Source organism: Enterobacter cloacae complex sp. P27C, assembly GCF_014895705.1.
Classification (GTDB): Bacteria; Pseudomonadota; Gammaproteobacteria; order Enterobacterales; family Enterobacteriaceae; genus Enterobacter; species Enterobacter bugandensis.
Genome location: NZ_JADBQB010000014.1, coordinates 1 through 57,671, shown reverse-complemented (window position 1 = coordinate 57,671; position 57,671 = coordinate 1). Strand labels below are relative to the sequence as shown.

The following is a 57,671-nucleotide window of genomic DNA, read 5'->3' as shown; positions in this document are numbered from 1 at the left end:
AGAGGTCACGCGCCTTCTGCACGACGATGAAGCGTATCAGGCGATGAGCCGGGCCCACAATCCCTACGGAGACGGGCAGGCTTGTGGCCGTATTTTGCAAGCACTTAAACACAATCGGGTATCGCTATGAGTTTTACTACCATCTCTGTTATTGGTCTTGGCTACATTGGCCTGCCTACTGCGGCGGCATTCGCCTCCCGTCAAAAGCAGGTTGTTGGTGTGGATATCAACGCACGTGCGGTAGAAACCATTAATCGTGGCGAAATTCATATTGTGGAGCCCGATCTTGACCGCGTGGTGAAAGAGGCGGTTGATGGCGGCTTCCTGCGCGCCAGCACGATGCCAGTGGAAGCGGATGCCTACCTGATTGCCGTTCCAACGCCCTTTAAAGGCGACCACGAGCCCGATATGGTCTACGTCGAGGCGGCGGCAAAATCTATTGCCCCCGTGCTGAAGAAAGGGGCGCTGGTAATTCTGGAGTCGACTTCTCCCGTCGGCGCTACCGAGCAGATGGCGCAGTGGCTGGCCGATGCGCGTCCTGATTTACGCTTCCCGCAGCAGGCCGGTGAGCAGGCGGATATCAACATCGCCTACTGCCCGGAGCGCGTGCTGCCGGGGCAGGTGATGGTCGAACTGATTAAAAACGACCGGGTGATAGGCGGCATGACGCCGGTCTGTTCTGAACGCGCCAGCGCGCTGTACAAGATTTTCCTGGAAGGCGAATGCGTGGTAACCAACTCCCGCACCGCCGAGATGTGCAAGCTGACGGAAAACAGCTTCCGTGACGTTAACATCGCATTCGCAAACGAACTGTCGCTGATCTGTGCCGATCAGGGGATTAACGTCTGGGAGTTAATCCGCCTGGCGAATCGCCATCCGCGCGTCAACATTCTCCAGCCTGGCCCAGGGGTGGGCGGTCACTGTATCGCCGTCGACCCGTGGTTTATCGTGGCGCAGAACCCGGCGCAGGCGCGCCTGATTCGCACCGCGCGTGAAGTGAACGATAGCAAACCTCACTGGGTGCTCAACCAGGTTAAAGCGACGGTAGCGGATTGTCTGGCAGAGAGCGGCAAGCGCGCCAGCGAGCTGAAAATTGCCTGCTTTGGTCTGGCATTCAAACCCAATATTGACGATCTGCGCGAAAGCCCGGCGATGGAAATTGCTGAGATGATTGCCGAATGGCATAAGGGCGAAACGCTGGTGGTCGAGCCAAATATTCATGAACTGCCGGCAAAACTGGCGGGGCACTGCACGCTGACGGCACTCAATGACGCGCTGGCGACGGCGGACGTGCTGGTGCTGCTGGTGGACCATAAAGAGTTTAAAGCGACGTCCGGTGATGCAGTGCGTCAGCAGTATGTGGTTGATACGAAAGGCGTCTGGCGTTGAGTGCACTCCACGGCGTGCTGGAATCCCTTGAGTGGGAAAGCGCATTTTTTGCCTGCCCCTCGGCGATAGTCCGCTGGCGCGAGAATGCGCCCGCCCTGCAGGAAGTGGACTTCAGCGCCTGGCAGCGCGTGCAGGCTAAGATCCCGGCGGACCGTGCCGACCTGCTTGACGCGCTCCAGCAACACGGTTTTCAGCTGGTTGAAGGCGAGGTAGACCTTGCCATCACCCTCACCCGGCACGATGCGTCCGGCGCGGAAATTGCAACGGAACAGGACATTCCTGTGCTGCGCCAGATGGCGGCCCGGGCGTTTGCGCAAAGCCGCTTTCGCACGCCCTGGTATGCGCCTGACGATAGCGGACGTTTCTATGCCCAGTGGGTAGAGAATGCGGTCAAAGGTACCTTTGACCACGTCTGCCTGATTTTCCGTGCAGCGAACGGCCAGATCCAGGGATTTGTCTCGCTGCGCAAGCTTAACGAGCGCGAGGCGCGTATTGGCTTATTAGCCGGGCGCGGCATGGGGGAGAAACTCATGCAGGCGGCGCTGCACTGGGCGCAGCTGCAGCAGGTTGAGACGCTGCGGGTGGCGACCCAGGTGGGCAACACCGCCGCGCTTAAACGTTATATTGCGAGTGGTGCCAACATCGACGCCACCGCCTACTGGTTATACAGGTGACAAGATGATTCCATTTAACGCACCACCCGTCGTGGGAACCGAGCTCGACTATATGCAGTCTGCCATGGGCAGCGGCAAACTCTGCGGTGACGGCGGTTTTACCCGTCGCTGTCAGCAGTGGATGGAGCAGCGTTTTCGCAGTGCTAAAGTGCTGCTGACCCCGTCCTGCACGGCATCGCTGGAAATGGCGGCACTGCTGCTGGATATCCAGCCCGGTGATGAAGTGATCATGCCGAGCTATACCTTCGTTTCCACGGCGAACGCGTTTGTCCTGCGCGGAGCGAAAATCGTCTTTGTGGATGTCCGCCCGGATACCATGAACATTGATGAGACGCTGATTGAAGCGGCGATCACCGACAAAACGCGTGCAATCGTGCCGGTTCACTACGCGGGCGTGGCCTGTGAAATGGACACCATCATGGCAATCGCCAAAAAGCACAACCTGTTTGTGGTAGAAGATGCCGCGCAGGGCGTGATGTCCACCTACAAGGGGCGCGCGCTGGGCACCATCGGCCACATCGGCTGCTTCAGCTTCCACGAAACGAAAAACTACACTGCCGGCGGTGAGGGCGGTGCGACGCTGATTAACGATCGTGCCCTGGTTGAGCGTGCGGAAGTGATCCGTGAAAAAGGCACCAACCGCAGCCAATTCTTCCGCGGTCAGGTTGATAAGTACACCTGGCGCGATATCGGCTCAAGCTATCTGATGGCCGACCTGCAGGCAGCGTACCTGTGGGCACAGCTGGAAGCGGCAGAGCGAATTAATCTCCAGCGCCTGTCCCTGTGGCAAACCTATTACGATGCGCTTGAGCCGCTGGCAAAAGCCGGACGTATTGAGCTGCCAACCATTCCGGCCGATTGCGTCCACAACGCCCACATGTTTTACATCAAGCTGCGCGATAACGACGATCGCAGCCAGCTCATCGCCTGGCTGAAAGAGGCCGAAATTATGGCGGTCTTCCACTATATTCCGCTGCACTCCAGCCCAGCGGGCGAAGCGTTTGGAATGTTCGCAGGTGAAGACCGTTACACCACGAAAGAAAGTGAGCGTTTGCTTCGCCTGCCACTGTTCTTCAACCTCGCGCCAGTTAACCAGCGTACGGTGATCAATACCCTTCTGAGCTATTTCGGCTGATATGTCTCTGGCAAAAGCATCGGTGTGGACCGCCGCGTCCACGCTTGTAAAAATTGGTGCCGGACTGCTGGTCGTCAAGCTGCTGGCCGTCTCATTCGGCCCCTCAGGCGTCGGGCTGGCGGGCAACTTCCGTCAGCTTGTTACCGTCCTTGGGGTGCTGGCCGGTGCCGGGATCTTCAACGGCGTGACCAAATACGTTGCTCAGTATCATGATGATGCGGCCCAGCTTCGCAGGGTAGTGGGCACCGCGTCGGCAATGGTCACGGGCTTTTCGACCCTGCTGGCGATTGTGTTTCTGCTAGCCGCAGCGCCCATTAGCCAGGGATTGTTCGGGCACACCCATTATCAGGGACTGGTGCGTCTGGTCGCGCTGGTCCAGATGGGCATTGCCTGGGCTAACCTGCTGCTGGCGCTGATGAAAGGTTTTCGCGATGCAGCCGGGAACGCGCTTGCGCTCATCCTGGGTAGCGTCATCGGCGTGATTGCCTATTATTTCTGCTACCGCCTGGGCGGCTATGAAGGCGCACTGCTTGGGCTGGCGCTGGTTCCGGCACTGGTTGTTGTGCCTGCGGCGTTCATGCTGATGCGCCAGGGCGTTATCCCTCTGAGCTACCTGAAACCGCAATGGGACAAGGTGCTTGCCAGCCAGCTGGGTAAGTTTACCCTGATGGCGCTCATTACTTCCGTCACGCTGCCGGTGGCTTACGTGATGATGCGAAACCTGCTGGCGGCGCATTACAGCTGGGATGAGGTAGGGATCTGGCAGGGCGTAAGCAGTATTTCCGATGCTTACCTCCAGTTTATAACGGCTTCCTTTAGCGTTTATTTGCTGCCAACCTTATCGCGTCTGACGTCCAGGCAGGATATTACCCGCGAAATTTTCCGCTCCCTGCGTTTTGTATTACCCGCAGTGGCGGCGGCCAGTTTGACCGTCTGGTTATTGCGTGATGTCGCCATCTGGCTGCTGTTCTCGGCGAAGTTTACCGCCATGCGCGATCTTTTTGCCTGGCAACTGGTGGGTGATGTGCTGAAAGTGGGGGCTTACGTTTTCGGCTATCTGGTGATTGCGAAAGCCTCGCTGCGGCTGTATATCCTCGCGGAGGTTAGCCAGTTTGCATTGCTGACAGCATTTTCGCACTGGCTGATACCCGCGCACGGTGCGCTGGGGGCGGCTCAGGCCTACATGGCAACCTATATCGTTTATTTCGCTGCCTGCTGCGGCGTATTTTTATTGTGGCGTAAACGCGCATGACTGCACTGATTCACATCCTGGGATCGGATATCCCACACCATAACCAGACCGTTTTGCGGTTCTTCAACGACGAGCTGGCATCGGGCAATCCTGATGCGCGCGAGTTTATGGTTGCAGGTCAGGATAATGGCCTGAGCGCGGCGTTTCCGGCGCTGACAATCACCTTCTGGCCGGATAAAGCTAGCCTGGCGAAGGCGGTTATTGCCAAAGCCAAAGCGGATCGTGAGCAACGTTTCTTTTTCCACGGGCAGTTCAATACCGGCCTGTGGCTGGCTCTGCTCAGCGGGGGAATTAAACCCTCCCAGTGCAGCTGGCATATCTGGGGAGCCGATCTCTACGAAGTCTCGCGCGGCTGGAAATTCCGTCTTTTCTATCCGCTGCGTCGCATGGCGCAGGGAAGGGTGGGCCGCGTTTTTGCCACCCGTGGCGATCTGAATTATTTTGCGAAGCAGCACCCTAACGTGCGCGGTGAGCTACTCTATTTCCCAACCCGTATGGATCCGGCGCTGAACACCATGGCGAATGACGCGGTTCGCGAAGGCAAGCTGACGGTGCTGGTGGGGAATTCCGGCGACCGCAGTAACGAACATGTCGCCGCGCTCCGGGCGGTACACCAGCAGTTTGGCGACACGGTGAACGTGGTGGTGCCGATGGGTTATCCGGCCAACAACGACGCCTACATTGATGAGGTTCGCCAGCAGGGGCTTGCGTTATTCAGCGAAGAAAATCTGCACATTCTCAGCGAAAAGCTGGAGTTTGATGACTATCTTGCGCTACTGCGAAAATGCGATCTGGGCTATTTCATCTTTGCTCGCCAGCAGGGGATTGGTACGCTGTGCCTGCTGATTCAGGCGGGTGTACCGTGCGTGCTTAATCGTGAAAACCCGTTCTGGCAGGACATGGCCGAGCAGCATATTCCGGTGTTGTTCACCTCAGACGCGCTGAATGTCGAAGTGGTACGTGAAGCACAACGCCAGCTCACGCTGGTGGATAAAAATAGCATCGACTTTTTCAGCCCGAATTACCTCACGCCGTGGCACCGCGCGCTGCGTATCGCTTCAGGAGACAACGCATGAGTCAGTTGCAGTTTAGCGGCTTACTGGTTGTCTGGCTTCTGAGCACGCTATTTATCGCCACGCTCACCTGGTTTGAGTTCCGCCGGGTGCGCTTCAACTTTAACGTGTTCTTCTCGTTGCTGTTTCTGCTGACCTTCTTTTTCGGCTTCCCGCTGACCAGCATTCTGGTCTTCCGTTTTGACGTGAGCGTCGCGCCGCCGGAAATTCTTCTCCAGGCCCTGCTGGCGGCGACCTGCTTCTATGGTGTTTACTACGTCACCTATAAAACGCGTCTGCGACCAGCGCAGGCCGCTGCCCCGCGTCGGGCGCTCTTTACCATGAACCGGGTGGAGACCCATCTGACGTGGGTGATGCTCATGACGATCGCCCTGGTCAGCGTCGGCATCTTCTTCATGCATAACGGCTTCCTGCTGTTTAAGCTCCACTCCTACAGCCAGATTTTTTCGGCTGAAGTCTCAGGCGTGGCGCTTAAGCGATTCTTCTATTTCTTCATCCCGGCGATGCTGGTGATCTTCTTCCTTCGCCAGGACAGCAAGGCATGGCTGTTCTTCCTGGTCAGTACGGTTGCGTTCGGTATCCTGACCTACATGATCGTGGGCGGTACGCGTGCCAACATTATCATCGCTTTCGCTATCTTCCTGTTCATCGGCATCATCCGCGGCTGGATCTCGCTGTGGATGCTGGTTGCGGCAGGGGTATTTGGCATTGTGGGGATGTTCTGGCTGGCGCTGAAGCGCTACGGGATGAACGTGGCGGGCGACGAGGCGTTTTACACGTTCCTCTACCTGACGCGCGACACCTTCTCGCCGTGGGAAAACCTGGCATTGTTGCTGCAAAACTACGACAAGATTGATTTCCAGGGGCTGGCGCCGATTGTGCGCGATTTCTACGTCTTTATCCCGAGCTGGCTCTGGCCGGACCGCCCTGGCGTAGTACTCAATACCGCGAACTATTTTACCTGGGAAGTGCTGAACAACCATTCGGGCCTGGCGATCTCGCCAACCTTGATTGGTTCCCTGGTGGTTATGGGGGGAGGCTGGTTTATCCTGCCGGGCGCGTTTGTCGTAGGGTTGATTATTAAGTGGTTTGACTGGCTTTACGTGCGCGGTAACGAAGAGACCAACCGCTATAAAGCGGCCATTTTGCACAGTTTCTGCTTTGGTGCCATTTTCAATATGATCGTTCTGGCGCGCGAGGGGCTGGACTCGTTCGTTTCGCGCGTGGTGTTCTTCATGGTCGTTTTTGGCATCTGCCTGTTACTGGCCAAACTGTTGTACTGGCTGTTCGACAGCGCAGGGCTTGTGCACAAGCGCGAGCCGCAGGGCAGCACAACGCTGTCGCAAGTCTGAGTAGGGAAAGTAATGACTGATAAAACTTCTGCACCGCGCTATGCGCTTCGTGGTTTGCAGCTGATTGGCTGGCGCGACATGCAGCACGCGCTGGATTTTCTGTTCGCCGACGGGCAGATGAAATCCGGTACGCTGGTCGCTATCAATGCGGAAAAGATGCTGGCGGTGGAAGATAACGCCGAAGTCAAAAGCCTGATAGAAGCGGCTGAATTTAAATACGCGGACGGAATCAGCGTGGTCCGCTCTATACGTAAAAAATATCCTGACGCTAATGTATCTCGCGTGGCGGGTGCCGATCTCTGGGAGCAGCTTATGGCCCGCGCTGGTGCGGAGGGTACGCCGGTGTTCCTGATTGGCGGTAAGCCTGAGGTGCTGGCCGAGACCGAAGAGAAACTGCGTCGTCAATGGAATGTTAATATCGTTGGTAGCCAGAATGGTTACTTCAAGCCTGAAGACCAGCAGGCTTTGTTTGCCCGCGTGCGCGACAGTGGGGCAAAAATCGTCACCGTGGCGATGGGGTCCCCGCGCCAGGAGATCCTGATGCGCGACTGCCGCATGGTCAGCCCGGATGCGCTTTATATGGGCGTCGGCGGCACCTACGATGTCTTTACCGGCCACGTGAAGCGCGCGCCGAAGATTTGGCAAAATATGGGGCTGGAGTGGCTCTACCGCCTGCTCTCCCAACCCACCCGCATTAAACGACAGATTCGACTGCTTCGCTACCTCACCTGGCACTATACCGGTAAAATGTAATCAAAATGTAGCGCGATATGCTGTTCGCGCTGCAACTCACCTGCAAAACTGCCGATAATTTGTGCAATGCATTCATTTTTTTAATGCATCGTTTGCCATTTGGCCGATTTTAAGAAACCATTCGCACCGTATTTTAGTACCCCTAAAAAACAATAACCGGTATTAAGCCGGGAAACAGCAAACACAATCGAGGATCTATGGCAGAGAAAAAACCGGAGCTACAGCGTGGGCTGGAAGCTCGTCATATTGAACTGATAGCGCTGGGCGGCACTATCGGCGTGGGCCTGTTTATGGGCTCCGCAAGTACGCTCAAATGGGCAGGCCCTTCCGTATTACTGGCGTATATTATCGCCGGGCTCTTTGTTTTCTTCATCATGCGCTCAATGGGCGAAATGCTCTTCCTGGAGCCGGTAACCGGTTCCTTCGCCGTTTACGCGCATCGTTATATGAGCCCGTTCTTTGGCTACCTGACGGCCTGGTCATACTGGTTTATGTGGATGGCGGTGGGCATCTCTGAAATCACCGCGATAGGGGTCTACGTCCAGTTCTGGTTCCCGGACATGGTCCAGTGGATACCGGCACTCATTGCCGTGGGGCTGGTGGCGCTGGCAAACCTGGCCGCCGTGCGCCTTTACGGTGAAATTGAGTTCTGGTTCGCAATGATCAAAGTCACCACGATTATCGTGATGATTGTCGTTGGCCTGGGCGTGATTTTCTTCGGCTTTGGCAACGGTGGACACGCTATCGGCTTTGGCAACCTGACCGAAAACGGCGGCTTTTTCGCTGGCGGCTGGAAGGGCTTCCTGACGGCGCTATGTATCGTTGTGGCCTCGTATCAGGGTGTGGAGCTGATCGGTATTACTGCCGGGGAAGCGAAAAACCCGCAGGTCACGCTGCGTAGCGCGGTAGGCAAAGTGCTGTGGCGCATCCTGATTTTCTACGTGGGTGCAATCTTCGTTATCGTAACCATCTTCCCGTGGAACGAAATTGGCACCACCGGCAGCCCGTTTGTTTTAACCTTCGCCAAAATTGGTATCACGGCGGCGGCAGGTATCATCAACTTTGTGGTCCTGACGGCAGCGCTTTCAGGCTGTAACAGCGGGATGTACAGCTGTGGCCGTATGCTCTACGCGCTCTCGAAAAATAACCAGCTGCCTGCGGCAATGAGTAAAGTCTCACGTGCTGGCGTGCCGGTAGCGGGCGTGGCGGTCTCGATCGTCATCCTGCTGATTGGCTCCTGCCTGAATTACATCATCCCTAATCCGCAGCGCGTGTTTGTTTATGTCTACAGCGCCAGCGTGCTGCCGGGCATGGTGCCGTGGTTTGTTATCCTCATCAGCCAGCTGCGTTTTCGCCATGCGCATAAAAAAGCGATCGCCAGCCATCCGTTCCGCTCGATCCTTTTCCCGTATGCGAACTATTTGACGATGGCGTTCCTGATTTGCGTATTAATTGGAATGTACTTTAATGAAGATACCCGCATGTCGCTGTTTGTCGGGCTAATCTTCCTGGCGGCAGTGACGGCCGCGTATAAGCTTTTTGGCCTGGGTCGCCGTGCCACCACGCAGAAAGTGGAGGAATAAGCGGCAAAATGTGCAAACCATAACCAAACGCGCATTTTTTTCAAAAAAGCACTAGACAGCGGGGACGGAGGTACGTAATATCCAGCCCCGCAACGGCGCTAAGCGCCCGTAGCTCAGCTGGATAGAGCGCTGCCCTCCGGAGGCAGAGGTCTCAGGTTCGAATCCTGTCGGGCGCGCCATTTTAGTTCCCGGCGCTAGAGCTGCGGTGGTCTGAGAAGTAGTCAGTACCGCGTGAAAGAATACAGTGGTGGCTATAGCTCAGTTGGTAGAGCCCTGGATTGTGATTCCAGTTGTCGTGGGTTCGAATCCCATTAGCCACCCCATTATTGAAAGAGTTGTGAATTGCGAAGGTGGCGGAATTGGTAGACGCGCTAGCTTCAGGTGTTAGTGTCCTTAGGATGTGGGGGTTCGAGTCCCCCCCCTCGCACCACGACTTTTTAAATGAATTGAACTAAAAATTCAAAAAAGCAGTACATCGGCGAGTAGCGCAGCTTGGTAGCGCAACTGGTTTGGGACCAGTGGGTCGGAGGTTCGAATCCTCTCTCGCCGACCAATTTTGAACCCCGCTTCGGCGGGGTTTTTTGTTTTCTGTAAGTTTTCTCCCCTGTCGTTATCTCCAGAGAATACCCTTTATCATTGTCGCGATTCAGTGACATGCAAGCCATTGAAAATAAAATAAATAATTATTTATGGGATTTACTGTCTCTTCCTGGCGACATATTTCTGCTTTTGCCGATACGCTATGAAGCTTCAGAGGCTACTTAACAGCATAATTTCCTTTTATCTTAAAATGTTGCGCCATGTAAAAGTTCTGCGTGTAAATCTGGCACGTAACGTGCAATAATATACGCGTAGATGCTCATTCCATCTCTTATGTTCGCCTTAGTGCCTCATAAACTCAGGAATGACGCAGAGCCATTTACGGTGCTTATCGTCCACTGACAGATGTCGCTTCGGCCTCATCAGACACCATGGACATAACGTTGAGTGAAGCACCAAATATGTTGTCTTACAGACCTGTTTTAACGCCTGCTTTTATAGCAGGCGTTTTTTTATGTCTTATTCCCGATACCCACGCATGATCAGGGCGACCAACAGCAGGGCGGCTGACGAGACCGTATAGAGCGCCAGCACTGAGCCAAGCCCAACAGCCACTATCGCTGTAATGCCGGTGAAAAGCGAGGCGCTGAGCGTTTGCCAGCGCCAGGCTTTACCGCTGGCTGACGCGGTTTGCGTGATATGAAAACTGCTGAGTACGCCAAACGTGCCGGCTGTGAAGAGAACGTTTGAGGCCAGATGCGCGATAAAGATCATCCCCAGCGCACATGCCATCCACCCGGACAACAACGGCAGCATTCCATAAGCGGCAAGAAAAATACCGAGACAAACGATGATTCGCGGCGTGTGGACGGCAAAGCGCGTCAGGCTCTCTTTTTTTAGCAGCATGGGGCCGCAAAGTTGCCCCATGCTCCTTGCGAAAAGCAGAGGCAGAGCAAGGCCCGCCGCATCCTGAGGATGGAGCTGCTGCGCCAGGGCCGGAAGTAGCGCCATAGCCGGTGAGCCGACGGCCGCCAGCGCCGGCAAAATGAGCAGGCTGCGCTTTTGCCGAACGGTCAACGTCCGCCAGCGCAGTGGCGCGGGGGCTGCCTCTTCACCGGGGAGAGGTAGCAATGGCGCAGAAAACCGGCGTCCAGCCAGCCACAGCAGCAGCAGCGACCCGAGAAAACTGGCGGCATCAATAGCCAGCAAGGTAAACACGGAGGTCTGCTTGAATAGCACCACGCCGAGTCCAGTACCTAATAAAACCTGAGAAGCAAAAATCACATTTTCCAGACAGGTCGCAGCAGGCAGCTCTGTTTCGCTAAGTCCGCGTTTAAAGAGCAATGTCAGCGCGGGCCAGCTCATCCCGCTGAGCAGCGCTTCGGTGGATTGCACGGCGAGTAGCGAGGCAATGCTGTGATAACCCGCACCGAGCAGGGGGAAGAGCAGGGCGAGCAATCCCAGCCCCTCGGTCAGTATCAGCAGGAATACTGGAGAATAGCGCGAGCATAGCTTTTCGCCGATCGCGCTGCCGATGAATCCCGGAACCGTTGCGAAAAGAAAAGCGAGGGTGAGCAGGGCGGGCGGGGCCGACCACGCTAACAGTAAACCAAAGACCACGACCTGGGTTAGACCATTTCCCAGCGAAGAAAAGATAAAAGCACAGGCAAGCAGGCGCAGCCAGCGGTGGCAGCGCAGCGCTTCAATAAGCGCATACAAAAGCGAGTTCATGAAGATTTCCTTTCAAAAACGATTTAATCCACGCTGCAGAAAGTGCGCGTGTGTGAAAAAAAGTTAATGAAAAGACATCGTTACATTGGCGGGTTCGTTTGCAGATGTGGGTGTAAAGAATGTAGCAGGAGGAAGGCGATAAAAAAAGGAGGCCGTCTGGCCTCCTTTTTTATTTATTGCGGATTACCGTTATTTTGCAGCGTCAGCAATAGCCCATCGCGCCGCATAGCGGCCGCCTCTTCTGGCTTATGCTGTTTGTCCAGCGTATCGGCAAGCCACGCGTAGTCAAACGCGTCCGGACGCTGTTTCAGTGCCGCACGGAAGGCCAGGCTCGCCTCTTGCCATTCGCCGTGCTTCATCAGCGACTGGCCCAGGGTACTCCACAGCAGCGGACGATCACCGACGGTTTTGATCTGCTGGCGCAGCACTTTTTCGACCTGCTCAGGGTTATTGGTTTTCAGGCGCGGGATCACCATGACCAGGCGATCGTCGTACTGGCGCTTCAGGCCGTCGAGGAGGATCTCCTGGGCGGTGTCATGATCGTCACATTCAATAAGATGTTCCGCCATGGCCACCTGCAGGGGGACCTGCTGGCGCGTTTTCCGGCTCTGATTCTTCCACCAGGTTTTCAGGCCTTCGCTGCCCAGGTCGGCGCGCGCCTGATCCATCAGGCCAATCCATGCCAGACGCTGAAGTTCATCACGATGTTCATCATCACCCACCTCGGCCTTCGCCATCGACGGAATGATGTCCAGCAACGAGCCCCACGCTCCGGTACGAATATAGGCCTGCTCCGCAAGGCGCAGGACTTCCGGATGACGCGGTGCGATTTCCAGCAGACGGTCAATGCCGTGGCGCGCCGCGTGGTTCTCATTGCGCGCGAGCTGCAGGCGGACGCGGGTAATTTCCACTGGGATCGGGTCGCCAGACGCCAGCTCTGACGCGCGTTCCAGATGCTGGTTAGCGCGGGCTTCATCACCGCGCTGCTGCGCCGCTTCGGCGGCCAGAAGATAGTTCACCACCGGCTGTTCCGCGTGATCGGCGTTTTTCGACATCAGCTTTTCAACCTGCTGGTAATCGCCTTCGGCCAGCTTTAGCAGTGCCTGTTCCGTTTGCTTACGGGCGCGGCGGCGCTTACGGCCAACGAACCAGCCGCGGGTATGGGCACCGGTGCGGAAAATACGGCGCAGGATCCATTCAACGGCAAGCAGGACCACGACGCCGAGGATCAGAACGATCGCCAGACCCGTTACGCTGGTTTCAATGTTGTAGTTATCGGTCTGGATCAGGACGTATCCCTGATGACCCGCAAGCATCGGGCCCAGGACGATCCCGGCGATCAGCAGGATGAAGAGTAAAAGGACTTTTAGCATCATTACTCTCCCTGTGGCGCGCTTTCAGGCGCTGGTGCCGCCGCTGTGCCGGTCTGCCCGGCCGGAACGCCCGGCTGCGCCAGCAGGTTACGCACGCGCGTCTGCATCAGCTTCTCCAGAATTGGCTGGCTGGCCAGTTTATCCGGCACGCTCATGGTGATGTTCTGCTGGCTCAGCTTGTCGATATCTTCGAGGAAGGCGGTGGTCGTTGCATCATCGGTGTTGTAGTAGGCGCGTACCCACGTCGAGACGTTATCCAGCGCCTGTTTGTACGTTTCTTCCTGATGGCGCGGCACGGCCTGCGCCGCGACCAGCAGGCGGGAACGGATGTTTTCGCGCAGATAGATATCCTGATTCGGCGCTAACAGCGGTACGGCGGTTTCATCGCGACGGCGGATGGTGATGAAGCTGTCCATAAAGTTCTGCCAGCTTTTCTGCAGGTTTATGCGCCATTCGCTCAGGGAGCTGGACAGCTCGGTACCGTCAGAGTCCATCGGGGAGTCGTCGTCATTGTTATCCGCCAGCTGCAGGTTATCTATTTGATTCGAAAGCTGGTTCACCTTGAGGATAATGCCGTCGTAATCCACCTGTGAAACGGCGGAGAGGCTGGCGATATCTTCGGTAATCGCACGGCGCGCGGTAATGAGGCTCGGGTCGTTCATGTCGGCCAGGCTCGCATCGGCGCTTTTTAGCAGCGCGGCGGCGGTAGTCACGTCCTGATCGCTCCACAGCTTACGCCCGGCGAGTTTGACGAGGAAATCGGCCTGCGAGAGCAGCCAGGTTTTGGCATCGGTGCCGGAGATCGTGGCGACTTTCTGCTGTACTTCGCCCAGCTGTTTGGTCAGCTCTTCCTGTTTGCTGTTCGCCTCGGCAAGCGCGGCGGCCTGCTGCTTAATCACCGCTTCCAGCTCGGTTTTCTGCGTTTCCTGCGCTTTTTGCAGGGAGGTAAGCTGATTGACCAGCGTATCGCTGGTGGCCGTCTGGTTAGCACTCTGTTGCTTTACCAGACCATACAGGCCGACGCCTGCTGCCAGCGCAATGGCGATGGCAATCGCGCTCAGCGCGAGGCTGGTTTTATTGCTGCCGTTTTTCTTCTCAGCGGTTTTCTCAGTCGTCTCTGGCTGTGGCGTTGTCTCCACAGTCTCCCTGGTCTCTTCAACCACGGCGGAGGATTTTTCGTGTTCCGTCATTATGGCTTCCCATTTGAGAGTTATTGTAATGCGCGCAGCAGCGCATCGTTGTCGGCGTTATCAGCGATCCGAATATCCTGCCAGCCCAGTTCCCGGGCGAGGTTCGCCAGACGCTCACTGACGACCAGAAGCCGACAGCGGAGTAACCAGTTTTCGCGATACCAACGCGGTATCAGCGACCAAAGCTGTTGTAACATTTCACCGCTGGTGACCACCAGCGTATTAATACCGCGCGCGTGCCAGCGCATCGCCTCTTCAGCACCGTCGTAGTGTTTCGCACAGCGCTGGTAGCACTCAACAAACGTGACGTCAGCCCCGCGTTCCCGCAGCGTTTCACCCAGCAGTTCGCGGCCACCGTTGCCGCGCAAAATGAGCGCGCGCTTTCCGGCAATAGTTTGTAATTCAGGTAATTGTAGCAAGACTTCGCTGATTTCCCGATCCAACGGGTAGCGAACGTCTGTTCCACTCACGGTATGTAAGGCCAGCGCGGTGGTTCTGCCGATAGCGAAATAGCGCGGAGCGGTCGGCCAGCGTGTTCCCGCCTGTTGCAGCTGCGCATGGGCAAATTCCACGGCATGCTGCGATAGCGCAAACAGCAGGTCGCCTTCCTGCAGGGTATTCATCTGGTCGGCGAGCGCAGAGAGCTCCCGACCGGGGGAGAATTCAATTAGCGGAAAACTCCAGGCCACCTGCCCCAGTGCGCGCAGACGGCTCACTAACTGCTCTCCTGCGGGAGAAGGGCGGGTGACAAGAATACTCATGCAGGGGGTTCTCCGTTATAGACCTCGGCCAGAATTTCACGCGCGCCGTTATTCAGCAGCTCTTCCGCCAGCGACACGCCAAGCGCTTCGGCATCCTGCGGCTTGCCGCGACGTTCGCCGCGCACCATCTGTGAACCGTCCGGCGCGCCCACCAGCGCGCGCAGCCACAGTTCACCGTCTGTTAATTCAGCATAGCTGCCAATCGGCACCTGACACCCGCCTTCGAGGCGAGTATTCATCGCCCGCTCGGCTTTTACGCGGGTTGCGGTCTCGTCATGGTTCAGCGGAGCGAGCAGCTCGCGGGTGCGCGCATCGTCCAGACGGCACTCAATGCCGACGGCGCCCTGTCCGACGGCCGGCAGCGACAGCTCTGGCGGCAACGCCACGCGAATGCGTTCCTCCAGCCCCAGGCGCTTCAGGCCGGCAACGGCAAGAATAATGGCATCGTAATCGCCGTTATCCAGCTTGCCCAGACGCGTGCCAACGTTACCGCGCAGCGAGCGGATGATAAGGTCAGGACGACGCTCCGCCAGCTGACACTGACGGCGTAAACTGGACGTGCCAACCACGCTACCCGCCGGCAGCGCGTCGAGCGAGTCATAGTGGTTCGAGACAAACGCGTCACGCGGATCTTCGCGCTCGCAGATGGTCACCAGCCCCAGCCCTTCCGGGAACTCGACGGGCACGTCTTTCATCGAATGTACGGCGATATCGGCGCGGTTCTCAAGCAATGCCAGTTCCAGCTCTTTGACAAACAGGCCCTTGCCGCCCACTTTCGCCAGCGGCGTATCCAGAATCACGTCACCGCGCGTGACCATCGGCACCAGCTCGACGCGCAATCCACTGTGGCAGGCTTCAAGGCGCTGCTTAACATAATGTGCCTGCCAGAGCGCGAGAGGGCTTTGGCGTGTGGCAATTCTCAAAACATTGTCTAACATGCTTGTTACCGTCATTATCAATCGCTAACCATCCTAACATTGTTGACTCTGGGATGGCAGTTTTACGGTTGATGAAGCGTGAGAGGGACAAGGCGGCGTATTCGTCAGCCATAGCCGTATTCAGGAATTTACACGTACAGAACGGTGCTACACTTGTATGTAGCGCATCTTTCTTTACGGTCAACCGGCAAGGTGTTAAATTGATCACGTTTTAGACCATTTTTTCGTCGGTACCACCATAATGACAAGGGCGAAAAAAGGGTAACGGTTATCTTTTTGAAATACTGCGGGCTCGCTGTTATTCGTATTTTGAATAGCTTACGACACCCGGAAACATCAGGCGATACGTCTTGTACCTCTATATTGAGACTCTGAAACAGAGACTGGATGCCATAAATCAACTGCGTGTGGATCGCGCGCTTGCTGCCATGGGCCCTGCTTTCCAGCAGGTATACAGTCTGCTGCCGACATTATTGCACTATCACCACCCGCTGATGCCTGGCTACCTTGATGGTAACGTTCCCCAAGGCATTTGCCTCTTCACGCCTGATGAAACCCAACAGCATTATTTGAACGAGCTGGAACTCTACCGCGGCATGCCGCCTCAGGTTTCTCCGAAAGGTGAACTGCCGATTACCGGCGTTTACTCGATGGGGAGCACCTCATCGGTAGGGCAGAGCTGTTCTTCGGACCTGGATATCTGGGTCTGCCATCAATCCTGGCTCGATAACGAAGAGCGCCAGCTGCTGCAGCGTAAATGCAGCCTGCTGGAAAGCTGGGCGGCCTCGCTTGGCGTGGAAGTGAGCTTCTTCCTGATTGATGAAAACCGTTTCCGCCATAATGAAAGCGGCAGTCTGGGTGGTGAGGACTGCGGCTCGACTCAGCACATCCTGTTGCTGGATGAATTTTACCGTACTGCCGTTCGTCTGGCCGGGAAGCGTATTCTGTGGAATATGGTCCCGTGCGAAGAAGAAGAGCATTACGACGACTACGTCATGTCGCTTTACGCGCAGGGCGTACTGACGCCAAACGAATGGCTGGATCTGGGCGGCCTCAGCTCCCTGTCCGCCGAAGAGTACTTTGGCGCAAGCCTCTGGCAGCTCTATAAGAGTATTGATTCACCGTACAAAGCGGTGCTGAAAACCCTGCTGCTGGAAGCCTACTCGTGGGAATACCCTACGCCGCGCCTGCTGGCGAAAGATATCAAGCAGCGCCTGCACGATGGCGAAATTGTCTCCTACGGGCTCGACGCCTACTGCATGATGCTGGAGCGCGTTACCGAATACCTGAAAGCCATTGATGACGCCACGCGTCTTGACCTGGTGCGTCGATGTTTCTATCTCAAGGTCTGTGAAAAGCTGAGCCGTGAGCGCGCCTGCGTGGGCTGGCGTCGTGAAGTGGTCAGTCAGCTTGTGAAAGAGTGGGGATGGGACGAAGCGCGTCTGTCCATGCTCGACAACCGGGCCAACTGGAAAATCGATCAGGTGCGTGAAGCGCACAACGAACTGCTCGACGCGATGATGCAAAGCTACCGTAACCTGATCCGTTTTGCGCGCCGCAATAACCTTAGCGTTTCCGCCAGCCCGCAGGATATCGGGGTGTTAACCCGTAAGCTGTACGCCGCGTTTGAAGCGCTGCCGGGCAAAGTGACCCTGGTTAACCCGCAGATTTCGCCTGACCTGTCTGAACCAAACCTGACCTTTATCTATGTGCCGCCGGGCCGCGCAAACCGCACCGGGTGGTATCTGTACAACCGTGCGCCAAGCATGGATTCGATTATCAGCCATCAGCCGCTGGAATATAACCGCTATCTGAACAAGCTGGTGGCGTGGGCCTGGTTTAACGGCCTGCTGACCTCGCGCACGCGCCTGTTTATCAAAGGCAATGAGGTTGTCGATTTAGCCAAGCTGCAGGAGATGGTGGCGGATGTCTCGCACCACTTCCCGCTGCGTCTGCCTGCCCCAACGCCAAAAGCGCTCTACAGCCCGTGTGAGATTCGCCATCTGGCGATTATCGTCAACCTGGAATACGACCCGACGGCGGCCTTCCGCAATCAGGTAGTTCATTTTGACTTCCGCAAGCTGGACGTCTTCAGCTTTGGCGAGCAGCAAAACTGCCTGGTGGGTAGCGTAGACCTGCTGTACCGCAACTCGTGGAACGAAGTGCGTACCCTGCACTTCAACGGCGAGCAGGCGATGATTGAAGCGCTGAAAACCATTCTCGGCAAGATGCACCAGGACGCCGCGCCGCCGGACAGCGTCGAAGTGTTCTGCTACAGCCAGCATCTGCGTGGGTTGATTCGTACTCGCGTGCAGCAGTTGGTGTCTGAATGCATCGAACTGCGTCTCTCCAGCACCCGTCAGGAGACCGGACGCTTCAAAGCGCTGCGCGTTTCCGGGCAGACGTGGGGCCTGTTCTTTGAGCGTCTCAACGTGTCGGTACAGAAGCTTGAAAACGCTATCGAGTTCTACGGCGCGATTTCACACAACAAGCTGCACGGCCTGTCGGTTCAGGTGGAAACCAACCACGTCAAGCTTCCGCAGGTGGTGGATGGCTTTGCCAGTGAAGGGATTATTCAGTTCTTCTTTGAAGAGTCGGGCGACGATGCCGGGTTCAACATCTACATTCTGGATGAGACCAACCGCGCCGAGGTGTATCACCACTGTGAAGGCAGCAAAGAGGAGCTGGTGCGCGACGTCAGCCGCTTCTACTCTTCCTCGCATGACCGTTTCACCTACGGTTCCAGCTTTATCAACTTCAATCTGCCGCAGTTCTACCAGATTGTGAACGTGGATGGCCGAGCGCAGGTGATCCCGTTCCGTACCCAGGCGATTACCCCTGCGGCGCCTGCGAATCAGGATACTGCACCGCTGTTGCAGCAGTATTTTTCCTGAGGCTTTTCGCCCGGTAAGGCGCAGCCGCCACCGGGCAACAAAACTACCTGAAACGCACTTCCTCGCCCGCCTGCGCGGTCGCCGCCTGTTCCAGCAGATTCCAGAACGTTTCGCCGCTGCGATCGCAAACCCACTCGTCACCCTTCAAATCAAAGTGATAACCGCCCTGTTTGGCCGCCAGCCACACCTGGTGAAGCGGCTCCTGACGGTTAATAATAATTTTGCTGCCGTTTTCGAAGCTCAGGGTCAGAATGCCGCCGTTGATTTCACAATCGATATCGCTGTCGCCGTCCCAGTCGTCGATACGTTCTTCGATGGTCATCCACAGGGTGTCGGCAAGGCGATGGAATTCACTGTCGTTCATGGTTTTGTTCCTGTTTTTCGTGATGGCGGCAGTATAACGCTAAATAATTCCCGTTGCAGGAAAGCGGCAAACTCTTGCTTTTGTGTCTTCTCCTGCGATGATAGAAACAGATTTGAACTTACGGGCAACTTTATAATGAAAAACGCTTTCCGAACGCTTGCCGTTCTCATCACGCTGTTTAGCCTGACCGGCTGCGGACTGAAGGGACCACTCTACTTCCCGCCTGCGGATAAAACCGCGCCGCCGCCGACAAAACCGGTTAACAGCGGCATCGAGTCTTCCACGCCAAAGACTAACGATCGTGGCGATAACGACGGTCCGACTCAGGTTAACCTCTGACGACAACGTTCTGTCCCCGCGCAATGGAGCAAATGATGCAGTTCTCTAAAATGCATGGCCTTGGCAACGATTTTATGGTCGTCGACGCGGTAACGCAGAATGTGTTTTTCTCCCCGGAACTGATCCGCCGCCTGGCGGATCGGCACGTGGGCGTGGGGTTCGATCAGCTGCTGGTGGTTGAGCCGCCCTACGATCCTGACCTCGATTTCCACTACCGTATTTTCAACGCTGACGGCAGTGAGGTTAACCAGTGCGGCAATGGCGCGCGCTGTTTCGCCCGCTTTGTCCGCCTGAAAGGGCTCACCAATAAGCGCGATATCCGCGTCAGTACCGCCAACGGTCGTATGGTGCTCAGCGTTACCGACGATGAGCTGGTGCGCGTCAATATGGGCGAGCCTAACTTCGAGCCTTCCGCCGTGCCGTTTCGCGCAAACAAAGCGGAAAAGACCTATATTATGCGGGCGGCCGAGCAGACAGTATTGTGCGGCGTTGTCTCGATGGGTAACCCGCACTGCGTGATTCAGGTGGATGACGTGGAAACCGCGGCGGTCGAAACGCTCGGTCCGGTGCTGGAGAGCCACGAGCGGTTCCCGGAGCGGGCGAACATCGGCTTTATGCAGGTGATGAAGCGTGAACACATCCGTCTGCGGGTTTACGAGCGCGGCGCGGGCGAAACCCAGGCTTGCGGAAGCGGCGCCTGTGCGGCGGTGGCCGTCGGTATCTCCCAGGGGTTACTGGCAGAAGAGGTTCGCGTGGAATTACCGGGCGGTCGTCTTGATATCGCCTGGAAAGGAGCGGGTCATCCACTGTACATGACTGGCCCGGCGACACATGTTTATGACGGGTTTATCCATCTATGAAACAACCAGGGGAAGAACTGCAGGAAACAGTGACGGAACTGGACGACAGCGCTGTTGTTGATTATCTGCTGAACAATCCTGAGTTTTTTATTCGCAATGCACGCGTCGTCGAACGAATGCGCGTGCCGCATCCGGTTCGCGGGACCGTGTCGCTGGTCGAATGGCACATGGCGCGCGCGCGTAACCACATCAGCCAGCTTGAAGAGAACATGACGCTGCTGATGGAGCAGGCCAGCACCAACGAAAGCCTGTTCTATCGTCTGCTGCATCTGCAGGCGCGTCTGGCTTCGGCGCACAGCCTTGAAGAGTTTCTCAGCCGCTTCCACCGCTGGGCGCGCGAGCTGGGGCTGGCGGGCGCAACGATTCGTCTGTTCCCTGACCGCTGGCGCATTGGCGCACCGTCGGGGTTCACCCATCTGGCGCTCAGCCGTCAGGCGTTTGAGCCGCTACGCATTCAGCGCCTGGGCCATGAGCATCACTATTTGGGGCCGCTGAACGGACCCGAACTGCTGGTGGTGCTGCCGGAAGCCAAAGCGATTGGCTCGGTGGCGATGTCGCTGATGGGGCGCGATGGCGACCTGGGGGTAATATTATTTACCAGCCGCGACGCGCACCACTATGAGCAGGGGCAAGCCACGCACCTGCTGCAGGAGATCGCCCTGATGCTGCCCGAGCTGCTGGAGCGCTGGATTGAACGCGTATGACGGACGGACTGCTCGCCACTGACGTCTCGCGGTTTCTGCGCTATCTCGGCGTGGAACGTCAGCTCAGCCCCATTACGCTGCTTAACTATCAGCGTCAGCTTGATGCCATCATGCAGATTGCCGAAGAAATCGGCCTGAAAAGCTGGCAACAATGTGACGCCGCCACGGTACGCGGGTTCGTCGTGCGTAGCCGTAAAAAAAATCTTAGCCCGGCGAGCCTTGCGCTCCGGCTCTCTGCCCTGCGCAGCTTCTTCGACTGGCTGGTCAGCCAGGGCGGCCTGAAAGCTAACCCGGCAAAAGGGATCGCCACGCCAAAAGCCCCGCGCCATCTGCCGAAAAATATCGACGTCGACGACGTAAACCGCCTGCTGGATATCGATCTAAACGATCCGCTCGCCGTGCGCGACCGCGCGATGCTGGAGGTAATGTACGGCGCGGGCCTGCGTCTCTCCGAACTGGTGAACCTCGACTTAAAGCATCTCGATCTGGAATCCGGCGAAGTGTGGGTGATGGGTAAGGGCAGCAAAGAGCGCCGCCTGCCGATTGGCCGCAACGCCGTCTCCTGGATTGAACACTGGCTGGATCTGCGCGGCCTGTTTGGCGCGGAAGAGGATGCGCTGTTTTTATCAAAGCTCGGCAAGCGGATCTCCGCGCGTAACGTGCAGAAGCGCTTTGCGGAGTGGGGCATCAAGCAGGGGCTGAACAGCCACGTGCATCCCCACAAGCTGCGCCACTCCTTTGCGACACACATGCTGGAATCGAGCGGCGATCTGCGCGGCGTACAGGAACTGCTTGGCCACGCGAATCTGTCGACCACTCAAATCTATACCCACTTAGACTTCCAACACCTTGCCTCGGTGTATGACGCGGCGCATCCACGCGCCAAACGGGGGAAATAATGCGTTTTTACCGCCCACTCGGTCAGATCTCAGCCCTGACGTTTGACCTTGATGACACCCTTTATGACAACCGCGAGGTGATCCTGCGTACCGAGCAGGAGTCGCTGGCGTTTGTGCAGAACTACCATCCCGCGCTGAAGGCGATGCAGAACAAGGACTTCCAGAAGCTGCGCCAGTCCCTGCGAGAGACCGAGCCGGACATTTACCACGACGTGACCGAATGGCGTCGTCGCGCGGTTGAGCAGGCGATGCTGAACGCGGGTCTGAGCGCACAGGATGCCGCCGTCGGTGCCGAAGCGGCAATGGAAAACTTCGCCAAATGGCGTAGCCGCATCGACGTGCCGCAGGAAACCCACGACACGCTGGCGAAGCTTGCCGAAAAGTGGCCGCTGGTGGCCATCACCAACGGCAATGCCCAGCCGGAGCTGTTTGGCCTCAGCGATTATTTTGAATTCGTGCTGCGCGCGGGTCCGCACGGGCGCGCGAAGCCGTTCAGCGACATGTACCATCTGGCAGCGGAGAAGCTTAACCTGCCGCTGGGTGAGATCCTGCACGTGGGCGATGACCTGACCACCGACGTGGCGGGTGCCATCCGCTGTGGCATGCAGGCCTGCTGGATCAAGCCAGAAAATGCGGAGCTGATGACCGCAACAGACAGCCGTCTTCTGCCGCACGTGGAAATTTCGCGGTTGGCATCCCTCACGACGCTGATATAATCATCAATTGTTCTGTATAAATTAACAGGGTTTTGGCGAGTGGAAACATTTGCCTGCCCGACATGACGTGACGGTGCCAATGGACGTTTCTTACCTGCTCGACAGCCTTAATGACAAACAGCGTGACGCGGTTGCCGCCTCGCGCACCAACCTGCTGGTTCTGGCTGGGGCGGGGAGTGGTAAGACACGCGTGCTGGTTCACCGTATCGCCTGGCTGCAGAGCGTGGAAAACTGCTCACCGTACTCGATTATGGCCGTGACGTTTACCAACAAGGCGGCGGCGGAGATGCGTCACCGTATCGCCCAGCTGATGGGCACCAGCCAGGGCGGCATGTGGGTTGGCACCTTCCACGGCCTGGCGCACCGTCTGCTGCGCGCGCACCATATGGACGCTAACCTGCCGCAGGATTTCCAGATCCTCGACAGCGAAGATCAGCTCCGTCTGCTGAAGCGCCTGATCAAGGCGATGAACCTCGACGAGAAGCAGTGGCCACCGCGTCAGGCGATGTGGTATATCAACGGTCAGAAAGATGAAGGGCTGCGTCCGCACCACATCCAGAGCTTCGGTAACCCGGTCGAGCAGACCTGGCAGAACGTCTATAAGGCCTATCAGGAAGCGTGCGACCGCGCCGGCCTGGTGGATTTCGCCGAGCTGCTGCTGCGCGCCCACGAGCTGTGGCTCAACAAACCGCATATCCTGCAGCACTACCGCGAACGCTTCACCAACATCCTGGTTGACGAATTCCAGGATACCAACAACATCCAGTACGCGTGGATCCGCCTGCTGGCCGGAGATACCGGCAAGGTGATGATCGTGGGCGATGATGACCAGTCGATCTACGGCTGGCGCGGCGCGCAGGTGGAGAACATCCAGCGCTTCCTCAACGATTTTCCCGGCGCGGAAACCATCCGTCTGGAGCAGAACTATCGCTCAACCAGCAACATCCTGAGCGCGGCCAACGCCCTGATTGAGAACAACAACGGGCGTCTGGGCAAAAAGCTGTGGACCGACGGCGTCGACGGCGAACCGATCTCGATTTACTGCGCCTTCAACGAGCTCGACGAAGCGCGCTTCGTGGTGAACCGCATCAAAACCTGGCAGGACAACGGCGGCGCGCTGGAGCAGTGCGCCATTCTCTATCGCAGCAACGCCCAGTCGCGCGTGCTGGAAGAGGCGCTGCTGCAGGTGAGCATGCCGTACCGCATTTACGGCGGCATGCGCTTCTTCGAACGTCAGGAAATCAAAGATGCGCTTTCGTATCTGCGCCTGATCGCCAACCGCAACGACGACGCGGCGTTTGAGCGCGTGGTGAACACGCCGACCCGCGGGATTGGCGACCGTACGCTGGACGTGGTGCGCCAGGCCTCGCGCGATCGCCAGCTGACGCTGTGGCAGGCGTGCCGCGAGCTGCTGCAGGAAAAAGCCCTCGCCGGACGCGCCGCCAGCGCTCTCCAGCGCTTCCTGGAATTAATTGATGCCCTGGCGCAGGAAACCGCCGACATGCCGCTGCACGTGCAGACCGACCGGGTGATTAAAGACTCCGGGCTGCGTACCATGTACGAGCAGGAAAAAGGCGAAAAGGGGCAGACCCGTATTGAGAACTTAGAGGAACTGGTCACGGCAACGCGCCAGTTCAGCTACAACGAAGAAGACGAAGACCTGATGCCGCTGCAGGCGTTCCTCTCCCACGCCGCGCTGGAAGCGGGTGAAGGGCAGGCGGACACCTGGCAGGACGCGGTTCAACTGATGACCCTGCACTCCGCCAAAGGTCTGGAGTTCCCGCAGGTGTTTATCGTCGGCATGGAAGAGGGCATGTTCCCAAGCCAGATGTCGCTGGATGAAGGCGGGCGTCTGGAAGAAGAACGTCGTCTGGCCTACGTGGGCGTGACGCGAGCGATGCAGAAGCTGACGCTAACCTACGCTGAAACCCGCCGCCTGTACGGCAAAGAGGTCTATCACCGTCCGTCGCGCTTTATCGGCGAACTGCCGGAAGAGTGCGTGGAAGAGGTGCGTCTGCGCGCCAGCATCAGCCGTCCGGTTAGCCATCCGCGCATGGGCTCGCCGATCTCTGAAACCGACACCGGCTACAAGCTGGGGCAGCGTGTGCGCCATTCGAAGTTTGGCGAAGGTACTATTGTGAATCTGGAAGGCAGCGGCGAGCACAGCCGCCTGCAGGTGGCGTTCCAGGGGCAGGGGATCAAATGGCTGGTGGCGGCCTACGCGAAGCTGGAAACAGTCTAACATTCAGAAAAATATCATTATTTTGCAATAATCTGCTAGCCTTATACAGTGAAGGTCAATTAATGCCCTTCAGCGTTCCGTTGCGTGTTGACGCCACAGTTATAGCTGGCGTAACATGCGCGCACGATTACGCTAAGAGGACATTCGCCTTGGACACACCCAGTAGATACTGGCTCAATTCCCTGTCATCCAGGAACAACTCCTAAGGCTATCTCCTCATGCTGATGGCCTTAGTGGTTGTCAGCGACTGCATTATTCCCGTCGCGCTGAGTCAGGCTGTTTAATGGTCTGAAACCCAATTTGTTTCTGTGTGCCCACCGAACTGTCCGATATTTTTTGCATTGGGAGTCCCGGTCATGTTGAGCGCATTTCAACTCGAAAATAACCGACTGACTCGGCTTGAAGCCGAAGAGTCACAGCCCCTCATTGATGCCGTATGGGTGGATCTGGTCGAGCCGGACGACGATGAACGCCTTCGCGTACAATCTGAGCTGGGGCAAAGCCTGGCAACCCGCCCGGAACTGGAAGACATCGAAGCCTCCGCGCGTTTCTTTGAAGATGAAGACGGCCTGCACATTCACTCCTTCTTCTTCTTTGAAGATGCGGAAGATCACGCGGGCAACTCCACCGTGGCGTTTACCATTCGCGACGGTCGTCTGTTTACTCTGCGTGAACGCGAACTGCCGGCATTCCGTCTCTACCGCATGCGCGCCCGCAGCCAGGCGATGGTGGACGGCAACGCTTACGAGCTGCTGCTCGATCTGTTCGAAACTAAAATTGAACAGCTGGCGGACGAAATTGAAAACATCTACAGCGATCTGGAAAAGCTGAGCCGCGTGATCATGGAAGGCCATCAGGGGGATGAGTACGACGAAGCGCTTTCGACGCTGGCAGAGCTGGAAGATATCGGCTGGAAGGTGCGTTTGTGTCTGATGGATACCCAGCGCGCGCTGAACTTCCTGGTGCGCAAGGCGCGTCTGCCGGGCGGTCAGCTGGAGCAGGCGCGTGAGATCTTACGCGATATCGAATCTCTGCTGCCGCACAACGAATCTCTGTTCCAGAAGGTGAACTTCCTGATGCAGGCGGCGATGGGCTTTATCAACATCGAGCAGAACCGCATCATCAAGATCTTCTCGGTAGTGTCCGTGGTGTTCCTGCCGCCGACGCTGGTGGCGTCCAGCTACGGGATGAACTTCGAGTTTATGCCGGAGCTGAAGTGGAGCTTTGGCTACCCGGGGGCGATTATCTTTATGATCCTCGCCGGGCTGGCACCGTATCTGTACTTTAAGCGTCGGAACTGGCTGTAAAATCTGGCGGGTGGCGCTGCGCTTACCCGCCCTACAAAACACCTACATTCCTCTGCGGGTTCTGCGCTGGGTATAAATCGCATCGGCGACGAAAATCGCCAGCGCCACCCAGATAAAGGCAAAGGTCACCATCTTATCCGCACCCGGCACTTCGCCGTAAAACACCACCGCCAGCAGGAACATCAGCGTCGGGCCAATGTACTGGAAGAAGCCCAGCGTGGAGAGGCGCAGGCGCGTTGCCGCACCGGTGAAGCACAGCAGCGGAATGGTGGTCACTACGCCCGCCGCCATCAGCATCAGGTTCAGCGACCACGGGTTGCTGCCCATATGGCTGGTGGCGCTGTCGGCGATACCGAACAGATAGATCGCCGCCACCGGCAGCAGCCACAGGGTTTCAAACAGCATCCCGGTTTGCGCTTCCACCGCGATTTTCTTACGTACCAGGCCGTAAAAAGCAAAGCTGAACGCCAGACCGAGGGCGATAACCGGCAGCGAGCCAAACGTCCACAGCTGCACCAGCACGCCGCAGAAGGCCAGAATCACCGCCACCCACTGCATCCGGCGGAAGCGTTCGCCGAGGAAAATCATCCCCAGCACGATATTCACCAGCGGGTTAATGAAGTACCCCAGGCTCGCTTCGAGCATGTGGTGGTTATTTACCGCCCAGATAAACAGCAGCCAGTTGCCGCCGATCAGCACCGCAGAAAGCGCCAGCAGGAAGACCTTTTTAGGGGTTTGCAGCAGCGTTTTAACGCCGGACCACTGACGGCTGATGCTCATCAGCGCGATCATGAAGAAAAACGACCAGATGACGCGGTGAGTGAGGATCTCGTCGGCCGGAACATAGGCGATAAATTTGAAGTACGCCGGGGCGATACCCCAAATAAAATAAGCGGCAAGGGCGAGTAAAACGCCCTGCCGCGTCTGTTTAGCATCCATCGGGAAAATCCGTGACAAAAAAGTGAATCAATTTTACCCGAATTTGCCGCCTCAACCCACCATATAAGTGGCGGTTGCGCTGGCGATATAAACCTGCTCCTCGTTATGCAGCTCAACGCGGGCAACGGCAACTTTGTTCCCGGCACGCAGCAGGCTGCTGGTGCAGGTAAAGCGGTTTCCGCGCCCCGGGCGAAGATAGTCGACGCGTAAATCAATGGTGCCCATGCGCGCCAGACGCTGGCGGAGTTCATCTTCGTTGATGGTGTCATGGCGCGTCAGCGTACTGCCCACGCAGACCAGGCCTGCCGCCACGTCCAGCGCGGAGGCAATCACCCCGCCGTGCAGAATACTTTGCGCCCAGTTACCCACCATCATCGGCTGGTTGTTGAAACTCAGCTGGGCAAACTCTTTCTCATAACGCTCCAGCTCAAGACCCAGTGCACGGTTAAACGGCATGTGGTAAACAAAAATCTCGCCCACGAGTTTTAACACTTCTTCGGCGGTAAGCATGGCTGACATGAGGCATTACATCCTTATTGTTAATGAAATGTTGATTTTATGCTTCAGCAATAAGGAATTCCACTTTCAGAAACGAGGATGCAGCAGTTATCGCAGAAGTCTGTAGAATGTTCGCCTCATAACTATTCAGGTAATTTTACTCTTTGCAGGAGAACACCACCGATGCGGACGTATCTGGCCTGGTTACTGGCGGCGGTTGCGCTGCCCCTCACAGCATATGCGCAGGAAGCGACGATTAAAGAAGTCCATGATAAACCTGCCGTTAAGGGCAGCATTATCGCCAATATGCTGCAGGAGCATGACAATCCGTTCACGCTCTACCCGTATGACACGAACTACGTGATTTATACCCAAACCAGCGATCTCAACAAAGAAGCGATAAGCTCCTATAACTGGTCTGATAATGCGCGTAAGGATGAGGTGAAGTTCCAGCTTAGCCTCGCGTTCCCGTTCTGGCGCGGTATTCTGGGGCCAAACTCGGTGCTCGGCGCGTCTTATACGCAGAAATCCTGGTGGCAGCTCTCCAACAGCGGCGAATCTTCACCGTTCCGTGAAACCAACTATGAGCCGCAGCTTTTCCTCGGCTTCGCAACGGATTATGAATTTGCTGGCTGGACGCTGCGCGACGTCGAAGTGGGCTTTAACCATGATTCTAACGGACGTTCCGATCCAACCTCCCGTAGCTGGAACCGCGCCTATACGCGCCTGATGGCGCAGAACGGTAACTGGATGGTGGAAGTGAAGCCGTGGTATGTGCTCGGCAGCACCGATGACAACCCGGATATCACCAAATATATGGGCTACTACCAGCTCAAAGTTGGCTACCAGTTAGGTGAAGCCGTGCTGAGCGCGAAGGGGCAGTACAACTGGAACACCGGCTACGGCGGTGCGGAGCTCGGTCTGAGCTACCCGGTGACGAAGCACGTGCGTCTCTATACCCAGGTGTATAGCGGCTACGGCGAATCGCTGATCGACTACAACTTCAACCAGACTCGCGTTGGCGTGGGCGTAATGCTGAACGATATTCTCTAGGCTGCTCGAATGTTTTTGCGTTAAACGTTGAAGTTTCTCTCTCAGGCGCTGAAAATAGCGCCTGTTTTATTTTTCGCAAATGGGGTTAACGTGGCGCAGGCGGAAGTATTGAATCAGGAGTCGCTGGCTAAACAGGTTTTGCATGAAACCTTTGGCTACCAGCAGTTCCGCCCCGGCCAGGAAACCATCATTGAAGCGGTGCTGGAAGGCCGCGATTGCCTGGTGGTGATGCCGACCGGCGGCGGTAAATCCCTCTGTTATCAGGTGCCCGCGCTGGTGCTTAACGGCCTGACGGTCGTGGTATCGCCTCTCATTTCCCTGATGAAAGACCAGGTTGACCAGCTGCTCGCCAACGGCGTGGCGGCGGCCTGCCTGAACTCGACGCAAACCCGCGAGCAGCAGCAAGAGGTGATGGCCGGGTGCCGCACCGGGCAGATCCGCCTGCTGTATATCGCGCCAGAGCGCCTGATGCTCGATAACTTCCTCGACCATCTCGCGCACTGGAACCCGGTCCTGCTGGCGGTGGATGAAGCGCACTGTATCTCCCAGTGGGGACACGATTTCCGTCCGGAATACGCTGCCCTCGGCCAGCTGCGTCAGCGCTTCCCCGAGCTGCCGTTTATGGCGCTTACCGCCACGGCGGACGACACCACGCGTCTGGATATCGTTCGCCTGCTGGGGCTGAACGACCCGTATATTCAGGTCAGCAGCTTCGACCGCCCGAACATCCGCTACATGCTGATGGAAAAATTCAAGCCGCTGGACCAGCTCCTGCGCTACGTTCAGGAACAGCGTGGCAAGTCCGGTATCATCTACTGCAACAGCCGTGCGAAGGTGGAAGACACCGCCGCGCGTCTGCAAAACCGTGGCTTTAGCGCCGCCGCATATCACGCCGGGCTGGAAAACCATATCCGCGCCGACGTGCAGGAGAAATTCCAGCGCGACGACCTGCAAATCGTGGTCGCAACGGTGGCGTTCGGGATGGGGATCAACAAGCCCAACGTGCGCTTTGTGGTGCATTTCGACATTCCGCGCAATATCGAATCCTACTATCAGGAGACCGGCCGCGCCGGCCGTGACGGCCTGCCTGCGGAAGCGATGCTGTTTTACGATCCGGCCGATATGGCGTGGCTGCGCCGCTGTCTGGAAGAGAAGCCGCAGGGACAACTCCAGGACATTGAGCGCCACAAGCTCAACGCGATGGGTGCCTTCGCTGAAGCGCAAACCTGCCGCCGTCTGGTGCTGCTCAACTACTTTGGTGAAGGGCGGCAGGAGCCGTGCGGCAACTGCGATATCTGCCTCGATCCGCCAAAGCAGTACGATGGCCTGATGGACGCGCGCAAAGCGCTCTCGACCATTTACCGCGTGAATCAACGCTTCGGGATGGGCTACGTGGTGGAAGTACTGCGCGGTGCCAATAACCAGCGTATCCGCGACATGGGCCACGACAAGCTGCCGGTTTACGGCATCGGTAAAGACCAGAGCCACGAGCACTGGGTCAGCATTATTCGTCAGCTGATCCACCTCGGCTTTGCCACACAGAACATTGCCCAGCACTCCGCGCTACAGTTGACCGAAGCAGCGCGTCCGGTGCTGCGCGGTGATGTTGAGCTCAAGCTCGCCGTGCCGCGCGTGGTTGCCCTCAAGCCGCGCGTGATGCAGAAATCCTACGGCGGTAACTATGACCGCAAGCTGTTTGCCAAACTGCGCAAGCTGCGTAAAGCTATCGCTGACGAAGAGAACATCCCGCCTTACGTGGTGTTCAACGACGCGACCCTGATTGAGATGGCCGAGCAGATGCCGCTCAGCGCCAGCGAGATGCTCAGCGTCAACGGCGTCGGCACGCGCAAGCTGGAGCGCTTTGGTAAAGAGTTTATGGCGCTTATCCGCTCTCACGCCGATGGTGATGATGAGGAGTAGTCAGACGGGCGAAAAAGTGCCAGGATGATGACTCACTGAATTATTTCCCCGCGAGCTAATTATGTTAATGCTATTTCTCACCGTGGCGTTAGTGCACATCGTTGCGCTGATGAGCCCTGGACCAGACTTTTTCTTCGTGTCGCAAACTGCCGTCAGCCGCTCCCGCAAAGAAGCGATGATGGGCGTGCTCGGTATTACCATGGGCGTTATGGTCTGGGCGGCGGTCGCGCTGCTCGGTCTGAACCTGATCCTGGCGAAGATGGCGTGGCTGCATAACATCATTATGGTTGGCGGCGGGCTGTACCTGTGCTGGATGGGCTACCAGATGCTGCGCGGGGCGCTGAAGAAAGAAGAGAAAAAACCGGAAGAGCCAAAGGTAGAGCTGGCAACGGGCGGCCGCAGCTTTGTAAAAGGGCTCCTGACTAACCTGGCAAACCCGAAAGCGATTATCTATTTCGGATCCGTGTTCTCGCTGTTTGTGGGTGACAGCGTCGGCGCAGGCGCGCGCTGGGGGATCTTCCTGCTGATCGTTGTTGAGACGTTCGCCTGGTTCACTATTGTTGCCAGCCTGTTCGCCTTACCGGCGATGCGCCGCGGCTATCAGCGCATCGCGAAGTGGATCGACGGCTTTGCCGGCGCGCTGTTCGCCGGCTTCGGCATTCATCTCATCATTTCTCGCTAAGCATGACGCGCTGACGCAAGCAGCGCGCCAACCAGCATAAACAGCGAACCAAAGACTTTATTCAGGGCCTTCATCTGTTTAGGCCCTTTAATCCACGCCGCAATCCGCTGCGCCAGCGTCGCGTAACCAATCATCACGATGATATCGACGATGATGGTGGTCGCTCCCAGCACCACGTACTGCATCACCTGGGGCTGATGTGGCACGATAAACTGCGGGAACAGCGCGGCGAGGAACACGATGCTTTTCGGGTTCGTCAGGTTCACGAACACCGCGCGCTTAAACAGATGGCCGCGCGTTTGCTTCCTGGAGAGCGTATTCAGGTCAATCGAGCCTGCCGCGCGCCACTGCTGGATACCGAGCCAAATCAGATACGCCGCACCGGCCCACTTCAGCACTTCAAACGCCAGCACCGAACGAGAGAACAGCGTCCCCAGACCAATCCCCACCAGCACAATATGAATGCCGAGCCCGGTCTGTAAACCGGCAATGGACGCCGCCGCACCGCGATAGCCGTGGTTGATGGAGGTGGTCATAGTGTTAATGGCGCCAGAGCCAGGTGAAAGGCTAAGGATAATGGATGTCAGCAGGTAGGCGAACCACCACTCGAAGGTCATTTGAAGCTCCCGAACCGTCTATTTTTATGCCACAATACGCTATTGTTGAGTCATTTTGTGACCAGTGACGAAAAAAAACGATATTCCCTGGATTACGTGAGTGGAAACCCAATGTTTCAGCAGAAAAAGGACTGGGAAACACGAGAAAACGCGTTTGCTGCTTTCTCAATGGGGCCGCTGACCGATTTCTGGCGGCAGCGTGAGGAAGACGAGTTTACGGGCGTCGGTGGCATCCCGGTGCGCTTCGTTCGCTTCCGCAATGAAAAAAATGACCGGGTGATCGTGGTCTGCCCCGGGCGTATCGAAAGTTACGTTAAATATGCCGAACTGGCCTACGACCTGGTCAACATGGGGTTTGACGTGCTGATCATCGACCACCGTGGGCAGGGGCTGTCCGGGCGCATGCTGCCGGATACGCACCGCGGGCATGTGGATCACTTCAGCGATTATGTCGACGATTTTGCCGCGTTCTGGCAGCAGGAAGTTCAGCCCGGCCCCTGGCGCAAGCGGTACATCCTTGCGCACTCCATGGGCGGCGCCATTTCGACGCTGTTTTTGCAGCGGTATGAGCACCAGTGCGACGCCATTGCGCTCACCGCGCCGATGTACGGTATTGTCATTCGTTTTCCCGACTGGATGGTGCGCCATCTTCTCGACTGGGCTGAGGGCCATCAGCGCATTCGTGAAGGCTATGCCATCGGAACCGGACGCTGGCGCGCATTGCCGTTCGCCATCAACGTCTTAACCCACAGTCGGCAGCGCTATCGCCGCAACCTGCGCTTTTATGCCGATGAACCGCGCTTGCGCGTCGGCGGCCCGACCTGGCACTGGGTGCGTGAGGGTATTCTGGCCGGTGAGCAGGTGCTGGCAGGCGTAGGCGATGATGACACGCCGACGCTTCTGATTCAGGCGGAGGAAGAGCGTGTGGTGGATAACCGCATGCATGACCGCTATTGTGAACTGCGCGCTGCCGCCGGTCACCCTTGTGAAGGGGGTAAACCGCTGGTCATCAACGGCGCGTACCATGAGATCCTTTTTGAAAAGGACGCTATGCGCTCAGTCGCGCTTAACGCCATCGTCGAGTTTTTCGACCGGCATAACTGATTTTCTATTGAGGTTAAATTTTCCTATGTACCAGGTTGTTGCATCTGATTTAGATGGCACGCTGCTTTCCCCCGACCACACCCTGTCGCCTTATGCGAAAGAGACCTTAAAGCTTCTGACCGCCCGTGGCGTGAATTTTGTGTTCGCTACCGGCCGCCACCACGTGGACGTGGGGCAGATCCGCGATAATCTGGAGATCAAGTCGTACATGATCACCTCCAACGGTGCGCGCGTGCATGATACCGACGGCAACCTGATCTTCACCCATAACCTGGATCGCGATATTGCTGCCGATCTCTTCGGCGTGGTGCATAACAATCCGGCTATCGTCACCAACGTATACCGTGACGACGAATGGTTCATGAACCGCCACCGCCCGGATGAAATGCGTTTCTTCAAGGAAGCGGTATTCAACTACTCCCTGTATGAGCCGGGCCTGCTGGATCCAGAGGGGATCAGCAAGGTGTTCTTCACCTGCGACAGCCACGAAGAGCTGCTGCCGCTTGAGCAGGCGATCAACGCCCGCTGGGGCGATCGCGTCAACGTGAGCTTCTCCACCCTGACCTGTCTGGAAGTGATGGCGGGCGGCGTTTCTAAAGGTCACGCGCTCGAAGCGGTTGCGAAACGTCTGGGCTTCGCGCTTAAAGACTGTATCGCCTTTGGCGACGGCATGAATGACGCCGAGATGCTCTCTATGGCGGGCAAAGGCTGCATCATGGAAAACGCGCACCAGCGCCTGAAGGATCTGCATCCGGAGCTGGAAGTCATCGGCACCAACGCAGACAACGCGGTACCGAAATACCTGCGCAAACTGTTCCTTGAATAATCTTCATTCGGTTGTTTATTGTTCAGTTGTCAACTAAAGAGTTCGCTACAATGCCTGTCCTTCTTTCTGAGAGACAAGCATTGTGGCGCTACTCATTATCACCACTATCCTGTGGGCCTTCTCCTTTAGCCTGATTGGCGAATACCTTGCCGGTTCGGTCGACAGTTACTTCTCGGTGCTGATGCGCGTGGGGCTGGCGGCGCTGGTGTTCCTGCCGTTCCTGCGCACGCGCGGGCAATCGCTGAAAACCATTCTGCTGTACATGCTGGTGGGGGCGATGCAGCTTGGCATCATGTATCTGTTCAGCTTCCGGGCTTACGTCTACCTGTCCGTCTCCGAATTCCTGCTCTTTACCGTGCTGACGCCGCTCTATATCACGCTGATTTACGATCTGCTCAGCAGGCGCCGCCTGCGCTGGGGATATCTGCTAAGCGCCGCGCTGGCGGTTATTGGCGCGGCGATCATTCGCTACGACAAAGTTAGCGATCACTTCTGGACAGGGCTGATGTTCGTCCAGCTTGCCAACATCAGCTTTGCCATTGGTATGGTGGGCTACAAACGCCTGATGGAAACCCGCCCGATGCCGCAGCACAACGCGTTTGCGTGGTTCTATATGGGCGCGGCGATCGTCGCGGTGGCGGCGTGGTTTATGCTCGGCAACCCGCAAAAGCTGCCGACCACTACCGTGCAGTGGAGCGTTCTGGTCTGGCTGGGCGTGGTGGCGTCGGGGCTGGGGTACTTTATGTGGAACTACGGCGCTACGCAGGTAGACGCCGGTACGCTGGGGATCATGAACAACGTGCACGTCCCGGCGGGGCTGCTGGTGAACCTTGCCATCTGGCAGGAACAGCCGCACTGGCCGAGCTTCCTTATTGGGGGGGCGGTGATCCTGGCTTCACTGTGGGTCCATCGCCGCTGGGTCGCTCCGCGCTCCGCACAAACGGAAGATGGTCGCACGCGTGGTTCCGCGCTGAGCGAATAAACGCCTCCGTAACCGGCTGACGCTGCTCGCCATCGCGCACGGCGGCGTACAGCCGGCTCCACAGTCCTTCTCCCAGGGTTTTGGTGACTACCAGACCCTGGCGTTCAAAGCTCTCCACCACCCAGTGCGGCAGCGCCGCGATACCCATGCTGGCCGCCACCATCTGGATCAGCAGCAGGGTGTTATCCACGCTTTTCAGCTGCGGGCTGATGCCTGCCGGCTGCAGGAAGTGACGCCAGATATCCAGGCGGCTGCGCTGAACCGGGTAAATCAGCAGCGTTTCTGTCGCCAGATCTTCCGGCGTGATGCGCGTTTTGGCTGCCAGCGGATGGTCCGGCGCCAGCACCAGACGCACCTCAAAATCAAACATCGGCGAATAGTGCAGGCCGCTGCGCGGCAGGATGTCGGACGTCATCACCAGATCCAGCTCGCCCTGCTGGAGCGAGGGCTGCGGGTCGAACGTCACGCCGGATTTAAAGTCCATCTCCACCTGCGGCCACTTCTGGCGAAAGTTCTCAAGCGCGGGGGTCAGCCATTGAATACAGCTGTGGCACTCAATGGCGATCCGCAGTTTGGTCTGCTGCGGCTCGTTACACGCCTGCAGCGCGCTGGCGATCTGCGGCAGTACCTGATTCGCCAGTTGAAGAAGAATTTCACCCTGCGGCGTAAAGCGCAAAGGCTGGCTCTTACGCACAAAAAGACGAAATCCGAGGCGTTGTTCCAGATCGCTGAACTGGTGAGAAAGGGCGGACTGGGTCTGGTGCAGCGTGGCCGCCGCCGCCGCGAGCGAACCGCAGTTCCGCAACGCTTGTAGCGTTTTCAGGTGTTTAATCTCGATCATGAAAGTCCTTCACTCCGCCATGAACATTTTGCGCTTGAGGAATATACAGTACCTGCCAATTATAGATGTGTAAACATCTGGACGTCTAAATAACAAATTTGACAAGGGGCATACCATGACAATCCGCACTCACACTCTCGGTTTTCCTCGCGTTGGCCTGCGTCGCGAGCTGAAAAAAGCGCAAGAAAGCTACTGGGCGGGCAACGCCTCCCGTGAAGAACTCCTGGCGGTGGGGCGGGAGCTGCGCGCCCGTCACTGGGATCAGCAAAAACAGGCGGGCATTGACCTGCTGCCGGTGGGCGATTTCGCCTGGTACGACCATGTTCTGACGACCAGCCTGCTGCTGGGCAACGTGCCGGCTCGTCATCAGAACAAAGATGGATCGGTGGATATCGACACCCTGTTCCGCATCGGCCGTGGCCGCGCGCCAACGGGTGAGCCAGCGGCAGCGGCGGAAATGACCAAGTGGTTTAACACCAACTATCACTATATGGTGCCGGAATTCGTCAAAGGTCAGCAGTTTACGCTGACCTGGACGCAGCTTCTGGACGAAGTGGATGAAGCGCTGGCGCTGGGCCACCAGGTGAAGCCCGTATTGCTGGGGCCGGTAACCTACCTGTGGCTGGGTAAAGTGAAGGGCGAACAATTTGACCGCCTCAGCCTGCTGAACGATATTCTGCCGGTCTATAAGCAGGTGCTGATTGAGCTGGGCAAGCGCGGCATTCAGTGGGTGCAAATCGACGAACCCGCGCTGGTGCTGGAGCTGCCGCAGGAGTGGCTCGATGCCTTCAAACCGGCGTATGACGCGCTCACCGGCCAGGTGAAGCTGCTGCTGACCACCTATTTCGAGGGCGTGACGCCAAACCTCGACACTATCACCGCGCTGCCGGTTCAGGGCCTGCACGTTGACCTGGTTCACGGTAAGGACGATGTCGCAGAGCTGCACGAGCGCCTGCCTGAGGAGTGGTTGCTCTCCGCCGGTCTGGTCAACGGCCGTAACGTCTGGCGCGCCGATCTGAGCGAGAAATACGCCCAAATTAAAGACATCGTCGGTAAACGCGAGCTGTGGGTGGCTTCATCCTGCTCGCTGCTGCACAGTCCGATCGATCTGAGCGTGGAGACCCGTCTCGACCCTGAAGTGAAGAGCTGGTTTGCCTTCGCCCTGCAAAAATGTGAAGAGCTGGCACTGCTGCGCGACGCGCTCAACAGCGGCGATACGGCGGCGATTACCGACTGGAGCGCACCGATTCAGGCGCGTCGTCACTCGGCTCGCGTGCACAACCCGGCGGTGGAAAAACGTCTGGCGGCCATCACCGCCCGGGACAGCCAGCGTCAGAGCCCGTACGAGGTACGTGCCGAAGCCCAGCGCGCCCGCTTCAATCTTCCCGCGTGGCCGACCACGACCATCGGTTCATTCCCGCAAACTACCGAGATCCGCGGCCTGCGTCTGGACTTCAAAAAGGGCAATCTGGACGCGAATCATTACCGCACCGGCATTGCGGAACACATTAAGCAGGCGATTATCGAGCAGGAACGCCTCGGGCTGGACGTGCTGGTGCACGGTGAAGCCGAGCGTAACGACATGGTGGAATATTTCGGTGAGCACCTGGACGGCTTCGTCTTTACCCAGAACGGCTGGGTGCAGAGCTACGGCTCCCGCTGCGTGAAGCCGCCGGTGGTCATTGGCGACGTCAGCCGTCCGGAACCGATCACGGTGGAGTGGGCGAAGTACGCCCAGTCCCTGACCGACAAGCCGGTAAAAGGCATGCTGACCGGCCCGGTGACCATTCTCTGCTGGTCGTTCCCGCGCGAAGACGTGACCCGTGAAACCATCGCCAAACAGATCGCGCTGGCGCTGCGTGATGAAGTGGCGGATCTGGAGGCGGCGGGGATTGGCATCATCCAGATTGACGAACCGGCGCTGCGCGAAGGTTTGCCGCTGCGCCGCAGCGACTGGGATGCTTACCTGCAGTGGGGCGTGGAAGCATTCCGCATCAACGCCGCAGTGGCGAAGGACGACACCCAGATCCACACCCATATGTGTTACTGCGAATTTAATGACATCATGGATTCGATTGCCGCGCTGGATGCAGACGTGATCACCATCGAGACCTCGCGTTCAGACATGGAGCTGCTGGAGTCGTTTGAAGAGTTCGACTACCCGAACGAAATTGGGCCGGGCGTGTACGACATTCACTCTCCGAACGTGCCGAGCGTGGAGTGGATTGAGGCGCTGCTTAAAAAAGCCGCTCAGCGCATCCCGGCGGAACGCCTGTGGGTAAACCCGGACTGCGGCCTGAAAACCCGCGGCTGGCCGGAGACGCGTGCGGCGCTCGCCAACATGGTGAAGGCGGCGCAGAATTTGCGTCAGGCTTGATGACACGCAGGCCCGGTAAGGCGCAGTCGCCACCGGGCTTTTTTTATGCTTTCTTCCCACCGTACTGGCTAAACCATGCCAGCATTCTCTGCCAGCCATCTTTCGCGGATTCCGCGTGATAGCTCGGACGATAATCGGCATTAAACGCGTGTCCGGCATCGGGATACACCACGATTTCGGCCTTCGCGTTCGCCGCCCGCAGCGCGTGGCGCATCGTCTCGACGGTATCAAGCGGAATGCCGGTATCCTGGCCACCATATAGCCCTAACACCGGGGCATTGAGATCGGTAGCGATATCAACCGGATGCTTCGGTGAGTTCAGCGTCTTTTCGCCCACCAGTTTGCCGTACCAGGCAACGGCGGCTTTCAGCTGCGGGTTATGCGCGGCATACAGCCAGCTAATGCGTCCACCCCAGCAGAAACCGGTGACCATTAAGCGGTGCGGGTCGCCGCCGTTGCGCGCCGCCCAGCTGGCGACGTGGTCGAGGTCTGCCAGCACCTGCGCGTCCGGCACTTTGCTGACCAGGTTGCTGAACAGCGTCGGGATATCACTGTAGTCATTCGGATCGCCCTGACGGAAGTAGAGCTCTGGCGCAACGGCCAGATAACCCTCCAGCGCCAGGCGGCGGCAGAGGTCGCGAATATGTTCGTGAACGCCGAAAATCTCCTGAACCACAATCACGATGGGCAGCGGGCCGTCTGCTGACTTTGGCCGCGCGTGATATGCAGGCATATTTTCCCCCTGAGAGGGGATGGAGGTCTCGCCTGCCGTAATGGCCTCTTCTGAGGTTGAGACGATAGTTGAAGCATGCGGAGCCGCAGCAGGTGCAAATCCGGTTTTTTCAGTCATGGCATTCTCCGTACCAATGAGTTAGCGCAAAGGTAAATATAGACACCAGGTTAACAACTCACAGTGCCTTAAACGGTCTATCTTTTGTGCAGCACCCGACGATATAACTTGTTAATGTGATGTGAATCACTTTTTGATGGAAATTCAATGCAATCATTTTCATTCATGGTGAGATGCGTCACGAAATTATGCTTACCGCTTCTGTAAAGTACCGTTTTACTTCTTCTGACTAACCGACCCACAGAGGAGTCACCTATGTCTAAGTCTGATGTTTTTCATCTCGGCCTCACTAAAAACGATTTACAAGGGGCTACGCTCGCTATCGTCCCTGGCGACCCAGAGCGTGTGGAAAAGATCGCCGCGCTGATGGATAAGCCGGTCAAGCTGGCTGCCCATCGTGAATTCACCACCTGGCGCGCAGAGCTGGATGGCAAAGCGGTGATTGTGTGCTCTACCGGTATCGGTGGCCCGTCTACCTCTATCGCCGTGGAAGAGCTGGCGCAGCTGGGCATTCGTACTTTCCTGCGTATCGGCACCACCGGCGCGATTCAGCCGCACATTAACGTCGGCGACGTGCTGGTGACGACCGCATCCGTGCGTCTGGACGGCGCAAGCCTGCACTTTGCACCGATGGAATTCCCGGCAGTGGCTGACTTCGAGTGCACCACCGCGCTGGTTGAAGCGGCGAAATCCGTGGGCGCAACCACTCACGTGGGCGTAACTGCCTCTTCTGATACCTTCTATCCGGGCCAGGAGCGTTACGACACCTTCTCAGGCCGCGTAGTGAGCCGCTTCAAAGGCTCAATGGAAGAGTGGCAATCCATGGGCGTGATGAACTACGAGATGGAATCCGCAACGCTGCTGACCATGTGCGCAAGCCAGGGTCTGCGTGCCGGTATGGTGGCGGGCGTTATCGTCAACCGCACCCAGCAGGAGATCCCGAACGCCGAAACCATGAAGCAGACAGAAAGTCACGCGGTAAAAATCGTGGTTGAAGCGGCTCGCCGCCTGATCTAGTCCTCCTCTCTGAGATAAAAGGCCGACGCGTTCGGCCTTTATTTTTTGCGTAGCGCCTCGCAGGAAAACCCTTTCAAACTGGACGTTTATACAGCACAATCTTATTTTGTGCGGGTAATACGTTGATGCAGGGGGCATTGTGGATATCTCAATCCTTATTTATGCGGTAATTGCGCTGGCTGGCGTGGCGATAGGCTGGCTGATATCCAGCTATCAGCATGCACAGCAGAAGGCCGAGCAGTTGGCTGAACGCGAAGAGATCGTCGCCGATTTAAGCGCCGCAAAACAGCAGCTTGCCCTAAGCGACCACTGGCGCGACGAGTGTGAACTGCTCAATAACGAACTGCGTAACCTGCGCGACATCAACACCTCGCTGGAGGCCGATCTCCGCGAAGTGACTACCCGCCTTGAATCCACCCAGCTGCATGCCGAAGACAAAATCCGCCAGATGATCAACAGCGAGCAGCGCCTCAGCGAGCAGTTCGAGAACCTCGCCAACCGCATTTTCGAGCACAGCAACCGCCGCGTTGATGAGCAAAATCGCCAGAGCCTGAACAGCCTGCTGACGCCGCTGCGCGAACAGCTGGACGGCTTTCGCCGTCAGGTACAGGACAGCTTTGGTCAGGAAGCCCGCGAACGCCACACGCTGGCGCATGAGATCCGCAATCTTCAACAGCTGAATGCCCAGATGGCGCAGGAGGCGGTCAACCTGACGCGGGCGCTGAAAGGCGATAACAAAACCCAGGGTAACTGGGGGGAAGTGGTGCTCACCCGCGTGCTGGAGGCCTCTGGCCTGCGGGAAGGGTATGAATACGAAACGCAGGTGAGTATCGAAAACGATGCCCGCTCGCGAATGCAGCCGGATGTGATTGTGCGTCTGCCGCAGGGCAAAGATGTGGTCATTGACGCCAAAATGACGCTGGTGGCCTATGAGCGCTACTTCAACGCTGAAGATGACTATACGCGCGAATCGGCGCTGCAGGAGCACATTGCCTCCGTGCGTAACCATATTCGCCTGCTGGGCAGAAAAGATTATCAGCAGCTGCCGGGGCTGCGCTCGCTGGACTACGTGCTGATGTTTATCCCGGTCGAACCCGCGTTTTTGCTGGCGCTCGACAGACAGCCCGAGCTGATCACCGAAGCGCTGAAAAATAACATTATGCTGGTCAGCCCCACCACGCTGCTGGTGGCCTTACGCACCATTGCGAACCTGTGGCGCTATGAGCACCAGAGCCGTAACGCGCAGCAGATTGCCGACCGCGCCAGCAAGCTGTACGACAAAATGCGCCTCTTCGTGGACGATATGTCCTCCGTCGGGCAAAGCCTGGATCGTGCGCAGGATAACTACCGCCAGGCGATGAAAAAGCTCTCCTCCGGGCGTGGCAACCTGCTTGCGCAGGCTGAAGCATTCCGCAGCCTGGGAGTGGAGGTTAAACGCGAGATTAATCCGGAATTGGTCGAACAGGCGACAGCCCAGGACGAAGAGTTCCGACTGCGTGAGGGCGGGGATGAACAAAATACCCCCAACCAGGACAACGATTTAGCGGCGGATTTATCGCCAGACGAGCAGCCAGCGCGTTTCTTTCGCGGTGGTTGAATCGTAGGGCAATTGCGCCCAATCTGTTACACTTCACGAACATTTGACTGATTAGCAGGCTCTGAGATGGTTGACGATTCACAAGACACGACGCACTTTGGCTTTCAGACTGTAGCCAAAGCGCAGAAAGCTGACATGGTGGCCCACGTATTTCATTCCGTGGCGGCGAAGTACGATGTGATGAATGACTTGATGTCGTTCGGCATTCATCGCTTGTGGAAGCGCTTCACCATCGACTGCAGCGGGGTGCGTCGTGGACAAACGGTTCTCGATCTGGCTGGCGGTACGGGCGATCTGACGGCGAAATTCTCCCGTCTGGTGGGCGAAACCGGTCGCGTTGTACTGGCTGATATTAATGACTCCATGCTTAAAATGGGACGCGAAAAACTGCGTAACATCGGCGTGGTGGGTAATGTGGAATACGTGCAGGCCAACGCCGAAGCGCTGCCGTTCCCGGACAATACTTTTGACTGCATCACGATTTCCTTCGGTCTGCGTAACGTCACTGATAAAGAAAAAGCGCTGCGCTCCATGTACCGCGTGCTGAAGCCGGGTGGACGCCTGCTGGTGCTCGAGTTCTCTAAACCGATTATCGACCCGCTGAGCAAAGCCTACGACGCCTATTCCTTCCACGTGCTGCCGCGTATTGGCGAACTGGTGGCAAACGACGCGGAAAGCTATCGCTATCTGGCGGAATCAATTCGCATGCATCCGGATCAGGACACCTTAAAAGCCATGATGCAGGATGCGGAATTTGAGAACGTTGAGTACTTCAACATGACGGCGGGTGTCGTCGCGCTGCATCGCGGTTACAAATTCTGAGTGGAGGTGTCCCGTGCCCTTTAAACCCTTAGTCACCGCAGGCATCGAGAATGTGCTGAATGCCTTCCTGTATCGCGCTCCGGCGCTGAAAGCCGCACGTCAGCGGCTAAACGGGAAGGTACTGCGCATTGTGTTAAAAGAGTTCTCGACGCCGCTCGTGCTGGTTTTCAGCGAACGTCAGCTTGACGTTCTGGGTGAGTGGGAAGGTGAAGCTGATTGCTCGGTCATTACCCATATGAGCGTGCTGCCAAAACTGCGCGATCGCCAGCAATTAACGGCGCTTATCCGCAGCGGTGAGCTGGAAGTGGAAGGCGACATCCAGGTCGTGCAGAACTTCGTTGCGCTCAGCGATCTGGCTGAGTTTGACCCGGCAGAGCTGCTGGCGCCTTTTATTGGCGACATCGCCGCTGAAGGGATCGGGAAAGTTATTCATGGCGGCACGGCGTTCCTGCGCAAAAATCTGCAACGCCAACAGCGTTATGCCGCAGAAGTGCTGACCGAAGAGTGGCGCATGGCGCCTGGGCCGCTGGAAGTTGCGTGGTTCGCAGAAGAGACGGCCGCGGTTGAACGTGCGGTTGATGCCCTAAGCAAACGGCTGGAAAAACTGGAGGGCAAATGACGCCTGGTGAAATTCGGCGCCTCTATTTTATCATCCACACCTTTTTGAGTTACGGGCTCGACGAGCTCATCCCCAAAATGCGTATCACGCTGCCGCTCAGGATCTGGCGGCGGACGCTGTTCTGGATGCCAAATCGCCATAAAGGTCAGCCGCTGGGTGAACGCCTGCGTCTGGCGCTGCAGGAGCTCGGCCCGGTATGGATTAAGTTCGGACAGATGCTCTCAACTCGCCGCGATCTCTTCCCGCCGCACATTGCCGATGAACTGGCGATGCTGCAGGACCGTGTCGCCCCGTTTGACGGGGTGAGAGCGAAGAAACAGATCGAGGAGGCGATGGGTAACCTTCCCGTTGAAACCTGGTTTGACGATTTCGAAATAGAACCGCTGGCGTCGGCTTCTATCGCTCAGGTGCACACTGCGCGTCTGAAAGAGAACGGCAAAGAAGTGGTGATCAAGGTGATCCGCCCGGATATCCTGCCGATTATCAAAGCCGACATGAAGCTAATTTATCGTCTGGCGCGCTGGGTTCCGCGTCTGCTGCCGGACGGCCGTCGACTGCGCCCGATGGAAGTGGTGCGGGAATATGAAAAAACGCTGATTGATGAGCTTAATCTGCTGCGTGAATCGGCAAACGCCATTCAGCTGCGCCGCAATTTTGAAAACAGCCCGATGCTCTACGTGCCTGAAGTCTATTCTGACTATTGCAGCCAGAACATGATGGTCATGGAGCGCATCTACGGTATTCCGGTTTCGGATGTGGTGGCCCTGGAGAAGCAGGGAACGAACATGAAGCTGCTGGCCGAACGTGGCGTGCAGGTCTTCTTTACCCAGGTATTCCGCGACAGTTTTTTCCATGCGGACATGCATCCGGGTAATATCTTCGTGAGCTATGAGCATCCTGAGGATCCGAAATACATCGGTATCGACTGCGGAATTGTGGGCTCGCTGAATAAAGAAGATAAACGTTATCTGGCTGAGAACTTCATCGCCTTCTTCAACCGCGACTACCGTAAGGTGGCCGAGCTGCATGTGGATTCCGGCTGGGTTCCGCCAGACACCAACGTCGAAGAGTTCGAGTTTGCTATCCGTACCGTTTGCGAACCGATTTTTGAAAAACCGCTGGCAGAGATCTCTTTTGGACACGTGCTGTTAAACCTGTTCAATACGGCCCGCCGCTTTAATATGGAAGTTCAGCCACAGTTAGTTTTACTTCAGAAAACATTACTTTACGTTGAGGGTGTAGGTCGACAACTCTATCCTCAGTTAGACTTGTGGAAGACGGCTAAACCTTTCCTGGAATCCTGGATTAAGGATCAGGTTGGCCTTCCAGCGCTGGTGCGTTCGCTGAAAGAGAAAGGCCCGTTCTGGATCGAAAAAATGCCTGAAATTCCTGAACTGGTTTACGACAGTTTGCGTCAGAGCAAGAATCTTCAGCACAGCATGGATAAAATCGCCCGCGAGCTTCAGTCCAGCCGTGTGCGCCAGGGACAGTCACGCTACCTCTTTGGCATTGGCGCAACGCTGCTGTTGAGCGGTACGTTGCTGCTGATCAACCGTCCTGACTGGCAGATGATGCCCGCCTGGCTGATGGCTGGCGGGGTTGTTGTCTGGCTTGCAGGATGGAGAAAAACGCGCTGAGTTTGCATCGCCATCGACAGGTCGCATACGTATAATGCGACCTGACCAATTAATCATCTATCCCTGAGGAATATGTATGGGTGGTATCAGTATCTGGCAATTAGTCATTATTGCCGTCATCGTTGTGCTGCTGTTTGGCACCAAAAAGCTCGGTTCTATTGGTTCCGATCTGGGCGCGTCTATCAAAGGCTTCAAGAAAGCGATGAGCGATGATGAGAGCAAGCAGGATAAAACCAGCCAGGACGCTGACTTTACTGCTAAATCCATCTCCGATAAGCAAGAAGATGCCAAAAAGGAAGACGCTAAACGCCACGATAAAGAGCAGGTGTAAGTCGTGTTCGACATTGGTTTTAGTGAGCTGCTGCTGGTCTTTGTGATTGGTCTGATCGTGCTGGGGCCGCAGCGTCTGCCGGTAGCGGTGAAAACCGTCGTGGGCTGGGTTCGAGCGCTAAGATCGCTGGCTTCGACCGTTCAGAACGAGCTGGCGCAGGAACTTAAGCTGCAGGAGTTTCAGGAAAGCCTGAAAAAGGTTGAGAAGGCGAGCATGGATAACCTGACGCCGGAACTGAAAGCCTCAATGGATGAGCTGCGCGAAGCGGCGGAATCCATGAAGCGCTCTTACAGCGTTAACGATCCTGAAAAAGCGAGCGATGAAGCGAACACTATTCATAACCCGGTGGTGAAGGACAGCGAAGCGCAGCGTGAGGGCGTGACGCCAGCGAGTGCGGAGCACCAGGCCGCAGCGCCTGAACAAACACCGCAGGAAACTGAACTGAAAAAACAGGCGCAGCCGGAAGAGCCGGTGGTAAAAGCGGCTGAAGCGAAACCCGCCGCGCCCGTTTCCGAATCATCCCCCTCGTCGAGTGATAAAGCGTAACTATGGCAGTAGATGATACTCAACCGCTTATTACGCACCTGATTGAGCTGCGTAAGCGCCTGTTAAACTGCATTATTGCGGTATTCCTCATATTCCTGTGCCTGGTCTATTTCGCCAACGATATTTATCAGGTGGTTTCTGCGCCGCTGATCAAGCAGATGCCGCTGGGGGCAACGATGATTGCAACAGACGTTGCATCACCGTTTTTCACCCCGATTAAGCTCACCTTCTGGGTGTCGTTGATTGCGTCTGCACCCGTCATCCTTTATCAGGTATGGGCATTTGTGGCGCCAGCACTGTACAGGCACGAACGTAAACTGGTGATCCCGCTGCTGGTCTCCAGTTCGCTGCTGTTCTATATCGGCATGGCGTTTGCCTACTTCGTTGTCTTCCCGCTAGCCTTTGGCTTCCTGACGCATACCGCGCCGGAAGGGGTTCAGGTATCGACGGATATCGCCAGCTACCTCAGCTTTGTGATGGCGCTGTTTATGGCGTTCGGTGTGGCGTTTGAAGTGCCGGTGGCCATTGTGCTGCTCTGCTGGGTTGGGGTAACCACCCCTGATGACCTGCGTAAGAAGCGTCCCTATATTCTGGTGGGCGCCTTCGTAGTCGGCATGCTGCTGACGCCGCCGGACGTCTTCTCACAAACGCTGCTGGCAATACCGATGTACTGCCTGTTTGAGGTTGGCGTATTCTTCTCGCGTTTCTACGTGGGAAAAGGACGCCGGTTGGACGATGAAGACGATGCGTCCGAAAAGACCACTGAAGAGTAAAACCAGCCGCCCGTCAGGGCGGTTGTTCTATGGGGAATCGCATGTTTGATATCGGACTCAACCTGACCAGCTCGCAGTTTGCGAAAGATCGTGACGAGGTGGTTGCGCGTGCTTTTGAGGCTGGCGTAAAAGGGCTGCTCCTGACCGGGACCAACCTGCATGAGAGCGAGCAGGCGCTGCTGCTGGCGCAACGCTATCAACACTGCTGGTCAACCGCCGGCGTCCACCCTCATGACAGCAGCCAGTGGACGGCGGAGAGCGCAGAAACCCTGCGCACGCTGGCAAAAAAGGCAGAGGTGGTGGCTATTGGCGAGTGCGGGCTCGATTTTAACCGCAACTTCTCCACGCCTGAAGAACAGGAAAAGGCGTTCACTGCCCAGCTTGCGCTGGCGGCAGAGCTTGAAATGCCCGTCTTTATGCACTGTCGCGACGCGCATGAACGTTTTCTCGCACTGCTGGACCCGTGGCTGGATAAACTGCCCGGCGCAGTGCTCCACTGCTTCACCGGGTCTCGCCAGGAAGCGCTGGATTGCCTGAACCGCGGTTTGTATCTGGGGATCACCGGTTGGGTGTGTGATGAGCGCCGCGGGCTTGAGCTTCGCGAGCTGCTGCCGATAATCCCGGCAGACCGTTTGCTTCTTGAAACCGATGCGCCATACCTGCTGCCGCGAGATATGAAGCCCAAACCGGCATCGCGGCGAAACGAGCCCGCCTTGCTGGGGCACATTGTTGAGCGCGTAGCGCACTGGCGCGGAGAGGATCCGCACTGGCTTTCCGCGCAGACGGATGACAACGTGCGTCGCCTGTTCGGGATAAACGTTTAAACTTTGCGGAAGTCGGTGTTTTTCACGCTCTGCAGCACCTGCTTGTTCAGCAGATTGAGCAACAGCATGGAGCGCGCTTCACCGTCCGGCTCGGCGAAAATCGCCTGCAGGCCTTCGAATGCGCCTTCGGTAATGACGACGCTATCGCCCGCGTAAGGGGTTTCCGGGTCGGTGATCCCTTCAGGCTGTTGATAAACAGACAGCTGATGAATGACGGTCGACGGAACGGTTGCCGGGTGGGCACCAAAACGAACGAAGTGGCTGACGCCGCGCGTTGCGCTGATGGTAGTGGTGTGGATCACCTCAGGGTCGAACTCCACGAACAGATAGTTCGGGAATAAAGGCTCACTGACGGTTGTGCGCTTCCCGCGCTGCATTTTTTCAAGCGTGATCACGGGTGTCAGACAATTTACAGACTGACGTTCAAGATGTTCCTGCGCGCGCTGAAGTTGCCCGCGTTTGCAATACAGTAAATACCAGGCCTGCATAATCACTCTTTCCCTTAGTTCGGGGCGCAAGCATATCAAAACCCTGGAGGGATCGCTAAGTTGATTATAATGGGGGAAATTCGAACACAGCGGATAAGTTCACGCTAATTTAACAAAATTACAGCATCAAGCAGGCTTACGCCGTATAATGAAGCGCTTACAGAGAGGCCATGACTAACTGCATGAAATACCACGATCTCCGCGACTTCCTGACGCTGCTGGAAAAGCAGGGTGAACTGAAACGCATTACACTTCCTGTTGATCCTTATCTGGAAATGACAGAAATTGCTGACCGCACCCTGCGTGCCGGTGGCCCTGCATTACTGTTTGAAAATCCAAAAGGTTACTCAATGCCGGTGCTGTGCAACCTGTTTGGCACCCCGCGTCGTGTCGCGCTGGGAATGGGGCAGGAAGACGTTACCGCGCTGCGTGAAGTGGGTAAACTGCTGGCATTTCTGAAAGAGCCTGAGCCACCGAAAGGTTTCCGCGATCTGTTCGATAAGCTGCCGCAGTTTAAGCAGGTGTTGAACATGCCCACCAAACGCCTGCGCGGCGCGCCGTGTCAGCAGAAAGTGCTGGAAGGCGATGCGGTGGATCTCACCAAAATCCCTATCATGCAGTGCTGGCCTGAAGATGCTGCGCCGCTGATCACCTGGGGCCTCACCGTGACGCGCGGACCGCATAAAGAGCGGCAAAACCTCGGTATTTATCGCCAGCAGCTGATTGGCAAGAATAAGCTCATCATGCGCTGGCTGTCGCACCGCGGCGGCGCGCTGGATTTCCAGGAGTGGTGTGCTGCACATCCGGGGGAACGGTTCCCGGTGTCTGTCGCGTTAGGTGCCGATCCGGCCACCATTCTGGGGGCGGTCACGCCCGTACCGGATACGCTCTCTGAATATGCGTTTGCTGGCCTGCTGCGCGGGACTAAAACCGAGGTCGTGAAGTGTATCTCCAACGATCTCGAAGTGCCGGCCAGCGCCGAAATTGTGCTGGAAGGTTACATTGAGCAGGGTGAAATGGCGCCAGAAGGCCCATACGGCGACCATACCGGCTATTACAACGAAGTGGATAACTTCCCGGTGTTTACCGTCACGCATGTTACTCAGCGTGAAGATGCGATTTATCACTCCACCTATACTGGCCGCCCACCGGATGAACCGGCGGTGCTCGGCGTGGCGCTGAACGAAGTATTTGTGCCGATCCTGCAAAAGCAGTTCCCGGAAATCGTTGATTTTTATCTGCCGCCTGAAGGATGCTCGTATCGCATGGCGGTGGTCACGATGAAGAAGCAGTATCCCGGACATGCTAAACGCGTGATGATGGGCGTATGGTCTTTCCTGCGCCAGTTTATGTATACCAAATTTGTTATTGTCTGCGATGATGACGTTAACGCCCGTGACTGGAACGACGTTATCTGGGCGATAACCACGCGAATGGATCCTGCGCGTGATACGGTGTTAGTCGAAAATACGCCGATAGATTATCTGGATTTTGCCTCGCCGGTTTCCGGTCTTGGCTCAAAGATGGGACTGGATGCCACAAATAAATGGCCTGGCGAAACCGACCGTGAATGGGGTCGCCCGATCAAAAAAGATCCTGCTGTGACCGCGCGAATTGACGCGATCTGGGACGAACTGGCCATAATGAATAACGGTAAACCCTGAGCTGACCGTTAAGCCCTATAGACTTCCCGACAGAGAGAGCGAATGACAACCTTAAGCTGTAAAGTGACGTCGGTAGATGCTATTACCGACACCGTATACCGCGTCCGTTTGGTTCCTGAAGCGGCATTCTCATTCCGTGCCGGCCAGTACCTGATGGTGGTGATGGATGAGCGTGATAAGCGTCCTTTCTCTATGGCCTCTACGCCAGCAGAGCAGGAATTTATTGAGCTGCATATTGGTGCGTCTGAGCTTAACCTGTACGCGATGGCCGTGATGGACCGCATCCTGAAAGAGCGTGAGATTGTGGTCGACATTCCTCACGGCGACGCGTGGTTGCGTGATGACGAAGACCGTCCGCTGATTCTGATCGCGGGCGGTACGGGCTTCTCCTATGTGCGCTCTATTCTGTTGACCGCGCTGGCGCGTAATCCAGACCGTGACATCACTATCTACTGGGGCGGCCGCGAAGAGAAGCACCTGTACGACCTGTCTGAACTGGAAGCGCTGAGCGTTAACCATCCTAACCTGCGCATTGAGCCAGTGGTCGAGCAGCCGGAAGAGGGCTGGCGTGGACGTAGCGGGACGGTGCTGACGGCGGTACTGCAGGATCACGGCACGCTGGCGGGACATGATATCTACATTGCAGGCCGTTTCGAGATGGCGAAAATTGCCCGCGACCTGTTCTGTAACGAACGCGATGCGCGTGAAGATCGCCTGTTTGGCGATGCGTTTGCGTTTATCTAAATAAAAAGCCCGCCCCTGACAGGCGGGAAGAACGGCAACTAAACTGTCTCTCTTCGCCAATGACACGATTGGCGGCGAGGTACCTCTCGTAGGCCGGGAAAGCGCAGCGCCTCCCGGCAAAAGCCCGATGGCGCGATGCTTATCGGGCCTACGTTATAGCCTTACACTCTCTCAAACACCGTCGCGATACCCTGACCCAGGCCGATACACATCGTTGCCAGACCAAACTGGGCATCTTTGCGTTCCATCAGGTTAATCAGCGTCGTGCTGATACGCGCCCCGGAACAGCCCAGCGGGTGACCGAGGGCGATCGCGCCGCCGTTGAGGTTAATCTTCTCGTCGATCTGCTCCATCAGCCCCAGATCTTTAATGCACGGCAGGATCTGTGCGGCAAACGCTTCGTTCATCTCGAACAGATCGATATCGCTGGCAGTTAAGCCCGCTTTTTTCAGCGCCAGCTTCGAGGCCGGAACCGGGCCGTAACCCATGATTGAAGGATCGCAGCCCACCACCGCCATCGAACGCACGCGAGCGCGTGGCGTCAGGCCCAATTCGCGGGCGCGGCTTTCGCTCATCACCAGCATCGCGGCGGCACCGTCGGACAGCGCCGACGACGTCCCTGCCGTTACCGTACCGGTGACCGGATCAAATGCCGGACGCAGGGTAGAAAGCGCTTCGACCGTCGTTTCCGGACGAATGACTTCGTCGTAGCTGAACTGCTTCAGTACGCCGTCTGCATCGTGGCCCCCGGTGGGGATGATCTCATTCTTGAAGGCACCGGACTGCGTGGCGGCCCAGGCGCGGGCGTGAGATCGCGCGGCAAAAGCATCCTGCATTTCACGACTGATGCCGTGCAGGCGGGAGAGCATCTCGGCGGTCAGGCCCATCATGCCTGCGGCTTTCGCCACGTTGCGGCTCATGCCCGGATGGAAATCGACCCCGTGGCTCATCGGCACATGGCCCATGTGTTCAACGCCGCCGACCAGACAGGCCTGCGCATCGCCGGTCATGATCATGCGCGCCGCGTCGTGCAGGGCCTGCATCGACGAACCGCACAGGCGGTTGACGGTGACCGCCGGAACCGAATGTGGGATCTCCGCCAGCAGCGACGCGTTGCGGGCGATGTTGAAGCCCTGCTCCAGCGTTTGCTGCACGCAGCCCCAGTAGATATCGTCGAGCGCTGCTGGGTCCAGCGCCGGGTTACGCGCCAGCAGGCTACGCATCAGGTGCGCGGAGAGATCTTCCGCTCGCACGTTACGGAACGCACCGCCTTTTGAACGGCCCATCGGGGTGCGAATCGCATCAACAATGACAACCTTTTCCATTGTGACTCCTTAAGCCGTTTTCAGCGCGCCAACCGGACGGGCTGGTTCAACTGCTGGATAGTAGGGTTCGTTATGGCGCGCTTTGTTACGCAGCCCTTCCGGCACTTCATAAAGCGGGCCGAGGTGCTGATACTGCTGCGCCATATCGAGATAGCGGGCGCTGCCGAGCGTATCCAGCCAGCGGAACGCGCCGCCGTGGAACGGAGGGAAGCCCAGGCCATATACCAACGCCATATCCGCTTCTGCCGGGCTGGCAATAATGCCTTCTTCCAGGCAACGGACCACTTCGTTGATCATCGGAATCATCATGCGGGCAATAATTTCGTCGTCGGTGAAGTCGCGTTTCGGCTGGCATACGTCGGCCAGCAGACCATCCACCGCCGCATCTTCTTCTTTCTTCGGTTTGCCTTTGCTGTCTTCTTTATAACGCCAGAAGCCCAGGCCGTTTTTCTGTCCGAAGCGGTTGGCGTCAAAGAGGGCGTCAATGGCATCGCGATAATCTTTCTGCATGCGCTGCGGGAAGCCTGCCGCCATGACGGCCTGAGCGTGGTGGGCGGTATCAATGCCGACGACGTCCAGCAGATACGCCGGGCCCATCGGCCAGCCGAACTGTTTTTCCATTACTTTGTCGATTTTGCGGAAGTCCGCGCCGTCGCGCAGCAGCTGGCTGAAGCCGGCGAAGTACGGGAACAGCACGCGGTTCACAAAGAAACCTGGGCAATCATTAACGACGATCGGCGTTTTACCCATCTTGCTTGCCCACGCCACGACTTTAGCGATGGTTTCGTCAGAGGTTTTTTCTCCACGGATCACTTCGACCAGTGGCATACGGTGTACCGGGTTGAAGAAGTGCATTCCGCAGAAGTTTTCCGGACGCTTCAGCACGCTCGCCAGTTCGCTGATGGGGATGGTGGAGGTGTTTGAGGCCAGGACGGCGTCCGGGCGAACCTTGTCTTCCGTTTCCGCCAGCACCGCTTTTTTGACTTTCGGGTTCTCAACGACCGCTTCAACCACCACGTCCACACGGTCGAAACCGCTGTATTCCAGCACAGGCTGGATGGTTGAGATCACGCCTGCGAGCTTCAGCCCGTCAATTTTTCCGCGCTCAAGCTGTTTATTCAGCAGCTTGGCGGCTTCGGTCATGCCCAGCGTCAGAGATTTCTCGTTGATGTCTTTCATCACTACCGGCACGCCTTTCCAGGCCGACTGGTAAGCGATGCCGCCGCCCATAATACCGGCGCCGAGTACCGCCGCGTGTTTTGGCGTCTCAACGTTTTTGGTCAGCTGTTTGGCTTTGCCCTTCACGAACTGATCGTTGAGGAAGATACCAACCAGCGCGCGGGCTTCATTGGTGTGCGCCAGTGGAACAAAGCTCTGGTTTTCCAGCTTCAGGGCTTCGTCGCGGCCAAAGCGGGCTGCCGCTTCAATGGTTTTCACCGCCGTGATTGGCGCCGGGTAGTGTTTACCCGCCGTCTGCATCACCATGCCTTTGGCGATGGTGAAGCTCATGGTGGCTTCAATCTTGCTGAGCTTTAACGGCTCCAGCTTCGGCTGACGTTTGGCCTTCCAGTCGAGGTCGCCGTTAATCGCCTGACGCAGAATGGCGAGTGCACCTTCAACCAGCTTCTCTGGTTTCACGACGCCGTCGACCAGACCGATTTTCTGCGCTTGTTCTGCACCCACGTCTTTACCGGCGGCAATGATTTCCAGGGCGCTGTCGGCGCCCAGCATGCGCGGCATACGCACGGAACCGCCAAAGCCCGGCATGATGCCCAGCTTGGTTTCCGGCAGGCCGATACGCAGGTCCGGCGTCGCCAGACGGTAGTCGGTCGCCAGCACGCACTCGCAGCCGCCGCCCAGCGCGTAGCCGTTCACGGCAGAGATCGTTGGAACAGGCAGATCTTCCAGACGATTAAAGACGCTGTTGGCAAAGTGCAGCCACTGGCTCAGCTGTTCTTCCGGAACCTGGAACAGCGAGAGGAATTCGGTGATATCGGCACCGACAATAAAGGCCGCTTTGTTAGAACGCAGCAGCAGCCCTTTTAATTCAGATTGCTTTTCAAGTACTTCCAGCGCCTGGCCAAGACTGGCCACCGTCGCGGTATCAAGCTTATTCACTGAGCCGGGGGCATCGAACACCAGTTCGGCAATGCCATCTTCCAGCCAGTTGAGGTACAGGGTGTCGCCTTTGTAAAGCATGTCAGTCTCCTGAATCCAGCAAGTGGATCTGGTCATACCAGATGAGACGGAGTGTGGAATTTATGTTAATAAAATGCAAATTACTCATTAAGAAATTGCTGCGTTGATCACGGTCGGTGGAAATCACGCAGCCGGAGTGAGGTGTGCTAAGATGCGATGACTTGAGGTCAAAAAAACGAAAGGAAGAATGATGGACTCACTGGCTTCGCTTTATAAAAATCATATCGTTACCCTACAGGAACGTACCCGCGATGTACTGGCCCGCTTCAAGCTGGATGCTCTTCTGATCCACTCCGGCGAGCTGATGAATACTTTTCTTGATGACCACGCCTATCCGTTTAAGGTTAACCCGCAGTTTAAAGCCTGGGTGCCGGTGACACAGGTTCCGAATTGCTGGCTGCTGGTGGACGGCGTGAACAAGCCGAAACTGTGGTTCTACCTGCCGGTTGATTACTGGCACAACGTCGAACCGCTGCCGACCTCTTTCTGGACCGAAGAAATTGAGGTGATCGCCCTGCCAAAAGCGGACGGCATTGGCAGCCAGCTGCCAGCGGCGCGCGGCAACATCGGCTACATTGGCCCTGTACCTGAACGTGCGCTCGGTCTGGATATTCCGGCTGACAAACTCAATCCGAAAGGCGTGCTGGATTACCTGCACTATTACCGCGCGTATAAAACCGACTATGAACTCTACTGCATGCGTGAAGCGCAAAAAACGGCGGTGAATGGTCACCGCGCCGCGCACGAAGCGTTCCAGTCAGGCATGAGCGAGTTCGATATCAACCTGGCCTACCTGACCGCAACCGGTCATCGTGACACCGACGTACCGTACAGCAACATCGTCGCGCTGAATGAGCATGCGTCTGTTCTCCACTACACCAAACTGGATCATCAGGTTCCGTCTGAGATGCGCAGCTTCCTGCTGGACGCAGGCGCAGAGTACAACGGCTATGCGGCCGATCTGACCCGCACCTGGGCGGCGAATGCGGATACCGATTTTGCGCAGCTTATTAAGGACGTAAACGACGAACAGTTGGCGCTGATTGGCACCATGAAGGCCGGAACCAGCTACGTGGATTACCACATCCAGTTCCATCAGCGCATTGCCAAACTGCTGCGTAAGCATCAGATTGTGAAAGACATGAGCGAAGAGGCGATGGTCGAAAACGACCTGACCGGGCCATTTATGCCGCACGGTATCGGCCACCCGCTGGGCCTGCAGGTTCACGACGTTGCGGGCTTCATGCAGGATGATACCGGCACGCACCTGGCGGCACCGTCTAAATATCCTTACCTGCGCTGCACCCGTATTCTTGAGCCGCGCATGGTATTGACCATCGAGCCGGGGATCTACTTTATTGAATCCCTGCTGGCGCCGTGGCGTGAAGGGCAGTTCAGCAAGCACTTCAACTGGGAAAAAATCGACGCGCTGAAACCGTTTGGCGGCATTCGTATCGAAGATAACGTGGTGGTTCACGAGAACGGTATCGAGAATATGACGCGAGACCTGAAGCTGGCCTGATGGAAAGCTGGCTGATACCGGCTGAACCGGTCACCTTTGTTGAGGAAATCAAGAAAAGCCGCTTTATTACGCTGCTGGCGCACACCGACGGCGTAGAGGCGGCGAAAGCGTTTGTCGAGTCCGTTCGCGCGGAGCACCCTGACGCACGTCACCACTGCGTGGCGTGGGTGGCAGGGCCGCCGGACGATTCGCAACAGCTCGGTTTTTCAGACGACGGTGAACCGGCGGGCACAGCCGGTAAACCCATGCTCTCCCAGCTGATGGGTAGCGGCGTGGGTGAAATTACCGCCGTGGTGGTGCGCTACTACGGCGGCATCCTGTTGGGCACGGGCGGGCTGGTTAAAGCGTATGGCGGTGGAGTGCAGCAGGCACTGAATATCCTGACGACCACCCGCAAAACGCCGCTCACCGAATATACTTTATTGTGCGATTACGCTCAGCTATCGGGCATTGAAACACTGCTCAAACAATTTAACGGCGTGATTGCGCACAGTGATTACCAGGCAATGGTGCAATTACGCGTGGCGCTTCCTCAGGCAGAACTGGCTGCTTTTTCAGCAAAACTGGCTGATTTTAGTCGTGGTTCGTTGCAATTGCTGCCGATTGAAGAATAATCCCCACCTCACTTTTTTGAATACCAAAGGAAGCGGCAGAGATGCATTTTCGTGCCATAACCCGAATCGTTGGATTGCTGGTCATACTCTTTTCGGGGACGATGATTCTCCCTGGACTGGTGGCGCTTATCTACCGGGACGGCGCGGGGCGGGCTTTTACCCAGACCTTCTTTGTCGCGCTGGCGATCGGCTCGCTGCTGTGGTGGCCGAACCGTCGTCAGAAAGGTGAGCTGAAATCTCGCGAAGGCTTTCTGATTGTGGTCCTGTTCTGGACGGTGCTGGGAAGCGTCGGTTCGCTGCCCTTTATCTTCTCTGAGCAGCCTAACCTCAGCATCACGGATGCCTTTTTTGAATCGTTTTCTGGTTTAACGACCACCGGTGCGACGACGCTGGTGGGGCTGGATTCGTTACCCCACGCTATTCTCTTTTATCGTCAGATGCTGCAGTGGTTCGGGGGGATGGGGATCATCGTCCTGGCGGTGGCCATCCTGCCGATTCTGGGCGTCGGGGGGATGCAGCTGTACAGGGCTGAAATGCCGGGGCCGCTGAAAGATAATAAGATGCGCCCGCGTATTGCCGAGACGGCGAAAACCCTGTGGCTGATTTATGTTCTGCTGACGGTAGCCTGCGCGCTGGCGCTGTGGTTTGCCGGGATGCCTGCGTTTGATGCTATCGGGCACAGCTTCGCGACGATTGCCATTGGCGGGTTCTCCACTCACGATGCCAGCGTGGGGTACTTCGACAGCCCAACGATTAACACCATCATTGCGATTTTCCTGCTGATCTCCGGCTGTAACTACGGCCTGCACTTCTCTTTACTGAGCGGACGTAGCCTGAAGGTGTACTGGCGCGATCCTGAGTTCCGCATGTTCATTGGCGTCCAGCTTACCCTGGTCGTCATCTGCACCCTGGTGCTGTGGTTCCATGATGTTTACAACTCGGCGCTGACCACGCTCAATCAGGCGTTTTTCCAGGTGGTGTCGATGGCGACGACCGCCGGGTTTACCACGGACAGCATCGCGCGCTGGCCGCTGTTCCTGCCGGTACTGCTGCTGTGCTCCGCGTTTATCGGCGGCTGCGCCGGGTCGACGGGCGGTGGTCTGAAGGTGATTCGTATTCTGCTGCTGTTCAAGCAGGGGAACCGTGAGCTGAAGCGCCTGGTCCACCCGAATGCGGTCTACAGCATTAAGCTGGGGAACCGCGCGCTGCCGGAACGTATCCTCGAAGCGGTGTGGGGGTTCTTCTCGGCGTATGCGCTGGTCTTTATCGTCAGCATGCTGGCGATCATCGCGACGGGAGTGGATGATTTCTCCGCTTTTGCGTCCGTCGTCGCAACACTAAACAACCTCGGGCCTGGCCTGGGGGTTGTGGCGGATAACTTTGCCAGCATGAACCCGGTTGCGAAATGGATCCTTATTGCCAATATGCTGTTTGGTCGTCTTGAGGTCTTTACGCTGCTGGTGCTGTTTACCCCAACATTCTGGCGCGAATAAGGAGCCGTTGATGAAAACACTGATTCTTTTCTCTACGCGAGACGGACAAACGCGTGAGATTGCCGCGTATCTGGCGTCGGAATTAAAAGAGCTGGGCATTTACTCGGATGTGGTGAACCTGAATCGCGCAGAGGAGATTGCCTGGCAGGAGTACGATCGCGTGGTGATTGGCGCCTCCATTCGTTACGGACACTTCCATCCGGCGCTGGATCGCTTTGTGAAAAAGCATACGGCGGTACTCAACACATTGCCGGGCGCGTTTTACTCGGTCAATCTGGTTGCCCGTAAAGCTGAGAAGCGTACGCCGCAGACCAACAGCTACACGCGCAAATTTTTGCTCGGCTCGCCGTGGCAGCCAGACCTGTGCGCCGTCTTTGCCGGTGCGCTGCGCTATCCTCGCTACCGCTGGTATGACCGCTTCATGATCCGCCTGATAATGAAGATGACGGGTGGCGAAACCGATACGCGTAAAGAAGTGGTTTATACCGACTGGTCGCAGGTGGCCAGTTTTGCGCGGGAAATTGCCCATTTAGCGGGCGATTCGCGACTTAAATAAGCGTTAAGTTTGAAAAGTGAGCGAACGAAAAGTTTTTTGTATTTTGTGCTTGTCACTTCAGAATAACTCCCTATAATGCGCCTCCACTGACACGGAACAACGGCACACACGCCGCCGGGTCAGCAGAGAAAAGCGAAATAAA

The 57,671-nt window shown here is 56.9% G+C and carries 54 protein-coding genes and 4 tRNA genes (1 of these 58 running past the window's edge); 44 read left to right on the top strand and 14 right to left on the bottom strand.

The window, feature by feature from the left end; genetic code table 11:
- From wecB to IM291_RS20585, 13 genes are all read left to right on the top strand, one after another.
- A protein-coding gene (gene wecB / locus IM291_RS20645; protein ID WP_065365838.1) for a non-hydrolyzing UDP-N-acetylglucosamine 2-epimerase crosses the window boundary here: on the top strand, positions 1–130 show its 3' end. Its footprint begins 1,001 nt before the window's first position; 130 of the gene's 1,131 nt are visible here — the last part of the coding sequence; the start codon falls outside the window, past its left edge; the stop codon is at positions 128–130.
- Positions 127–1,389: a UDP-N-acetyl-D-mannosamine dehydrogenase gene (gene wecC, locus IM291_RS20640; RefSeq protein ID WP_192987575.1), complete on the top strand. Its 1,263-nt coding sequence runs from the start codon at positions 127–129 to the stop codon at positions 1,387–1,389. The genes wecB and wecC overlap by 4 nt, the downstream gene beginning before the upstream one ends.
- Positions 1,386–2,063 carry a dTDP-4-amino-4,6-dideoxy-D-galactose acyltransferase gene (rffC, locus tag IM291_RS20635; RefSeq protein ID WP_192987574.1) on the top strand — a complete coding sequence of 226 codons (678 nt, stop codon included), beginning with the start codon at positions 1,386–1,388 and terminating at the stop codon, positions 2,061–2,063. The genes wecC and rffC overlap by 4 nt, the downstream gene beginning before the upstream one ends.
- Before the next feature lie 4 nt (positions 2,064–2,067).
- The gene (gene rffA / locus IM291_RS20630) at positions 2,068–3,198 is read left to right on the top strand and encodes a dTDP-4-amino-4,6-dideoxygalactose transaminase (protein ID WP_192987572.1); all 1,131 of its coding nucleotides are present in this window, start codon (positions 2,068–2,070) and stop codon (positions 3,196–3,198) included.
- A 1-nt stretch (position 3,199) separates the two neighbouring features.
- Positions 3,200–4,450, top strand: coding sequence for a lipid III flippase WzxE (wzxE, locus tag IM291_RS20625; RefSeq protein ID WP_045260999.1), 1,251 nt, complete (start codon positions 3,200–3,202; stop codon positions 4,448–4,450).
- Entirely contained in the window at positions 4,447–5,526 is a 1,080-nt protein-coding gene (locus IM291_RS20620) for a TDP-N-acetylfucosamine:lipid II N-acetylfucosaminyltransferase (protein ID WP_028014807.1), read from the top strand. Before wzxE ends, IM291_RS20620 begins: the two co-directional genes overlap by 4 nt.
- Entirely contained in the window at positions 5,523–6,875 is a 1,353-nt protein-coding gene (wzyE, locus tag IM291_RS20615; protein ID WP_028014806.1) for an ECA oligosaccharide polymerase, read from the top strand. The genes IM291_RS20620 and wzyE overlap by 4 nt, the downstream gene beginning before the upstream one ends.
- Positions 6,876–6,887: 12 nt before the next feature.
- Positions 6,888–7,628 (top strand): lipopolysaccharide N-acetylmannosaminouronosyltransferase, encoded by a 741-nt coding sequence (gene wecG / locus IM291_RS20610; RefSeq protein ID WP_045260998.1) that lies wholly within the window; start codon positions 6,888–6,890, stop codon positions 7,626–7,628.
- Positions 7,629–7,825: 197 nt separating this feature from the next.
- Positions 7,826–9,211: an amino acid permease gene (locus IM291_RS20605; protein WP_192972111.1), complete on the top strand. Its 1,386-nt coding sequence runs from the start codon at positions 7,826–7,828 to the stop codon at positions 9,209–9,211.
- A gap of 102 nt (positions 9,212–9,313) precedes the next feature.
- Positions 9,314–9,390, top strand: a tRNA-Arg gene (locus IM291_RS20600).
- Positions 9,391–9,458: 68 nt separating this feature from the next.
- A tRNA-His gene (locus IM291_RS20595) sits at positions 9,459–9,534 on the top strand.
- Positions 9,535–9,555: 21 nt separating this feature from the next.
- Positions 9,556–9,641: transfer RNA gene (locus tag IM291_RS20590), tRNA-Leu, on the top strand.
- Between the two features lie 46 nt (positions 9,642–9,687).
- A tRNA-Pro gene (locus IM291_RS20585) sits at positions 9,688–9,764 on the top strand.
- A gap of 506 nt (positions 9,765–10,270) precedes the next feature.
- On the opposite strand, the gene IM291_RS20580 is transcribed toward IM291_RS20585, so the two are convergent.
- The 5 genes from IM291_RS20580 to hemC form a co-directional block, all read right to left on the bottom strand.
- Complete coding sequence (locus tag IM291_RS20580; protein WP_192987571.1) at positions 10,271–11,482, bottom strand: MFS transporter; 1,212 nt, start codon at positions 11,480–11,482, stop codon at positions 10,271–10,273.
- 173 nt (positions 11,483–11,655) lie between these two features.
- Complete coding sequence (hemY, locus tag IM291_RS20575; RefSeq protein WP_028014802.1) at positions 11,656–12,855, bottom strand: protoheme IX biogenesis protein HemY; 1,200 nt, start codon at positions 12,853–12,855, stop codon at positions 11,656–11,658.
- A 2-nt stretch (positions 12,856–12,857) separates the two neighbouring features.
- On the bottom strand, positions 12,858–14,045 hold the full coding sequence (gene hemX, locus IM291_RS20570; RefSeq protein WP_192987570.1) for a uroporphyrinogen-III C-methyltransferase: 1,188 nt from the start codon (positions 14,043–14,045) through the stop codon (positions 12,858–12,860).
- 20 nt (positions 14,046–14,065) lie between these two features.
- Positions 14,066–14,806: a uroporphyrinogen-III synthase gene (gene hemD, locus IM291_RS20565; RefSeq protein WP_045631336.1), complete on the bottom strand. Its 741-nt coding sequence runs from the start codon at positions 14,804–14,806 to the stop codon at positions 14,066–14,068.
- On the bottom strand, positions 14,803–15,744 hold the full coding sequence (gene hemC, locus IM291_RS20560) for a hydroxymethylbilane synthase (RefSeq protein WP_032644935.1): 942 nt from the start codon (positions 15,742–15,744) through the stop codon (positions 14,803–14,805). Before hemC ends, hemD begins: the two co-directional genes overlap by 4 nt.
- Positions 15,745–16,094: 350 nt before the next feature.
- Between hemC and cyaA the strand changes: the two genes are divergently transcribed.
- The gene (cyaA, locus tag IM291_RS20555; protein WP_048959723.1) at positions 16,095–18,638 is read left to right on the top strand and encodes a class I adenylate cyclase; all 2,544 of its coding nucleotides are present in this window, start codon (positions 16,095–16,097) and stop codon (positions 18,636–18,638) included.
- A gap of 43 nt (positions 18,639–18,681) precedes the next feature.
- On the opposite strand, the gene cyaY is transcribed toward cyaA, so the two are convergent.
- Positions 18,682–19,002, bottom strand: coding sequence for an iron donor protein CyaY (cyaY, locus tag IM291_RS20550; protein WP_045260993.1), 321 nt, complete (start codon positions 19,000–19,002; stop codon positions 18,682–18,684).
- Between the two features lie 135 nt (positions 19,003–19,137).
- Here cyaY and IM291_RS20545 point away from each other — a divergent pair, with 135 nt between their 5' ends.
- From IM291_RS20545 to corA, 8 genes are all read left to right on the top strand, one after another.
- Complete coding sequence (locus IM291_RS20545) at positions 19,138–19,341, top strand: lipoprotein (RefSeq protein WP_048998608.1); 204 nt, start codon at positions 19,138–19,140, stop codon at positions 19,339–19,341.
- A gap of 35 nt (positions 19,342–19,376) precedes the next feature.
- The gene (gene dapF, locus IM291_RS20540; RefSeq protein WP_028014795.1) at positions 19,377–20,201 is read left to right on the top strand and encodes a diaminopimelate epimerase; all 825 of its coding nucleotides are present in this window, start codon (positions 19,377–19,379) and stop codon (positions 20,199–20,201) included.
- Complete coding sequence (locus IM291_RS20535) at positions 20,198–20,905, top strand: DUF484 domain-containing protein (RefSeq protein ID WP_192972110.1); 708 nt, start codon at positions 20,198–20,200, stop codon at positions 20,903–20,905. The genes dapF and IM291_RS20535 overlap by 4 nt, the downstream gene beginning before the upstream one ends.
- Positions 20,902–21,804 (top strand): tyrosine recombinase XerC, encoded by a 903-nt coding sequence (gene xerC, locus IM291_RS20530; RefSeq protein WP_032644794.1) that lies wholly within the window; start codon positions 20,902–20,904, stop codon positions 21,802–21,804. Before IM291_RS20535 ends, xerC begins: the two co-directional genes overlap by 4 nt.
- A complete protein-coding gene (gene yigB, locus IM291_RS20525; protein ID WP_028014792.1) occupies positions 21,804–22,520 on the top strand; it encodes a 5-amino-6-(5-phospho-D-ribitylamino)uracil phosphatase YigB in 717 nt (238 codons plus the stop codon). The genes xerC and yigB overlap by 1 nt, the downstream gene beginning before the upstream one ends.
- A gap of 79 nt (positions 22,521–22,599) precedes the next feature.
- Positions 22,600–24,762 carry a DNA helicase II gene (uvrD, locus tag IM291_RS20520; protein WP_045631335.1) on the top strand — a complete coding sequence of 721 codons (2,163 nt, stop codon included), beginning with the start codon at positions 22,600–22,602 and terminating at the stop codon, positions 24,760–24,762.
- A gap of 149 nt (positions 24,763–24,911) precedes the next feature.
- Positions 24,912–24,968 carry a YsgD/CorL family protein gene (ysgD, locus tag IM291_RS22005; protein WP_212743980.1) on the top strand — a complete coding sequence of 19 codons (57 nt, stop codon included), beginning with the start codon at positions 24,912–24,914 and terminating at the stop codon, positions 24,966–24,968.
- Between the two features lie 150 nt (positions 24,969–25,118).
- A complete protein-coding gene (gene corA / locus IM291_RS20515; RefSeq protein ID WP_008501540.1) occupies positions 25,119–26,069 on the top strand; it encodes a magnesium/cobalt transporter CorA in 951 nt (316 codons plus the stop codon).
- 42 nt (positions 26,070–26,111) lie between these two features.
- Here corA and rarD read toward each other — a convergent pair whose 3' ends face one another.
- Both rarD and yigI read right to left on the bottom strand, forming a co-directional pair.
- Positions 26,112–27,008, bottom strand: coding sequence for an EamA family transporter RarD (gene rarD / locus IM291_RS20510; RefSeq protein ID WP_048959726.1), 897 nt, complete (start codon positions 27,006–27,008; stop codon positions 26,112–26,114).
- Positions 27,009–27,059: 51 nt separating this feature from the next.
- Positions 27,060–27,527 (bottom strand): acyl-CoA thioesterase YigI, encoded by a 468-nt coding sequence (yigI, locus tag IM291_RS20505; RefSeq protein ID WP_028014789.1) that lies wholly within the window; start codon positions 27,525–27,527, stop codon positions 27,060–27,062.
- Between the two features lie 162 nt (positions 27,528–27,689).
- Here yigI and pldA point away from each other — a divergent pair, with 162 nt between their 5' ends.
- From pldA to rhtC, 3 genes are all read left to right on the top strand, one after another.
- On the top strand, positions 27,690–28,559 hold the full coding sequence (pldA, locus tag IM291_RS20500) for a phospholipase A (protein ID WP_047362648.1): 870 nt from the start codon (positions 27,690–27,692) through the stop codon (positions 28,557–28,559).
- Between the two features lie 90 nt (positions 28,560–28,649).
- Positions 28,650–30,479 carry an ATP-dependent DNA helicase RecQ gene (gene recQ / locus IM291_RS20495; RefSeq protein WP_192987569.1) on the top strand — a complete coding sequence of 610 codons (1,830 nt, stop codon included), beginning with the start codon at positions 28,650–28,652 and terminating at the stop codon, positions 30,477–30,479.
- Positions 30,480–30,540: 61 nt separating this feature from the next.
- Positions 30,541–31,161, top strand: coding sequence for a threonine export protein RhtC (gene rhtC / locus IM291_RS20490; RefSeq protein ID WP_010426287.1), 621 nt, complete (start codon positions 30,541–30,543; stop codon positions 31,159–31,161).
- On the opposite strand, the gene rhtB is transcribed toward rhtC, so the two are convergent.
- Positions 31,158–31,778, bottom strand: coding sequence for a homoserine/homoserine lactone efflux protein (rhtB, locus tag IM291_RS20485; protein ID WP_192987568.1), 621 nt, complete (start codon positions 31,776–31,778; stop codon positions 31,158–31,160). The genes rhtC and rhtB overlap by 4 nt on opposite strands.
- A gap of 111 nt (positions 31,779–31,889) precedes the next feature.
- Here rhtB and pldB point away from each other — a divergent pair, with 111 nt between their 5' ends.
- The 3 genes from pldB (at position 31,890) to IM291_RS20470 (ending at position 34,690) form a co-directional block, all read left to right on the top strand.
- On the top strand, positions 31,890–32,882 hold the full coding sequence (pldB, locus tag IM291_RS20480) for a lysophospholipase L2 (protein WP_041911835.1): 993 nt from the start codon (positions 31,890–31,892) through the stop codon (positions 32,880–32,882).
- Between the two features lie 25 nt (positions 32,883–32,907).
- Entirely contained in the window at positions 32,908–33,708 is an 801-nt protein-coding gene (gene yigL, locus IM291_RS20475; RefSeq protein ID WP_028014784.1) for a sugar/pyridoxal phosphate phosphatase YigL, read from the top strand.
- Positions 33,709–33,790: 82 nt separating this feature from the next.
- Entirely contained in the window at positions 33,791–34,690 is a 900-nt protein-coding gene (locus IM291_RS20470) for a carboxylate/amino acid/amine transporter (RefSeq protein ID WP_032644934.1), read from the top strand.
- On the opposite strand, the gene metR is transcribed toward IM291_RS20470, so the two are convergent.
- Positions 34,578–35,531, bottom strand: coding sequence for an HTH-type transcriptional regulator MetR (metR, locus tag IM291_RS20465; protein WP_028014783.1), 954 nt, complete (start codon positions 35,529–35,531; stop codon positions 34,578–34,580). The genes IM291_RS20470 and metR overlap by 113 nt on opposite strands.
- Before the next feature lie 115 nt (positions 35,532–35,646).
- On the opposite strand from metR, the gene metE reads away from it, so the two are divergent.
- Entirely contained in the window at positions 35,647–37,908 is a 2,262-nt protein-coding gene (gene metE, locus IM291_RS20460) for a 5-methyltetrahydropteroyltriglutamate--homocysteine S-methyltransferase (protein WP_048998618.1), read from the top strand.
- A 43-nt stretch (positions 37,909–37,951) separates the two neighbouring features.
- Here the strand turns inward: metE and IM291_RS20455 are convergent, their stop codons facing one another.
- The gene (locus tag IM291_RS20455; RefSeq protein WP_047366706.1) at positions 37,952–38,758 is read right to left on the bottom strand and encodes a dienelactone hydrolase family protein; all 807 of its coding nucleotides are present in this window, start codon (positions 38,756–38,758) and stop codon (positions 37,952–37,954) included.
- Between the two features lie 255 nt (positions 38,759–39,013).
- Between IM291_RS20455 and udp the strand changes: the two genes are divergently transcribed.
- The 9 genes from udp to tatD all read left to right on the top strand — a co-directional run bounded on the left by udp (position 39,014) and on the right by tatD (position 46,924).
- On the top strand, positions 39,014–39,775 hold the full coding sequence (gene udp / locus IM291_RS20450) for a uridine phosphorylase (protein WP_003860792.1): 762 nt from the start codon (positions 39,014–39,016) through the stop codon (positions 39,773–39,775).
- A 139-nt stretch (positions 39,776–39,914) separates the two neighbouring features.
- On the top strand, positions 39,915–41,372 hold the full coding sequence (gene rmuC, locus IM291_RS20445) for a DNA recombination protein RmuC (RefSeq protein WP_048959730.1): 1,458 nt from the start codon (positions 39,915–39,917) through the stop codon (positions 41,370–41,372).
- A gap of 66 nt (positions 41,373–41,438) precedes the next feature.
- Positions 41,439–42,194: a bifunctional demethylmenaquinone methyltransferase/2-methoxy-6-polyprenyl-1,4-benzoquinol methylase UbiE gene (ubiE, locus tag IM291_RS20440; RefSeq protein WP_028014779.1), complete on the top strand. Its 756-nt coding sequence runs from the start codon at positions 41,439–41,441 to the stop codon at positions 42,192–42,194.
- A gap of 13 nt (positions 42,195–42,207) precedes the next feature.
- The gene (gene ubiJ, locus IM291_RS20435; RefSeq protein ID WP_028014778.1) at positions 42,208–42,813 is read left to right on the top strand and encodes a ubiquinone biosynthesis protein UbiJ; all 606 of its coding nucleotides are present in this window, start codon (positions 42,208–42,210) and stop codon (positions 42,811–42,813) included.
- Entirely contained in the window at positions 42,810–44,450 is a 1,641-nt protein-coding gene (ubiB, locus tag IM291_RS20430; protein WP_028014777.1) for a ubiquinone biosynthesis regulatory protein kinase UbiB, read from the top strand. Before ubiJ ends, ubiB begins: the two co-directional genes overlap by 4 nt.
- A 76-nt stretch (positions 44,451–44,526) precedes the next feature.
- Complete coding sequence (gene tatA, locus IM291_RS20425; RefSeq protein WP_013099238.1) at positions 44,527–44,781, top strand: Sec-independent protein translocase subunit TatA; 255 nt, start codon at positions 44,527–44,529, stop codon at positions 44,779–44,781.
- 3 nt (positions 44,782–44,784) lie between these two features.
- On the top strand, positions 44,785–45,327 hold the full coding sequence (gene tatB, locus IM291_RS20420) for a Sec-independent protein translocase protein TatB (RefSeq protein ID WP_028014776.1): 543 nt from the start codon (positions 44,785–44,787) through the stop codon (positions 45,325–45,327).
- Positions 45,328–45,329: 2 nt separating this feature from the next.
- Positions 45,330–46,100, top strand: a complete 771-nt coding sequence (gene tatC / locus IM291_RS20415; RefSeq protein ID WP_192987567.1) for a Sec-independent protein translocase subunit TatC — start codon at positions 45,330–45,332, stop codon at positions 46,098–46,100.
- 41 nt (positions 46,101–46,141) lie between these two features.
- Positions 46,142–46,924, top strand: coding sequence for a 3'-5' ssDNA/RNA exonuclease TatD (gene tatD, locus IM291_RS20410; protein ID WP_048959732.1), 783 nt, complete (start codon positions 46,142–46,144; stop codon positions 46,922–46,924).
- Here tatD and rfaH read toward each other — a convergent pair.
- Positions 46,921–47,412, bottom strand: coding sequence for a transcription/translation regulatory transformer protein RfaH (gene rfaH / locus IM291_RS20405; protein ID WP_020882871.1), 492 nt, complete (start codon positions 47,410–47,412; stop codon positions 46,921–46,923). The two genes, tatD and rfaH, sit on opposite strands and share 4 nt — an antisense overlap.
- A gap of 170 nt (positions 47,413–47,582) precedes the next feature.
- Here rfaH and ubiD point away from each other — a divergent pair, with 170 nt between their 5' ends.
- A complete protein-coding gene (gene ubiD, locus IM291_RS20400; protein ID WP_028014773.1) occupies positions 47,583–49,076 on the top strand; it encodes a 4-hydroxy-3-polyprenylbenzoate decarboxylase in 1,494 nt (497 codons plus the stop codon).
- Between the two features lie 42 nt (positions 49,077–49,118).
- On the top strand, positions 49,119–49,820 hold the full coding sequence (fre, locus tag IM291_RS20395) for an NAD(P)H-flavin reductase (protein WP_028014772.1): 702 nt from the start codon (positions 49,119–49,121) through the stop codon (positions 49,818–49,820).
- Positions 49,821–49,981: 161 nt separating this feature from the next.
- On the opposite strand, the gene fadA is transcribed toward fre, so the two are convergent.
- Both fadA and fadB read right to left on the bottom strand, forming a co-directional pair.
- Positions 49,982–51,145, bottom strand: coding sequence for an acetyl-CoA C-acyltransferase FadA (fadA, locus tag IM291_RS20390; protein ID WP_008501515.1), 1,164 nt, complete (start codon positions 51,143–51,145; stop codon positions 49,982–49,984).
- Between the two features lie 9 nt (positions 51,146–51,154).
- Positions 51,155–53,344 carry a fatty acid oxidation complex subunit alpha FadB gene (gene fadB / locus IM291_RS20385; RefSeq protein ID WP_045260977.1) on the bottom strand — a complete coding sequence of 730 codons (2,190 nt, stop codon included), beginning with the start codon at positions 53,342–53,344 and terminating at the stop codon, positions 51,155–51,157.
- Between the two features lie 190 nt (positions 53,345–53,534).
- Between fadB and pepQ the strand changes: the two genes are divergently transcribed.
- The 4 genes from pepQ to hemG are packed head-to-tail and all read left to right on the top strand — an operon-like array spanning position 53,535 to position 57,529.
- Complete coding sequence (gene pepQ, locus IM291_RS20380; RefSeq protein ID WP_028014769.1) at positions 53,535–54,866, top strand: Xaa-Pro dipeptidase; 1,332 nt, start codon at positions 53,535–53,537, stop codon at positions 54,864–54,866.
- On the top strand, positions 54,866–55,480 hold the full coding sequence (locus tag IM291_RS20375) for an IMPACT family protein (protein ID WP_041911843.1): 615 nt from the start codon (positions 54,866–54,868) through the stop codon (positions 55,478–55,480). The genes pepQ and IM291_RS20375 overlap by 1 nt, the downstream gene beginning before the upstream one ends.
- Positions 55,481–55,521: 41 nt before the next feature.
- Positions 55,522–56,973 carry a Trk system potassium transporter TrkH gene (gene trkH, locus IM291_RS20370; RefSeq protein WP_013099227.1) on the top strand — a complete coding sequence of 484 codons (1,452 nt, stop codon included), beginning with the start codon at positions 55,522–55,524 and terminating at the stop codon, positions 56,971–56,973.
- Positions 56,974–56,983: 10 nt separating this feature from the next.
- Positions 56,984–57,529, top strand: a complete 546-nt coding sequence (gene hemG / locus IM291_RS20365) for a menaquinone-dependent protoporphyrinogen IX dehydrogenase (protein WP_028014767.1) — start codon at positions 56,984–56,986, stop codon at positions 57,527–57,529.
- The last annotated feature ends 142 nt before the right edge of the window (positions 57,530–57,671 follow it).

Coding starts and splice junctions, on each gene's coding strand:
- ubiB (WP_028014777.1), top strand. CDS start 42,810: ATGACGCCTGGTGAAATTCGGCGCCTCTATTTTATCATCCACACCTTT.
- IM291_RS20580 (WP_192987571.1), bottom strand. CDS start 11,482: ATGAACTCGCTTTTGTATGCGCTTATTGAAGCGCTGCGCTGCCACCGC.
- rffA (WP_192987572.1), top strand. CDS start 2,068: ATGATTCCATTTAACGCACCACCCGTCGTGGGAACCGAGCTCGACTAT.
- hemY (WP_028014802.1), bottom strand. CDS start 12,855: ATGCTAAAAGTCCTTTTACTCTTCATCCTGCTGATCGCCGGGATCGTC.
- rhtC (WP_010426287.1), top strand. CDS start 30,541: ATGTTAATGCTATTTCTCACCGTGGCGTTAGTGCACATCGTTGCGCTG.
- yigB (WP_028014792.1), top strand. CDS start 21,804: ATGCGTTTTTACCGCCCACTCGGTCAGATCTCAGCCCTGACGTTTGAC.
- metE (WP_048998618.1), top strand. CDS start 35,647: ATGACAATCCGCACTCACACTCTCGGTTTTCCTCGCGTTGGCCTGCGT.
- xerC (WP_032644794.1), top strand. CDS start 20,902: ATGACGGACGGACTGCTCGCCACTGACGTCTCGCGGTTTCTGCGCTAT.
- hemC (WP_032644935.1), bottom strand. CDS start 15,744: ATGTTAGACAATGTTTTGAGAATTGCCACACGCCAAAGCCCTCTCGCG.
- tatC (WP_192987567.1), top strand. CDS start 45,330: ATGGCAGTAGATGATACTCAACCGCTTATTACGCACCTGATTGAGCTG.
- uvrD (WP_045631335.1), top strand. CDS start 22,600: ATGGACGTTTCTTACCTGCTCGACAGCCTTAATGACAAACAGCGTGAC.
- rfaH (WP_020882871.1), bottom strand. CDS start 47,412: ATGCAGGCCTGGTATTTACTGTATTGCAAACGCGGGCAACTTCAGCGC.
- pldA (WP_047362648.1), top strand. CDS start 27,690: ATGCGGACGTATCTGGCCTGGTTACTGGCGGCGGTTGCGCTGCCCCTC.
- tatA (WP_013099238.1), top strand. CDS start 44,527: ATGGGTGGTATCAGTATCTGGCAATTAGTCATTATTGCCGTCATCGTT.
- hemG (WP_028014767.1), top strand. CDS start 56,984: ATGAAAACACTGATTCTTTTCTCTACGCGAGACGGACAAACGCGTGAG.
- IM291_RS20375 (WP_041911843.1), top strand. CDS start 54,866: ATGGAAAGCTGGCTGATACCGGCTGAACCGGTCACCTTTGTTGAGGAA.
- udp (WP_003860792.1), top strand. CDS start 39,014: ATGTCTAAGTCTGATGTTTTTCATCTCGGCCTCACTAAAAACGATTTA.
- fre (WP_028014772.1), top strand. CDS start 49,119: ATGACAACCTTAAGCTGTAAAGTGACGTCGGTAGATGCTATTACCGAC.
- wecC (WP_192987575.1), top strand. CDS start 127: ATGAGTTTTACTACCATCTCTGTTATTGGTCTTGGCTACATTGGCCTG.
- ubiE (WP_028014779.1), top strand. CDS start 41,439: ATGGTTGACGATTCACAAGACACGACGCACTTTGGCTTTCAGACTGTA.
- rarD (WP_048959726.1), bottom strand. CDS start 27,008: ATGGATGCTAAACAGACGCGGCAGGGCGTTTTACTCGCCCTTGCCGCT.
- IM291_RS20545 (WP_048998608.1), top strand. CDS start 19,138: ATGAAAAACGCTTTCCGAACGCTTGCCGTTCTCATCACGCTGTTTAGC.
- wzxE (WP_045260999.1), top strand. CDS start 3,200: ATGTCTCTGGCAAAAGCATCGGTGTGGACCGCCGCGTCCACGCTTGTA.
- cyaY (WP_045260993.1), bottom strand. CDS start 19,002: ATGAACGACAGTGAATTCCATCGCCTTGCCGACACCCTGTGGATGACC.
- yigL (WP_028014784.1), top strand. CDS start 32,908: ATGTACCAGGTTGTTGCATCTGATTTAGATGGCACGCTGCTTTCCCCC.
- IM291_RS20620 (WP_028014807.1), top strand. CDS start 4,447: ATGACTGCACTGATTCACATCCTGGGATCGGATATCCCACACCATAAC.
- wzyE (WP_028014806.1), top strand. CDS start 5,523: ATGAGTCAGTTGCAGTTTAGCGGCTTACTGGTTGTCTGGCTTCTGAGC.
- fadB (WP_045260977.1), bottom strand. CDS start 53,344: ATGCTTTACAAAGGCGACACCCTGTACCTCAACTGGCTGGAAGATGGC.
- IM291_RS20605 (WP_192972111.1), top strand. CDS start 7,826: ATGGCAGAGAAAAAACCGGAGCTACAGCGTGGGCTGGAAGCTCGTCAT.
- pldB (WP_041911835.1), top strand. CDS start 31,890: ATGTTTCAGCAGAAAAAGGACTGGGAAACACGAGAAAACGCGTTTGCT.
- hemX (WP_192987570.1), bottom strand. CDS start 14,045: ATGACGGAACACGAAAAATCCTCCGCCGTGGTTGAAGAGACCAGGGAG.
- hemD (WP_045631336.1), bottom strand. CDS start 14,806: ATGAGTATTCTTGTCACCCGCCCTTCTCCCGCAGGAGAGCAGTTAGTG.
- fadA (WP_008501515.1), bottom strand. CDS start 51,145: ATGGAAAAGGTTGTCATTGTTGATGCGATTCGCACCCCGATGGGCCGT.
- yigI (WP_028014789.1), bottom strand. CDS start 27,527: ATGTCAGCCATGCTTACCGCCGAAGAAGTGTTAAAACTCGTGGGCGAG.
- ubiD (WP_028014773.1), top strand. CDS start 47,583: ATGACTAACTGCATGAAATACCACGATCTCCGCGACTTCCTGACGCTG.
- corA (WP_008501540.1), top strand. CDS start 25,119: ATGTTGAGCGCATTTCAACTCGAAAATAACCGACTGACTCGGCTTGAA.
- rhtB (WP_192987568.1), bottom strand. CDS start 31,778: ATGACCTTCGAGTGGTGGTTCGCCTACCTGCTGACATCCATTATCCTT.
- IM291_RS20535 (WP_192972110.1), top strand. CDS start 20,198: ATGAAACAACCAGGGGAAGAACTGCAGGAAACAGTGACGGAACTGGAC.
- IM291_RS20455 (WP_047366706.1), bottom strand. CDS start 38,758: ATGACTGAAAAAACCGGATTTGCACCTGCTGCGGCTCCGCATGCTTCA.
- tatD (WP_048959732.1), top strand. CDS start 46,142: ATGTTTGATATCGGACTCAACCTGACCAGCTCGCAGTTTGCGAAAGAT.
- wecG (WP_045260998.1), top strand. CDS start 6,888: ATGACTGATAAAACTTCTGCACCGCGCTATGCGCTTCGTGGTTTGCAG.
- metR (WP_028014783.1), bottom strand. CDS start 35,531: ATGATCGAGATTAAACACCTGAAAACGCTACAAGCGTTGCGGAACTGC.
- trkH (WP_013099227.1), top strand. CDS start 55,522: ATGCATTTTCGTGCCATAACCCGAATCGTTGGATTGCTGGTCATACTC.
- pepQ (WP_028014769.1), top strand. CDS start 53,535: ATGGACTCACTGGCTTCGCTTTATAAAAATCATATCGTTACCCTACAG.
- dapF (WP_028014795.1), top strand. CDS start 19,377: ATGCAGTTCTCTAAAATGCATGGCCTTGGCAACGATTTTATGGTCGTC.